Source organism: Streptomyces sp. XY006, from assembly GCF_002237655.1.
GTDB classification, from domain to species: Bacteria; Actinomycetota; Actinomycetes; order Streptomycetales; family Streptomycetaceae; genus Streptomyces; species Streptomyces levis.
In genome coordinates, this window is record NZ_NOKT01000033.1 from 1 (window position 1) to 55490 (window position 55490).

At 73.0% G+C, this 55490-nt stretch carries 52 protein-coding genes (1 of these 52 running past the window's edge); 19 read left to right on the plus strand and 33 right to left on the minus strand.

What is annotated here, in order from left to right; translation table 11 throughout:
• Positions 1 to 440: 440 nt before the first annotated feature.
• On the minus strand, positions 441 to 653 hold the full coding sequence (locus tag CHR28_RS37565; protein ID WP_179272611.1) for a hypothetical protein: 213 nt from the start codon (positions 651 to 653) through the stop codon (positions 441 to 443).
• Between CHR28_RS37565 and trpS the strand changes: the two genes are divergently transcribed.
• The gene (gene trpS / locus CHR28_RS30790) at positions 647 to 1690 is read left to right on the plus strand and encodes a tryptophan--tRNA ligase (protein WP_094057003.1); all 1044 of its coding nucleotides are present in this window, start codon (positions 647 to 649) and stop codon (positions 1688 to 1690) included. The genes CHR28_RS37565 and trpS overlap by 7 nt on opposite strands.
• Before the next feature lie 38 nt (positions 1691 to 1728).
• Here the strand turns inward: trpS and proC are convergent, their stop codons facing one another.
• The 6 genes from proC to CHR28_RS30820 form a co-directional block, all read right to left on the minus strand.
• The gene (proC, locus tag CHR28_RS30795; RefSeq protein ID WP_094057004.1) at positions 1729 to 2541 is read right to left on the minus strand and encodes a pyrroline-5-carboxylate reductase; all 813 of its coding nucleotides are present in this window, start codon (positions 2539 to 2541) and stop codon (positions 1729 to 1731) included.
• A gap of 143 nt (positions 2542 to 2684) precedes the next feature.
• The gene (locus CHR28_RS30800) at positions 2685 to 3497 is read right to left on the minus strand and encodes an ABC transporter permease (protein ID WP_094057005.1); all 813 of its coding nucleotides are present in this window, start codon (positions 3495 to 3497) and stop codon (positions 2685 to 2687) included.
• Entirely contained in the window at positions 3494 to 4306 is an 813-nt protein-coding gene (locus tag CHR28_RS30805) for an ABC transporter ATP-binding protein (RefSeq protein ID WP_094057006.1), read from the minus strand. The genes CHR28_RS30800 and CHR28_RS30805 overlap by 4 nt, the downstream gene beginning before the upstream one ends.
• Before the next feature lie 61 nt (positions 4307 to 4367).
• On the minus strand, positions 4368 to 5036 hold the full coding sequence (locus CHR28_RS30810; protein WP_256984507.1) for a class I SAM-dependent methyltransferase: 669 nt from the start codon (positions 5034 to 5036) through the stop codon (positions 4368 to 4370).
• Between the two features lie 438 nt (positions 5037 to 5474).
• Entirely contained in the window at positions 5475 to 5969 is a 495-nt protein-coding gene (locus tag CHR28_RS30815; protein WP_094057007.1) for a hypothetical protein, read from the minus strand.
• 144 nt (positions 5970 to 6113) lie between these two features.
• On the minus strand, positions 6114 to 6455 hold the full coding sequence (locus CHR28_RS30820; RefSeq protein ID WP_094057008.1) for an SH3 domain-containing protein: 342 nt from the start codon (positions 6453 to 6455) through the stop codon (positions 6114 to 6116).
• Between the two features lie 181 nt (positions 6456 to 6636).
• Between CHR28_RS30820 and CHR28_RS30825 the strand changes: the two genes are divergently transcribed.
• Positions 6637 to 8760, plus strand: coding sequence for a serine/threonine-protein kinase (locus CHR28_RS30825; protein WP_094057009.1), 2124 nt, complete (start codon positions 6637 to 6639; stop codon positions 8758 to 8760).
• 58 nt (positions 8761 to 8818) lie between these two features.
• Here CHR28_RS30825 and ilvD read toward each other — a convergent pair whose 3' ends face one another.
• The 4 genes from ilvD to CHR28_RS30845 all read right to left on the minus strand — a co-directional run bounded on the left by ilvD (position 8819) and on the right by CHR28_RS30845 (position 13295).
• Positions 8819 to 10672 carry a dihydroxy-acid dehydratase gene (ilvD, locus tag CHR28_RS30830; protein WP_094057010.1) on the minus strand — a complete coding sequence of 618 codons (1854 nt, stop codon included), beginning with the start codon at positions 10670 to 10672 and terminating at the stop codon, positions 8819 to 8821.
• 138 nt (positions 10673 to 10810) lie between these two features.
• On the minus strand, positions 10811 to 11443 hold the full coding sequence (locus CHR28_RS30835; protein ID WP_094057011.1) for a TetR/AcrR family transcriptional regulator: 633 nt from the start codon (positions 11441 to 11443) through the stop codon (positions 10811 to 10813).
• Positions 11440 to 12264 (minus strand): sugar phosphate isomerase/epimerase family protein, encoded by an 825-nt coding sequence (locus CHR28_RS30840; protein WP_094057012.1) that lies wholly within the window; start codon positions 12262 to 12264, stop codon positions 11440 to 11442. The genes CHR28_RS30835 and CHR28_RS30840 overlap by 4 nt, the downstream gene beginning before the upstream one ends.
• Before the next feature lie 98 nt (positions 12265 to 12362).
• The gene (locus tag CHR28_RS30845) at positions 12363 to 13295 is read right to left on the minus strand and encodes a Ppx/GppA phosphatase family protein (protein WP_094057013.1); all 933 of its coding nucleotides are present in this window, start codon (positions 13293 to 13295) and stop codon (positions 12363 to 12365) included.
• Positions 13296 to 13366: 71 nt separating this feature from the next.
• Between CHR28_RS30845 and CHR28_RS30850 the strand changes: the two genes are divergently transcribed.
• Positions 13367 to 14167, plus strand: coding sequence for a hypothetical protein (locus tag CHR28_RS30850; protein WP_094057014.1), 801 nt, complete (start codon positions 13367 to 13369; stop codon positions 14165 to 14167).
• Positions 14168 to 14178: 11 nt separating this feature from the next.
• Here the strand turns inward: CHR28_RS30850 and CHR28_RS30855 are convergent, their stop codons facing one another.
• A complete protein-coding gene (locus CHR28_RS30855; RefSeq protein WP_094057015.1) occupies positions 14179 to 15897 on the minus strand; it encodes a BACON domain-containing protein in 1719 nt (572 codons plus the stop codon).
• A gap of 198 nt (positions 15898 to 16095) precedes the next feature.
• Between CHR28_RS30855 and radA the strand changes: the two genes are divergently transcribed.
• Together radA and disA are read left to right on the plus strand one after the other, a co-directional pair.
• Complete coding sequence (radA, locus tag CHR28_RS30860) at positions 16096 to 17505, plus strand: DNA repair protein RadA (protein WP_094057016.1); 1410 nt, start codon at positions 16096 to 16098, stop codon at positions 17503 to 17505.
• 80 nt (positions 17506 to 17585) lie between these two features.
• Positions 17586 to 18710 carry a DNA integrity scanning diadenylate cyclase DisA gene (disA, locus tag CHR28_RS30865; RefSeq protein WP_094057017.1) on the plus strand — a complete coding sequence of 375 codons (1125 nt, stop codon included), beginning with the start codon at positions 17586 to 17588 and terminating at the stop codon, positions 18708 to 18710.
• Positions 18711 to 18994: 284 nt separating this feature from the next.
• Here disA and CHR28_RS30870 read toward each other — a convergent pair whose 3' ends face one another.
• Positions 18995 to 19864 carry a hypothetical protein gene (locus CHR28_RS30870; RefSeq protein ID WP_179272612.1) on the minus strand — a complete coding sequence of 290 codons (870 nt, stop codon included), beginning with the start codon at positions 19862 to 19864 and terminating at the stop codon, positions 18995 to 18997.
• Between the two features lie 175 nt (positions 19865 to 20039).
• Between CHR28_RS30870 and CHR28_RS30875 the strand changes: the two genes are divergently transcribed.
• Positions 20040 to 20687 (plus strand): phosphatase PAP2 family protein, encoded by a 648-nt coding sequence (locus CHR28_RS30875; protein ID WP_179272613.1) that lies wholly within the window; start codon positions 20040 to 20042, stop codon positions 20685 to 20687.
• Between the two features lie 28 nt (positions 20688 to 20715).
• Here the strand turns inward: CHR28_RS30875 and CHR28_RS30880 are convergent, their stop codons facing one another.
• Together CHR28_RS30880 and CHR28_RS38865 are read right to left on the minus strand one after the other, a co-directional pair.
• The gene (locus CHR28_RS30880) at positions 20716 to 21372 is read right to left on the minus strand and encodes a response regulator transcription factor (RefSeq protein WP_094057020.1); all 657 of its coding nucleotides are present in this window, start codon (positions 21370 to 21372) and stop codon (positions 20716 to 20718) included.
• A complete protein-coding gene (locus CHR28_RS38865) occupies positions 21369 to 23030 on the minus strand; it encodes a sensor histidine kinase (protein WP_094057021.1) in 1662 nt (553 codons plus the stop codon). The genes CHR28_RS30880 and CHR28_RS38865 overlap by 4 nt, the downstream gene beginning before the upstream one ends.
• Before the next feature lie 539 nt (positions 23031 to 23569).
• Between CHR28_RS38865 and CHR28_RS30890 the strand changes: the two genes are divergently transcribed.
• The 5 genes from CHR28_RS30890 (at position 23570) to cseC (ending at position 28205) form a co-directional block, all read left to right on the plus strand.
• Positions 23570 to 24541, plus strand: coding sequence for an A/G-specific adenine glycosylase (locus tag CHR28_RS30890; RefSeq protein WP_094057022.1), 972 nt, complete (start codon positions 23570 to 23572; stop codon positions 24539 to 24541).
• A 293-nt stretch (positions 24542 to 24834) separates the two neighbouring features.
• Positions 24835 to 25374 carry a SigE family RNA polymerase sigma factor gene (locus CHR28_RS30895; protein ID WP_010048809.1) on the plus strand — a complete coding sequence of 180 codons (540 nt, stop codon included), beginning with the start codon at positions 24835 to 24837 and terminating at the stop codon, positions 25372 to 25374.
• Positions 25362 to 26018 carry a hypothetical protein gene (locus CHR28_RS30900; RefSeq protein ID WP_179272614.1) on the plus strand — a complete coding sequence of 219 codons (657 nt, stop codon included), beginning with the start codon at positions 25362 to 25364 and terminating at the stop codon, positions 26016 to 26018. The genes CHR28_RS30895 and CHR28_RS30900 overlap by 13 nt, the downstream gene beginning before the upstream one ends.
• A gap of 128 nt (positions 26019 to 26146) precedes the next feature.
• Positions 26147 to 26848, plus strand: a complete 702-nt coding sequence (gene cseB / locus CHR28_RS30905; RefSeq protein ID WP_094057023.1) for a two-component system response regulator CseB — start codon at positions 26147 to 26149, stop codon at positions 26846 to 26848.
• A 7-nt stretch (positions 26849 to 26855) separates the two neighbouring features.
• Complete coding sequence (cseC, locus tag CHR28_RS30910; RefSeq protein ID WP_094057024.1) at positions 26856 to 28205, plus strand: two-component system sensor histidine kinase CseC; 1350 nt, start codon at positions 26856 to 26858, stop codon at positions 28203 to 28205.
• Positions 28206 to 28221: 16 nt separating this feature from the next.
• Here cseC and CHR28_RS30915 read toward each other — a convergent pair whose 3' ends face one another.
• The 3 genes from CHR28_RS30915 to CHR28_RS30925 all read right to left on the minus strand — a co-directional run bounded on the left by CHR28_RS30915 (position 28222) and on the right by CHR28_RS30925 (position 31193).
• Positions 28222 to 28668, minus strand: a complete 447-nt coding sequence (locus CHR28_RS30915; RefSeq protein WP_094057025.1) for a VOC family protein — start codon at positions 28666 to 28668, stop codon at positions 28222 to 28224.
• 62 nt (positions 28669 to 28730) lie between these two features.
• The gene (locus CHR28_RS30920; RefSeq protein WP_094057026.1) at positions 28731 to 29165 is read right to left on the minus strand and encodes a helix-turn-helix transcriptional regulator; all 435 of its coding nucleotides are present in this window, start codon (positions 29163 to 29165) and stop codon (positions 28731 to 28733) included.
• Between the two features lie 429 nt (positions 29166 to 29594).
• On the minus strand, positions 29595 to 31193 hold the full coding sequence (locus CHR28_RS30925) for an MDR family MFS transporter (RefSeq protein ID WP_094057027.1): 1599 nt from the start codon (positions 31191 to 31193) through the stop codon (positions 29595 to 29597).
• Between the two features lie 122 nt (positions 31194 to 31315).
• Here CHR28_RS30925 and CHR28_RS30930 point away from each other — a divergent pair, with 122 nt between their 5' ends.
• Positions 31316 to 31912, plus strand: coding sequence for a TetR/AcrR family transcriptional regulator (locus tag CHR28_RS30930; RefSeq protein WP_094057028.1), 597 nt, complete (start codon positions 31316 to 31318; stop codon positions 31910 to 31912).
• 25 nt (positions 31913 to 31937) lie between these two features.
• Here CHR28_RS30930 and CHR28_RS30935 read toward each other — a convergent pair whose 3' ends face one another.
• Positions 31938 to 32651 carry a M23 family metallopeptidase gene (locus CHR28_RS30935; RefSeq protein WP_094057029.1) on the minus strand — a complete coding sequence of 238 codons (714 nt, stop codon included), beginning with the start codon at positions 32649 to 32651 and terminating at the stop codon, positions 31938 to 31940.
• 440 nt (positions 32652 to 33091) lie between these two features.
• Here CHR28_RS30935 and CHR28_RS30940 point away from each other — a divergent pair, with 440 nt between their 5' ends.
• The gene (locus tag CHR28_RS30940; protein ID WP_094057030.1) at positions 33092 to 33733 is read left to right on the plus strand and encodes an HAD family acid phosphatase; all 642 of its coding nucleotides are present in this window, start codon (positions 33092 to 33094) and stop codon (positions 33731 to 33733) included.
• An 805-nt stretch (positions 33734 to 34538) separates the two neighbouring features.
• On the opposite strand, the gene CHR28_RS30945 is transcribed toward CHR28_RS30940, so the two are convergent.
• Positions 34539 to 37064 carry an ATP-dependent Clp protease ATP-binding subunit gene (locus CHR28_RS30945; RefSeq protein ID WP_094057031.1) on the minus strand — a complete coding sequence of 842 codons (2526 nt, stop codon included), beginning with the start codon at positions 37062 to 37064 and terminating at the stop codon, positions 34539 to 34541.
• A 441-nt stretch (positions 37065 to 37505) separates the two neighbouring features.
• Here CHR28_RS30945 and CHR28_RS30955 point away from each other — a divergent pair, with 441 nt between their 5' ends.
• Positions 37506 to 38276, plus strand: coding sequence for an SCO3374 family protein (locus tag CHR28_RS30955; protein WP_094057032.1), 771 nt, complete (start codon positions 37506 to 37508; stop codon positions 38274 to 38276).
• Between the two features lie 9 nt (positions 38277 to 38285).
• On the opposite strand, the gene CHR28_RS30960 is transcribed toward CHR28_RS30955, so the two are convergent.
• The 10 genes from CHR28_RS30960 to CHR28_RS31005 all read right to left on the minus strand — a co-directional run bounded on the left by CHR28_RS30960 (position 38286) and on the right by CHR28_RS31005 (position 46593).
• Positions 38286 to 38621: a histone-like nucleoid-structuring protein Lsr2 gene (locus CHR28_RS30960; protein WP_094057033.1), complete on the minus strand. Its 336-nt coding sequence runs from the start codon at positions 38619 to 38621 to the stop codon at positions 38286 to 38288.
• A gap of 271 nt (positions 38622 to 38892) precedes the next feature.
• Positions 38893 to 39426 carry an amino-acid N-acetyltransferase gene (locus CHR28_RS30965; protein WP_094057034.1) on the minus strand — a complete coding sequence of 178 codons (534 nt, stop codon included), beginning with the start codon at positions 39424 to 39426 and terminating at the stop codon, positions 38893 to 38895.
• A 9-nt stretch (positions 39427 to 39435) separates the two neighbouring features.
• Positions 39436 to 39909: a BlaI/MecI/CopY family transcriptional regulator gene (locus CHR28_RS30970; RefSeq protein ID WP_373453405.1), complete on the minus strand. Its 474-nt coding sequence runs from the start codon at positions 39907 to 39909 to the stop codon at positions 39436 to 39438.
• A 182-nt stretch (positions 39910 to 40091) separates the two neighbouring features.
• The gene (locus CHR28_RS30975) at positions 40092 to 40280 is read right to left on the minus strand and encodes a hypothetical protein (RefSeq protein ID WP_094057036.1); all 189 of its coding nucleotides are present in this window, start codon (positions 40278 to 40280) and stop codon (positions 40092 to 40094) included.
• Between the two features lie 18 nt (positions 40281 to 40298).
• On the minus strand, positions 40299 to 40925 hold the full coding sequence (locus CHR28_RS30980; RefSeq protein WP_094057037.1) for a hypothetical protein: 627 nt from the start codon (positions 40923 to 40925) through the stop codon (positions 40299 to 40301).
• Between the two features lie 230 nt (positions 40926 to 41155).
• Positions 41156 to 41953, minus strand: coding sequence for a type III pantothenate kinase (locus tag CHR28_RS30985; protein WP_094057038.1), 798 nt, complete (start codon positions 41951 to 41953; stop codon positions 41156 to 41158).
• A gap of 17 nt (positions 41954 to 41970) precedes the next feature.
• A complete protein-coding gene (gene nadC / locus CHR28_RS30990) occupies positions 41971 to 42945 on the minus strand; it encodes a carboxylating nicotinate-nucleotide diphosphorylase (RefSeq protein ID WP_094057085.1) in 975 nt (324 codons plus the stop codon).
• Positions 42946 to 42950: 5 nt separating this feature from the next.
• On the minus strand, positions 42951 to 44660 hold the full coding sequence (locus CHR28_RS30995; protein ID WP_094057039.1) for an L-aspartate oxidase: 1710 nt from the start codon (positions 44658 to 44660) through the stop codon (positions 42951 to 42953).
• Complete coding sequence (panC, locus tag CHR28_RS31000) at positions 44657 to 45658, minus strand: pantoate--beta-alanine ligase (protein ID WP_094057040.1); 1002 nt, start codon at positions 45656 to 45658, stop codon at positions 44657 to 44659. Before panC ends, CHR28_RS30995 begins: the two co-directional genes overlap by 4 nt.
• Positions 45655 to 46593 carry a Rossmann-like and DUF2520 domain-containing protein gene (locus CHR28_RS31005; protein WP_094057041.1) on the minus strand — a complete coding sequence of 313 codons (939 nt, stop codon included), beginning with the start codon at positions 46591 to 46593 and terminating at the stop codon, positions 45655 to 45657. The genes panC and CHR28_RS31005 overlap by 4 nt, the downstream gene beginning before the upstream one ends.
• A 198-nt stretch (positions 46594 to 46791) precedes the next feature.
• On the opposite strand from CHR28_RS31005, the gene CHR28_RS31010 reads away from it, so the two are divergent.
• Positions 46792 to 47973 carry a threonine aldolase family protein gene (locus tag CHR28_RS31010; RefSeq protein WP_094057042.1) on the plus strand — a complete coding sequence of 394 codons (1182 nt, stop codon included), beginning with the start codon at positions 46792 to 46794 and terminating at the stop codon, positions 47971 to 47973.
• Between the two features lie 355 nt (positions 47974 to 48328).
• Positions 48329 to 49435: a DUF5937 family protein gene (locus CHR28_RS31020; protein ID WP_094057044.1), complete on the plus strand. Its 1107-nt coding sequence runs from the start codon at positions 48329 to 48331 to the stop codon at positions 49433 to 49435.
• Positions 49436 to 49453: 18 nt separating this feature from the next.
• On the opposite strand, the gene CHR28_RS31025 is transcribed toward CHR28_RS31020, so the two are convergent.
• Together CHR28_RS31025 and CHR28_RS31030 are read right to left on the minus strand one after the other, a co-directional pair.
• Positions 49454 to 50122 carry a response regulator transcription factor gene (locus tag CHR28_RS31025; RefSeq protein ID WP_094057045.1) on the minus strand — a complete coding sequence of 223 codons (669 nt, stop codon included), beginning with the start codon at positions 50120 to 50122 and terminating at the stop codon, positions 49454 to 49456.
• A 128-nt stretch (positions 50123 to 50250) separates the two neighbouring features.
• Positions 50251 to 51441 carry a sensor histidine kinase gene (locus CHR28_RS31030; protein WP_094057046.1) on the minus strand — a complete coding sequence of 397 codons (1191 nt, stop codon included), beginning with the start codon at positions 51439 to 51441 and terminating at the stop codon, positions 50251 to 50253.
• Positions 51442 to 51558: 117 nt separating this feature from the next.
• On the opposite strand from CHR28_RS31030, the gene CHR28_RS31035 reads away from it, so the two are divergent.
• Positions 51559 to 52569 carry an SAM-dependent methyltransferase gene (locus tag CHR28_RS31035; RefSeq protein ID WP_094057047.1) on the plus strand — a complete coding sequence of 337 codons (1011 nt, stop codon included), beginning with the start codon at positions 51559 to 51561 and terminating at the stop codon, positions 52567 to 52569.
• Between the two features lie 24 nt (positions 52570 to 52593).
• Here CHR28_RS31035 and CHR28_RS31040 read toward each other — a convergent pair whose 3' ends face one another.
• A complete protein-coding gene (locus CHR28_RS31040) occupies positions 52594 to 53745 on the minus strand; it encodes an NADH-quinone oxidoreductase subunit D (RefSeq protein WP_094057048.1) in 1152 nt (383 codons plus the stop codon).
• Between the two features lie 31 nt (positions 53746 to 53776).
• On the opposite strand from CHR28_RS31040, the gene CHR28_RS38610 reads away from it, so the two are divergent.
• Both CHR28_RS38610 and CHR28_RS31050 read left to right on the plus strand, forming a co-directional pair.
• On the plus strand, positions 53777 to 54364 hold the full coding sequence (locus tag CHR28_RS38610; RefSeq protein ID WP_306437585.1) for a PH domain-containing protein: 588 nt from the start codon (positions 53777 to 53779) through the stop codon (positions 54362 to 54364).
• 173 nt (positions 54365 to 54537) lie between these two features.
• Positions 54538 to 55490, plus strand: partial view of a PH domain-containing protein gene (locus CHR28_RS31050; protein WP_094057049.1) — the 5' portion only. It continues 337 nt past the right edge of the window; the window shows 953 of its 1290 coding nt (coding positions 1–953); the start codon lies at positions 54538 to 54540; its stop codon lies beyond the right edge, outside the window.

The window sequence follows — 55490 nt, forward strand, 5'->3', positions numbered from 1 at the left end:
CTTTGTACTCACCCTCTCGGGCTTTCCTCCGGGCGCTTCCCTTCGGTCTTGCGTTTCCGACTCTATCAGATCTTTTCTCGACCCGATTTCCTCGGCGCTTTCCAGGTTTCCGCTTTCGCGTTTCCCTTTCCGGCGGTTCCGACTCTATCAGATCCTTTCGGGCCTGATTCCCAGTCAGCGGGATTTGTCTTCGCGGCTGTTGGGCCGTTCCGACGAGTGAGACTTTAGCGGATTCCCCGGCTCCCGAGCCAATCGGGGGCCGCGTCCTTTCGAACGGGGATTCCTCATTCCGCACATACGCATGCCAATGAAACGACGACAGGGCTACTGCGTCGAGTAGTGGTGAGTACCTGCGGATTGGCTGTCCGGGGACCGACCGGAGTCGGCGCTCACGTCGGACAACTCGGAGAACAGTACGGACCGGCTCTGGGCGTGTCAACTCACGGGCGGACGGCACTCCCGGGGCGTACGGTGGGGTGCATGACGACGCGTACGTGCAGCCAGTTCTGGTGGGCCGCCTGACGGCGGCCGTCCTCACGTATGCACTCGACGGCCGCCGCTTCGGCGGCCGTTCGCGTTTCTCCCTCCTGGATCACCGAGGGGCGGCCGCTCGGGGCGGTGGTCACGACCAGGAGGTGGAGAAGAGATGACACGGGTCTTCAGCGGGGTCAAGCCGACCGGGCATCTGACGCTGGGGAACTATCTGGGGGCCATGCGGCGGTGGGCCGAGGTCGATCAGCACGCGGCCGACGCCCTGTTCTGCGTGGTGGATCTGCACGCGCTGACCGTGGACCACGATCCCGCGCGGGTGCGGCGGCTCAGCCGGCAGGGGGCGACGCTGCTGCTGGCGTCCGGGCTGGATCCCGAGCGGTGCACGGTGTTCGTGCAGAGTCATGTGGACGAGCACGCGCGGCTGTCGTACCTGCTGGAGTGCGTGGCCACCGACGGTGAGATGCGGCGGATGATCCAGTACAAGGAGAAGGCCGCGCGGGAGCAGCGGAGGGGTGGGAGTGTGCGGCTGTCGCTGCTGACGTATCCCGTGCTGATGGCGGCCGACATCCTGGCCTACGGGGCCGACGAGGTGCCGGTGGGGGACGACCAGCGGCAGCACGTGGAGCTGGCGCGTGATCTGGCCGTGCGGTTCAACCAGCGGTACGGGCACACGTTCGTGGTGCCGCGGGCCACGAAGCCCGGGGTGGCGGCGCGGGTGATGAATCTGCAGGACCCGGCGTCGAAGATGGGCAAGAGCGACGACGTCGGGCCGGGGATCGTCTATCTGCTGGACGAGCCGGACGTGGTGCGCAGGAAGGTCATGCGGGCGGTGACCGACAGCGGGCGGGAGGTCGTGTACGACCGGGAGGCCCGGCCGGGGCTCGCCAATCTGCTGGAGATCCTCGCCGCGTGCACGGGTGGTGACCCCGAGCTGCTGAGGGGTGCGTACACGTCCTACGGGGAGCTGAAGCGGGACACCGCCGAGGCCGTGGTGGAGATGCTGCGGCCCGTGCAGCAGCGCCACAAGGAGTTGTGCGCGGATCCGGCGTATGTGGAGGGGGTGCTGCGGGAGGGGGCGGAGCGGGCCCGGGGGATGGCCCGGCCGACGGTGGATGCCGCGTACCGGGCGATCGGGCTGCTGCCGGCGGTGGCGGAGCCTGCGGTGGCGGAGAGGGAGGCGGCCGGGGCCGGGGTGTGACGGGGCTGCGGGGGCGGGGGTCGGACCCGCCCCCGTGGTCAGCTGTTGTTGCCGGTGGCCAGGGCGCGGCTGCGGTCGCGGGCGGCTTCGAGGGCGGCGATGAGGGCGGCCCGTACGCCGTGGTTCTCCAGTTCGCGGATGGCGTTGATCGTCGTGCCGGCGGGTGACGTGACGTTCTCGCGGAGCTTGACCGGGTGTTCGCCGCTGTCGCGGAGCATCGTCGCGGCGCCGATGGCCGACTGGACGATGAGGTCGTGGGCCTTGTCGCGGGGCAGGCCGAGGAGGATGCCGGCGTCGGTCATGGCCTCGACCAGGTAGAAGAAGTAGGCCGGGCCGGAGCCGGAGAGGGCGGTGCAGGCGTCCTGCTGGGACTCGGGGACGCGGAGCGTCTTGCCGACGGCGCCGAAGATCTCCTCGGTGTGGGCGAGGTGGTCGGCGGTGGCGTGGGTGCCGGCGGAGATGACGGACATGGCCTCGTCGACCAGGGCGGGGGTGTTCGTCATGACGCGGACGACCGGGGTGCCGGGGGCCAGCCGCTCCTCGAAGTAGGCCGTGGGGGTGCCGGCGGCGCCGCTGATGACCAGGCGGTCGGCGGGGACGTGCGGGGCGAGTTCGTCGAGGAGCGTGCCCATGTCCTGCGGCTTGACCGTGAGGATCAGGGTGTCGGCGGTCTTGGCGGCCTCGGCGTTGCTGACCGGGGTGACGCCGTAGCGGGTGCGGAGTTCCTCCGCCCGTTCCTGGCGGCGGGCGGTGACCAGGAGGTCGGCCGGGGTCCAGCCGGCGCGGATCACTCCGCTGAGCAGGGCTTCGCCGATCTTGCCGGTGCCGAGGACTGCGACTTTCTGGGTCATGGCTTTCGGTGCCCTCCGGAGGTTGCGCGTCGTCCGGGTTCATCCTCGCACCCGGGGGTGGGGGGACGGGGTCGTGTCCGGTGGGCGGGATGCGGACGGGTGGCTGCGCGGGCGGGTGGCCGCGCGGGCGGGTGGCCGCGCGGTTATGTGGTGCGGCGCCTGAGGGTTGCCGCTCCGAGGGTCAGGACCAGCAGGGCGCAGCCCGCGACGACCAGGACGTCCCGGACGAAGGTGGCCGTCATGTCGGTGTGGCGGAGGACCTCGTTCATGCCGTCGACGGCGTAGGACATGGGGAGCACGTCGGAGAGGGCCTCCAGGGCGGGGTGCATGTCGTCGCGCGGGGTGAACAGGCCGCACAGCAGGAGCTGGGGGAAGATCACCGCCGGCATGAACTGGACCGCCTGGAATTCCGAGGCCGCGAAGGCCGAGACGAAGAGGCCGAGGGCCGTGCCGAGGAGGGCGTCGAGGAGGGCCACCAGGAGCAGGAGCCAGGGGCTGCCCGTGACGTCGAGGCCGAGGAACCAGAGGGCGAGGCCGGTGGCCAGGGCGGACTGGATGATCGCGAGGGTGCCGAAGGCGAGGGCGTACCCGGCGATGAGGTCGCCCTTGCCGAGGGGCATGGCGAGGAGGCGTTCGAGGGTGCCGGAGGTGCGTTCGCGCAGGGTGGCGATCGACGTCACCAGGAACATCGTGATCAGCGGGAAGATCCCGAGGAGGGACGCGCCGATGCTGTCGAAGGTGCGGGGGCTGCCGTCGAAGACGTAGCGGAGCAGGAGCAGCATCACGCAGGGGATGAGGATCAGCAGCGCGATGGTGCGGGGGTCGTGGGTGAGCTGGCGCAGGACCCGGGCCGCGGTGGCGGTGGTGCGGGAGGCGCTCAGGGCGCGGGGGCGGGGGGTGCGCGCGGGGGCGGGGGCCGTGGGGGAGGTGGAGGTGGGGGTGGTCGTGGGGGTCATCGGGTCGTCTCCTTGGTGCGGGCTGCCGCCTTGGCCTCGTCGACCAGGTGGAGGAAGGCCTCTTCGACGGTTTCGGCGCCGGTGCGGGTGCGCAGGGCGTCCGGGGTGTCGTCGGCGAGGACCTCGCCCTCGCGCATGAGGAGGAGGCGGTCGCAGCGCTCGGCCTCGTCCATGACGTGGGAGGAGACGAGGAGGGTGGCGCCGCGGCTCGCCGCGATGTCGTGGAAGAGGGCCCACAGGTCGCGGCGCAGGACCGGGTCGAGGCCGACGGTCGGTTCGTCGAGGACCAGGAGTTCGGGGGTGCCGAGGAGGGCGACGGCCAGGGAGACGCGGTTGCGCTGGCCGCCGGAGAGGTTGCCGGCCAGGGCGTCGGCGTGGCTGGTGAGGTCGACGTCGGTGATGGCCCGGGTGACGTGCTCCTGGCGGCGGTCCGCGGCGGTGCGGCCCGGGTCGAGGATCGCGGCGAAGTAGTCGAGGTTCTGCCGGACGGTCAGGTCGTCGTAGACGGACGGGGCCTGGGTGACGTAGCCGATGCGGGTGCGCAGGGCGGGGTGGCCGGCGGGGTGGCCGAGGACGTCGAGGGTGCCGGTGACCTTGGCCTGGGTGCCGACGACGGCACGCATGAGGGTGGACTTGCCGCAGCCGGAGGGGCCGAGGAGGCCGGTGATCCGGCCCCGGGGGACGGTGAAGGCGAGGTCGCGCAGGACGGTGCGGGGGCCGCGGGTGACGGTGAGGTGTTCGGCGTGGACGGCCGTCACGTCCTGGCCGGTTGCATGGCGGGGTGGCGGCCCGGGAGCATTATTCATCATGCGATGAATAATGCTCCCGGGGGTGGGGTGCGTCAAGCGGTCGGTGTCGGGGGGGCCGGTGTCAGGCGCACGGGGTCCTGGCGAGCAGAAGGATCACCTCGTAGACCTCTTCGACCCAGCCGTCCGGGAAGGCCCTGAGCAGGTGCTCGCGTTCGGCGGCGAGGAAGGCCGCGGTGTGTTGCTCGCCGTGGACGAGGAAGACCGAGTGGCTGCCGATGTTGGCCAGGTGGGTGTCGACCGGGACGCGGCGGCTCCAGCGGACCGTGCGGCGCGTGAAGTCGAGGCGTCCGGTGGGGTCGGCGGCACGGGCGTTGACGTTGCGCTTCTCGGCGGAGACGTCGATGCCGAAGTGGCGGGCGGTGCGTTCGGCGGCCTCGGCGATCCAGGGGACGTCGAGGGCGTCGGTGTTCCACCACAACGCCAGGGAGCCGCCGGGGCGCAGGACGCGGATCGCCTCCGGGATCGAGCGGGCCGGGTCGGTCCAGTGCCAGGCCTGGGCGTAGGTGACGAAGTCGAGGGAGGCGGTGGCCAGGGGCAGGTCGTCGCCGGTGCCGCGGACGAGAGGGATGCCGGGGTGGGCGCGGCGGAACTGGGCCGCCATGCCGTCGCCGGGTTCCACGGCGACGACGTGGGCGCCGCGGACGTGCAGGAGGGCGGTGGCTATGCCGGTGCCGGCACCGATGTCCGCGACGCGGGAGCCGGCGAGGGGGTGGCCGGCCAGGGTCTCCACGGCGTCGAGGAGGGGTGGGGGGTAGGTGGGGCGGTTGGCCGCGTACTGGGCCGCGGCGGCGTTGAAGGAGTGGGCTCTCGTTGAGCGGGAGGTGGGCTCGTGGGCCGGGGGGTGAGCGGGGTGTGGGGGTGCAGCCTGTGGGGGCGGGAGCTGTGTGCCCGGCGGCTGTGTGGGCGGGGAGTGTGTGGCCGACGGCTGTGTGAGCGCGGACTGTGTGCCCGACGGCTGTGTGGCCGACGGCTGTGTCGGCGAGGGCTGTGTGGCCGACGGCTGTGTCGGCGAGGGCTGTGTGCCCGACGGCTGTGTCGGCGAGGGCTGTGTGGGCGACCGTTGGGGTTGAGGGGGTGGGGCTCCGGTGGGGGCGTGGGCAGGGTCCGTCATACCGCCATGGTGGTCTCGGGGCGGCGTGGTGGCGGTGAGTATGCGGTGTGAGCCGTGTCAGGCGCGGCGCTTCCTGGAGGGGTTGCCCGAGCGGCGGGTCGTGCGCTTCTCGTGCTGCTTGCGCGCTGCCTCGTACTCGGCGCGGTGGAGCTTCTCGCCCGGGGCCTCGGTGAGGGAGCGGAAGAAGTACGCGAGGAGGGAGCCGACGAAGCCGATGGAGAGAAGGCCGCGGAGGGAGGCCTGGCGGCCGGGGTCGGGGCGGCGGGTGAAGCCGTCCCAGGTGTGCCGGAAGGCCATCGCGCTGCAGACCGCGAACATGACGATCATGAGGAGTGAGACGAAGCCGCCGATCGCGGCGATCTGCAGGCCCTGGTAGGCGAGGCGGAGGACGACGCAGGCGGCGACGGCCGCGGCGAGGGAGCCGGCGGCGACGGCGACGCGGCGGGCGGTGTAGCCGTTGTCGTGGTTCAGCCAGGTCGTGCCGAAGAAGCGCAGGGGTTCGGGCTGCGGCCCGTCGTGGGTGGGGGTGGGGGTGCCCGTCTCTGTGCTCACGGCTCGATTATGGCTTTCCGGTGCGCGCGGGTGCCTGCGGCGGCCTGTGACCGAGGTGACGGCGCGCACCCCCACCAAGGCGCGATCGACGCGGCCGCGGGCGGTGTGGCCCGCAGTGGGGGCGGGCCACACCTGCCGGGGCGGTCAGGAGCAGCGGGGGCGGATGTAGCCGTCGCTGCCCGTGTTCACATAGGCGTCCGAGATGTACTGGCCGCTGGCGATGTTGTCCCAGATGTTCGTCGTGCCGTACGGGCCCGTGATCCAGGTGCCGGGTGTCTGGCAGTGGATGGCGACCCGGGATCCCGCGGGCAGGACCTTGACGATCGGGTAGCCCGTGCCGGGGCCGCTGCGGACGTTGACGCTGACGCCGGGCGCGATCGGGAACGTCGTGGCCGCCGCGGCCAGTGTGGTGACCACCGGCGCGGCGGCGCCGGCCGCTTCCTCGGGCTGTTCGGTGCGCTCGATCTCGACAGGCTCGACTGACATGGTGTACCTCCCCCGTTGACCCCATGGCTGCCATGGGGTCCCGTTGATTCCCCTGCATCACGCCTTCAAACACCAGTGCGTGAATCGCCTGAGGAAGCTGGCAAGCCGCCTCTGTCCCGTACGACTCATCGACTAGGCTCCGTCCGTCGCGCGCGCGGACGAACAGCACGGGGGTGGTTCCATGGCGCCACAGCGAAACGCCGGGGCGGGCGCGGAAGCGGAACTTCCTGAATACGCCGGTCACTACCGTCTGGAGTCCTGTCTGGGCTCGGGTGGCATGGGCGTGGTGCACCTGGCCCGGAGCACCTCCGGGATGAAGCTCGCCGTGAAGGTCGTGCACGCGGAGTTCGCCAAGGACCTTGAGTTCAGGGGGCGTTTCCGGCAGGAGGTGGCGGCTGCCCGGCGGGTCAGCGGGGCCTTCACCGCGCCGGTCGTGGACGCCGACCCCGAGGCCGGACGGCCCTGGATGGCCACGCTGTTCATCCCGGGTCCGACGCTCGCCCAGGAGGTGAAGCGGAACGGGCCGCTGGCCCCTGCCCAGTTGCGCCGGCTGATGGCCGGGCTCGCCGAGGCCCTGCGGGACATCCACCGGGTCGGGGTCGTGCACCGGGACCTGAAGCCGAGCAACGTGCTGCTCGCCGAGGACGGGCCGAAGGTCATCGACTTCGGCATCTCCCGCCCCGCGGACAGCGAGTTGCGGACCGAGACCGGCAAGCTCATCGGCACACCGCCCTTCATGGCGCCCGAGCAGTTCCGGCGGCCGAGGGAAGTCGGGCCCGCCGCCGACGTGTTCGCCCTCGGCTCCGTGATGGTGCACGCGGCGACCGGGAGGGGGCCGTTCGACTCCGACAGCCCGTATGTCGTCGCCTACCAGGTCGTGCACGACGAGCCCGAGCTGACCGGAGTGCCGGAGGAGCTGGTGCCGCTCGTGCGGCGCTGTCTCGCCAAGGAGCCCGAGGACCGGCCCTCGCCCGACGCGTTGATGCGGGAACTGCGGTCGGTGGCCGCCTCGTACGACACGCAGGCCTTCATACCGCAGCAGCGTGTGGCGGAGCAGCCGGTGGAGGAGGGGGCGGAGCCGGGTGGGCCCGGGGGCGCCCCCGAGGCGGAGGAGAAGCCGGCCCGGCGGATCGGCAGGCGGGGGGCGCTGGCCGCCGGGGCCGCCGGGCTGGTTCTGGCCGGGGCGCTGGCGTCGGTGTCCCTGGCCGGGGGCGGAAGCCCGGCGCCGGAGGTCACCTCGCCGCGGACGACGGCTGCCGCGTTCTCCGGCTGGGAGGCGGAGCCGGTGGGCCGCGAGGGCGTGCCGCAGTGCTCGTACGGGAAGGGCACGCTGCTCTGCGCCCGGGACGGGCTGGTGTTCGCGCTCGACGCCGCTGACGGCCGGGTGCGGTGGCGGCATCCGCTGGAAGGCGCCGCCGCCGATGGGCCGCCGGCCGGTCCGCCGGCCGTGGCGGACGGGCTGGTGCTGGCGGGGCTCGGGCAGGGGCGGGGGCTGACCGCGCTCGACATCGCCTCGGGTGACGTGGTCCGGGACGCGGAGCTGCCCGTCCACGGGGGCTTGCGGGAAGTGGACGGCATGGTGCTGCTCACCGCGGCGGACGGCACGGTCAGCGGGGTGGACGCCGCTTCCGGTGACGTGAAGTGGAGCCATCGCGTCGCGGGGCAGGACGTGCCGTACTTCGTGTCGTTCGCCGGTGATCCGCTGGCGTACGCGGCGAGTGTGTCCGGGGACGGGGGCAGCACCCGCGTCACGGCGGTGGATCCGCACTCGGGGGACGTGCGGTGGGACGCGCGGCTCGACGGAGGTCTGGAACCGCTCGGGACGGTGGACGGGGCGGTCGTCCTCCTCTCGGTCGACGCGGCCACGCAGGAGGCCCGGGCCGTGGTGCGCTACGACCCCCGGACCCGGAAGAGCGTGCGGGTGCCGTTGCGGGTGCCGCTGCAGCAGGCGGAGGGCAGTGTGCGCGGGGACGTCGTGCACCTCATGGCGACGGGCGGTTCGCTGGTCGCGGTCGACCTGGCGGCGCGCGAGGAGCTGTGGCGGCTGGAGACGGGTGTGGTGCGGGGGTCCAGGCCGGCCGCCGACGGCCGGCATGTGTACGTCACCGCGCCGGACGGGCGGCTGCTCGGCGTCGACGCGCGGCGCGGCAGGCTCCTCGGGGAGACGCCGCCGCGGCTGGGGACGCGCTCGGACCGGGTCCCGGCCGCCCTGCCCGAGCCGGTGGTGGTGGGCGACCGGGTCTACGGCAGCGCGCCCGACGGCACGGTCTTCGCCGTCAGCGGGCGCGCTCCGGCCGGCTGGTAGCAGGCATACGCGAGGGCCGCTCCCCGGGACGGGGAGCGGCCCTCGGCCGTGCGGGGGTTCAGCCCAGCTTCGACACGTCCCGGACGGCGCCCTTGTCCGCGCTGGTCGCCATCGCCGCGTAGGCGCGCAGCGCGGCGGAGACCTTGCGGTCGCGGTTCTTCGGGGCGTACCGGCCGTTCAGCGCCTGCTCGCGGCGGGCCAGCTCGGCGTCGTCGACCAGCAGGTCGATCGAGCGGTTGGGAATGTCGATGCGGATGCGGTCGCCGTCCTCGACCAGGGCGATGGTGCCGCCCGCTGCCGCCTCGGGCGAGGCGTGGCCGATGGACAGGCCCGAGGTGCCGCCGGAGAAGCGGCCGTCGGTGACCAGCGCGCAGGTCTTGCCCAGACCGCGGCCCTTCAGGTACGAGGTCGGGTAGAGCATCTCCTGCATGCCGGGGCCGCCCTTGGGGCCCTCGTAGCGGATGACGACGACGTCGCCGTCCTTGACCTGCTGGGTGAGGATCTTCTGGACGGCCTCCTCCTGCGACTCGCAGACGACCGCCGGGCCCTCGAAGGTCCAGATGGACTCGTCGACGCCGGCCGTCTTCACGACGCAGCCGTCCACGGCCAGGTTGCCCTTGAGGACCGCGAGGCCGCCGTCCTTGGAGTAGGCGTGCTCGGCGGAGCGGATGCAGCCGCCCTCGGCGTCCTCGTCCAGGGCCTCCCAGCGCTCGGACTGGGAGAAGGCCTCGGCGGAGCGGACGCAGCCGGGGGCCGCGTGCCACAGCTCGACGGCCTCGGCGGACGGGGAGCCGCCGCGCACGTCCCAGGTCTTCAGCCAGTCGGCGAGGGACGGGCTGTGCACGGAGTGCACGTCCTCGTTGAGCAGGCCCGCGCGGTGCAGCTCGCCGAGCAGGGCGGGGATGCCGCCCGCCCGGTGCACGTCCTCCATGTAGTACGTGCGGTCCTTGGCCACGTTCGGGGCGACCTTGGCCAGGCACGGCACGCGGCGGGAGACCTCGTTGATCTCCTCCAGGCCGAAGGGGACGCCCGCCTCCTGGGCGGCGGCCAGCAGGTGCAGGATCGTGTTGGTGGAGCCGCCCATGGCGATGTCGAGGGCCATGGCGTTCTCGAAGGCCGCGAAGGACGCCACGCTGCGCGGCAGGACCGTCTCGTCGTCCTGCTCGTAGTAGCGGCGGGTGATGTCCATGACCGTCTTCGCGGCGTTGACGTAGAGCTGTTTGCGGGCCGTGTGCGTGGCCAGGACCGAGCCGTTGCCCGGCAGGGACAGGCCGATGGCCTCGGTCAGGCAGTTCATCGAGTTGGCGGTGAACATGCCGGAACAGGAACCGCAGGTCGGACAGGCGTTCTCCTCGATGCGGAGGATGTCCTCGTCCGAGATCTTGTCGTTCACGGCGTCGGAGATCGCGTCGACCAGGTCGAGCGTGCGGACGGTGCCGTCGACGAGGGTGGCGCGGCCGGACTCCATCGGGCCGCCGGAGACGAAGACCGTGGGGATGTTCAGCCGCAGGGCGGCGTTGAGCATGCCCGGGGTGATCTTGTCGCAGTTGGAGATGCAGATCAGGGCGTCGGCGCAGTGGGCCTCGACCATGTACTCCACGCTGTCCGCGATCAGGTCGCGGGAGGGCAGGGAGTACAGCATGCCGCCGTGGCCCATGGCGATGCCGTCGTCCACGGCGATGGTGTTGAACTCGCGCGGGATGCCGCCGGCCTCCCGGACGGCCTCGCTGACGATCCGGCCGACCGGCGCGAGGTGCGTGTGGCCGGGGACGAACTCCGTGAAGCTGTTGGCGACGGCGATGATCGGCTTGCGGCCGATGTCCGCACCCGGTACACCGGAGGCGCGCATCAGGGCGCGGGCGCCCGCCATGTTGCGGCCGTGGGTGACTGTGCGGGACCTCAGCTCGGGCATCGTCGCTCGCTCCTTCAGAGACTGCGTCAGAGGATTCGGAGATTTCTGACTGCTGTCGAGCGTACGCCGCTCATCCAGAGGGCGGGACGCGGTGTCCGGAATGCGGGATGACCGTCTCGTCCGCGGCACCCGCGAGGCTTACGGATCGGTCAGGTGTCCCTGCACGACCGGGGCCAGCCGGGCGATGATCTGCTCCGGGTCCGCCGAGGCCAGGGGCTCGACCTTGATGACGTAGCGCAGGATCGCCGTGCCCACGAGCTGGGCGGCGGCCAGCTCGGCCCGCAGCTCCGCGTCGGGCAGGTCCAGGCGTACCGCGATGCGGCGCAGCACCTGCGTGGCGACGATCCGGCGGAAGACGGCGGCCGCGGTGTCGTTGGTGAGGGCGGAGCGGACGATGGCGAGCAGGGGCGCGCGGGTCGCCGGGTTCTCCCAGACGCCGAAGAAGAAGCGGGCCAGCCGCTCGCCGACGCCGTCGAGCGGGCCCTCCTCGATGGCCTTCGGGGCCTGCAGCGCGGGTCCGAAGGACTGGGTGATCGCCGCTTCGAAGACCTGTTCCTTGGTGCCGAAGTAGTGGTGCACGAGGGCCGAGTCGACGCCGGCGGTCTTGGCGATGCCGCGCACGGACGTCTTCTCGTAGCCGCGCTCGGAGAACTCGTCGCGCGCGGCGGTGAGGATGCGGTCGCGGGTGTCGGCCGACTCCGTGCGCGGGGGGCGGCCGCGGCGGCGGGCCGCGGGGCCGGGCCCGGTGCCGGACGGGGGCCGGCCGGTCATCGGCGCGGCACCTTCGCGGCCGAGGCCAGGTGGAGGCGGGTGAAGGCCAGGGCCTCGGCGAGGTCGGCCTCGCGCTCCGCGCTGGACATGGCACGGCGGGTGTTGACCTCGATGACGACGTGGCCGTCGAAGCCGGTCAGGGCGAGCCGCTCCAGCACCTCGGCGCAGGGCTGCGTGCCGCGGCCGGGCACCAGGTGCTCGTCCTTGGCGGAGCCGCGGCCGTCGGCGAGGTGGACGTGGCCGAGGCGGTCCCCCATGCGGTCGACCATGGCCAGCGCGTCGGAGCGGGCCGTCGCCGTGTGGCTGAGGTCGATCGTGAAGTGACGGTAGTCGTCCTTCGTGACGTCCCAGTCGGGGGCGTAGGCCAGCATCTCGCGGTCGCGGTAGCGCCAGGGGTACATGTTCTCGACGGCGAAGCGCACGTCCGTCTCGTTCGCCATGCGCCAGATGCCGGCGACGAAGTCGCGCGCGTACTGGCGCTGCCAGCGGAACGGGGGGTGGACCACGACCGTGCTCGCGTCCAGCTTCTCGGCCGCCGCGCGGGCCCGCTGCAGCTTGGTCCACGGGTCGGTGGACCACACGCGCTGCGTGATGAGCAGGCAGGGGGCGTGCACCGCCAGGATCGGGATGCGGTGGTAGTCGCTGAGTCGGCGCAGGGCCTCGATGTCCTGGCTGACCGGGTCGGTCCAGACCATGACCTCGACCCCGTCGTAGCCGAGGCGCGCGGCGATCTCGAAGGCCGTGGCCGTCGACTCCGGGTAGACCGAGGCCGTCGAGAGGGCGACCTTCGCGTCCGGGATCTTCACGGCTGGCTCTGCCATGCAGGACAGGTTACGGGGTGGGATGGGCAGGTCGTGGGGTGCCTATTCGCCGTTGTGGTGATTGCCACGTGGTGAGCTCCGCGCACGCCGAATCTTCCCTACACCGAGTCCATGTGGTCGAGCCGGCGCAGGATCACGCCCTCCCGCAGCGCCCACGGGCAGATCTCCACGCGCTCCACGCCGAACAGGTCCATCGCGGCCTCCGCCACCAGGGCACCGGCCAGCAGCTGGCCCGCCCTGCCCTCCGAGACGCCGGGCAGTTCGGCCCGCTCCCGCTCGGTCATGCCGGACAGCTTGGGGACCCAGCTCTCCACGGACTCGCGCTTGAGTTCGCGCTGGACGTAGGGGCCCTCGGCGGAGCGGGCGGCGCCGGCTATGCGGGCCAGCTGCTTGAAGGTCTTGGACGTGGCGACGACGTGGTCGGGGGCGCCGAGGCGGCTGAACTCGCCGACCGTGCGGGCGATCTCGGTGCGGACGTGGCGGCGCAGGGCCCGGACGTCGTCGGGGGCGGGCGGGTCGCCGGGCAGCCAGCCTGCGGTGAGGCGGCCGGCGCCCAGGGGCAGGGAGGCGGCCGCGTCGGGCTCCTCGTCCATGCCGTAGGCGATCTCCAGGGAGCCGCCGCCGATGTCCAGCACCAGCAGCTTCCCGGCCGACCAGCCGAACCAGCGGCGGGCCGCGAGGAACGTGAGGCGCGCCTCCTCCTCGCCGGTCAGGACCTGGAGCTCGACGCCGGTCTCGGCGCGCACGCGGGCGAGGACCTCGTCGGCGTTGCGGGCCTCCCGGACGGCGGAGGTCGCGAACGGCAGGATCTCCTCGACGCCCTTGTCCTCGGCGGCCTGGAGCGCCTCGTGGATGACCGAGATCAGCCGGTCGACGCCGGCGGGGCCGATCGCGCCGTCGCCGTCGAGGAGCTGGGCGAGGCGCAGTTCGACCTTGTGCGAGTGCGCGGGCAGCGGGCACGCGCCGGGGTGCGCGTCCACCACGAGCAGATGCACCGTGTTCGAACCCACGTCGAGGACACCGAGTCTCATGTACGGAACGCTACTGCGAGCCGGGCCGTCCGCCGTCCTCGGTGCGGGGATGCGGCCCGTACCCTGGAGGCGTGCCAAAGACGAAAAAGGCCAAGCGCGACAAATCACCGGGCGTCGCGGTACCCGACGAGCAGGGGCTCGACTTCGCTCGCGCGTGGGTGGAGTTTCCCGATCCGGCGGACGACGAGCAGGTGTTCCGCTGCGATCTGACATGGCTGACCTCTCGCTGGAACTGCATCTTCGGCAGCGGCTGCCAGGGCATCCAGGCCGGCCGCGCGGACGACGGGTGCTGCACCCTGGGTGCCCATTTCTCCGACGAGGACGACGAGAAGCGCGTCGCCGAGCATGTGGCCAGGCTCACGCCGGACATCTGGCAGCACCACGCCGAAGGCACGGCCAACGGCTGGGTCTCCGAGGACGAGGACGGCGACCGGCAGACCCGGCCCTTCCAGGGGTCCTGCATCTTCCAGAACCGGCCCGGCTTCCCGGGCGGCATGGGCTGCTCGCTGCACATCCTCGCCCTGAAGGAGGGCCGCGAGCCGCTGGAGACCAAGCCGGACGTGTGCTGGCAGCTGCCGGTGCGCCGGACGTACGAGTGGATCGACCGGCCCGACGACACGCGCGTGCTGCAGGTGTCGATCGGTGAGTACGACCGCCGCGGCTGGGGCCCGGGCGGGCACGACCTGCACTGGTGGTGCACCTCGGCGACCTCGGCGCACGGCGCGGGCGATCCGGTCTACGTCTCCTACCGGCCCGAGCTCATCGAGCTCATGGGCAAGGCAGGCTACGACCGGCTGGTCGAGCTGTGCGAGGAGCGACTGGCCTCGCAGCTGCCGCTTCTCGCGCCGCACCCCGCGGATCCGGTGGTCTGAGCGGCCGGGCGCTACGACGTGGCCGGGCTCGGGTCGCCGCTGTCCGACGGCGGGGGCGTCGAGCCCGCCGGCTCGGTGGGCTCCGGGTCCGTCGGCGTGGGCGTGGGGTCCGGGCCGGGCGACGGGGGCTGCGTGGTCGGTGTCGGGTCCGGGGCGGACGTCGTGGGCGTCGGGTCGGGCCGGGTGGAGGGCGGCTCGGCCGGGCTGCTGGGGCGCGGGCCGGGGCCGGAGGGGCTGGGCGCGCTGCCGTAGCCCTCGATGTGGACGACGGCTCCGACGGGGGCGACCGCCACCTGCGCGTGCCAGGGGCCGGCGGGCTCCCGCAGGTGGTCGACGTACACCTTGATCGTCAACGACTCGCCGGGGCCGAGCGTTCCCGAGGACTGGCTGAGGTAGAGCCAGTCCGCTCCCGTGCTGGCCGACCAGCGGACCGGGGCGGTCCCGGTGGCGGTGAGGGTGACGAGGGTGGTGTCGCCGCTGTTGTCCGCCGTGACCTCCAGGGCGGTCCCGCGGCCGGCGCCGGCGACGCCGATGACCTCGACGGAGACGTCGGCCTTGCCGTCCTTGCCGAACCGGGGGCCGGGCCGGGTGCCGGCGTTGCCGGTGTTCTCGTAGCCGCCGCCCGCCATCTCGCCGTCCAGGGCGAACGGGTCGTCCGCCTCGCGCGCGGAGGCCGAGCGGCCGTCGTGGCCCTCGCCGACCGGGGTGCCCCGGTAGGCGGCCCACAGGGCGAGCACGGGCGCGGCGACGACGGTGGCGACGACGGTCGTGGTGACGGCACGCGCGCGGAGCCGGTCGCGGCGGGCGGCGTGGTCCTTGGGGTCCATCGGGAAACCGCGCCGGTCGAAGCGCGGCCCGGCGCTCCGCGCGCGCGGGTGGTGCGCCATGGCGACGTGCAGCGCCGCCCGGGGCGCCGGCAGGACGGGCAGTTCGGCGGGGGTGACGCTGGTGCCGGGCCAGCGGCCGGGGATGGCGCGCTCGGCAGCCCGGCGGCAGCGCGGGCAGTCGTCGACGTGCCGGACGAGCTCGCGGCGCAGGGCCGTGCCGAGCACCAGCCGGTCGTCGCCGACGAGGTGCGCGACGCTCGGGCACGCCCCGGTCTCGACGACGGCGAGGGCCGCGCGCGTGCGTTCCACCTCGCAGGCGGCGGAGGCGAGCAGATCGCGGGCGGCGGCCTCGTCCATGCCGAGCACGGCGGCGACCTCGTGGGCGGCGAGGTGGTGGCGCACGGCCAGTTCGAGCGCCTCGCGCTGCTCCGGGGTGGTGCCGGCGGCCTCGGGCCAGGCCAGCAGGGCCAGTTCGCGGCGGCGCCGCTCCTGGACCTCCTCCGAGGGGGCCGGGGCGGCCGGCCGGTCGGCGCGCTGCCGGCCGGCGCGGCCCGCCGCGTGGCTGCTCTGACGTTTCTGCTTGGCCTCGGCCAGCTTGCGCAGGCACGCCCAGCGGGCCAGCGCGTAGAGCCAGGCCCTGCGGTCCGCGGGCGCGTCCGGGACGTGCCGGCCGCGGCGTTCGGCGAGGGCGAGGACGTCGCCCAGGGCGGCGGTCGCGGCGTCGTGGTCGCACAGCACGGACAGGCAGTAGGTGAACAGGCCGTCCAGGTACGGCTCGTAGCGCGCGGGCGGCCGCTGCGCCAGCGTGCGAGCCGCCGCGCGGTCACGCGCTTCCCGGTGCGCCCGATGCGCGCCGGCCGTGCGGGTCGAGCGGGTCGAGATCTCCGGAGAACTGCTCATCATTCGGCGACCGTAGGCGGCCGGAAGGGGCGCCTTCCGACGGCTTGAGCACATTTAATCCGTACGGGTGAAACGATCCCTCAAACGGGGACACGAACCCCCCGCCCCGGACCCCGGCGGGGGGTGGCGGACCCCTGGCGCGAGGGCGGCCGGCGCCGTCCGGTCGCCGCGTTGTCAGTGGCGGGGGCTACGGTTCGGTCCATGGCTGCCCGTACGAAATCCACCAAGGACCGCCCGTCCTACCGCTGCACGGAGTGCGGCTGGCAGACGGCGAAGTGGCTCGGCCGCTGCCCCGAGTGCCAGGCCTGGGGGACGATCGAGGAGTACGGCACGCCCGCGGTCCGCACGACGACCCCCGGGCGGGTCACCACCTCCGCCCTGCCCATCGGCCAGGTGGACGGCCGCCAGGCCGCCGCCCGCACCACCGGCGTGCCCGAGCTGGACCGCGTGCTCGGCGGCGGGCTGGTCCCCGGCGCGGTGGTGCTCGTCGCGGGCGAGCCCGGCGTCGGCAAGTCGACGCTGCTGCTGGACGTGGCGGCCAAGTCCGCGAGCGACGAGCACCGCACGCTGTACGTGACGGGCGAGGAGTCGGCGAGCCAGGTCCGGCTGCGCGCCGACCGCATCGGCGCCATCGACGACCACCTGTACCTGGCGGCCGAGACGGATCTGGCGGCCGTGCTGGGCCACTTGGACGCGGTGAAGCCGTCGCTGCTGATCCTGGACTCGGTGCAGACGGTGGCCTCCCCGGAGATCGACGGCGCGCCCGGCGGCATGGCCCAGGTGCGCGAGGTCGCCGGAGCCCTGATCCGCGCCTCCAAGGAGCGCGGCATGTCCACGCTCCTGGTGGGCCACGTCACGAAGGACGGCGCGATCGCGGGCCCGCGCCTGCTGGAGCACCTGGTGGACGTCGTCCTGCACTTCGAGGGCGACCGGCACGCCCGCCTGCGGCTCGTACGCGGCGTCAAGAACCGCTACGGCACCACCGACGAGGTCGGCTGCTTCGAACTGCACGACGAGGGCATCACGGGCCTCGCGGACCCGAGCGGACTTTTCCTGACACGCCGGGCGGAACCGGTCCCCGGCACCTGCCTGACCGTCACCCTGGAGGGCCGCCGCCCCCTGGTCGCCGAGGTCCAGGCGCTCACGGTCGACTCGCAGATCCCCTCCCCGCGCCGCACCACCTCGGGCCTGGAGACCTCCCGCGTCTCGATGATGCTGGCGGTGCTGGAACAGCGCGGCCGGATCAGCGCCTTGGGCAAAAGGGACATCTACTCCGCGACGGTCGGCGGGGTGAAGCTCTCCGAGCCCGCGGCGGACCTCGCGGTCGCCCTCGCCCTGGCGAGCGCCGCGAGTGACACACCTCTCCCCAAGAACCTCGTCGCGATCGGCGAAGTGGGCCTCGCGGGCGAGGTGAGACGAGTCACGGGCGTGCAGCGCCGCCTGGCGGAAGCCCACCGCCTGGGCTTCACGCACGCCCTGGTACCGGGCGATCCGGGGAAGATCCCGGCGGGTATGAAGGTCCTGGAAGTCGCGGACATAGGGGACGCCCTGCGGGTCCTCCCCCGGTCCCGTCGCAGAGAGGCCCCACGGGACGAGGAGGGTCGCCGGTAGACTTTGCCCTGGTCTCGCCCGTCCGTGCGAACCGAGCGCGCGACACGGGGGCGCCCAGAACCTGCGACCGGAGGAGTGCAGTGGCAGCCAACGACCGGGCTTCAGCTCCCGGAAAGTCCGGCGTGAGTGCCGGTACCGATGGCCTGATGCGCGCCTCACTGAGCGCTGTGGCACCCGGCACCGCCCTGCGCGACGGCCTGGAGCGCGTCCTGCGCGGCAACACCGGCGGTCTCATCGTGCTGGGCTCCGACAAGACGGTCGAGGCGCTGTGCAGCGGCGGTTTCGTACTGGACGTCGAGTTCACGGCGACGCGCCTGCGCGAGCTGTGCAAGCTGGACGGCGGCATCGTGCTGTCCTCTGACCTGTCGAAGATCCTGCGCGCGGGCGTGCAGCTGGTCCCGGACCCGACGATCCCCACGGAGGAGACGGGCACCCGGCACCGCACGGCGGACCGCGTCAGCAAGCAGGTCGGCTTCCCGGTCGTCTCCGTCTCCCAGTCGATGCGCCTGATCGCCCTGTACGTGGACGGCCAGCGCCGCGTCCTGGAGGACTCGGCGGCGATCCTGTCCCGCGCCAACCAGGCCCTCGCCACCCTGGAGCGCTACAAGCTCCGGCTGGACGAGGTCGCGGGCACGCTGTCCGCGCTGGAGATCGAGGACCTGGTGACCGTCCGGGACGTCTCGGCGGTCGCGCAGCGCCTGGAGATGGTCCGCCGGATCGCCACGGAGATCGCCGAGTACGTGGTGGAGCTGGGCACGGACGGCCGGCTGCTCGCCCTGCAGCTGGACGAGCTGATCGCGGGTGTCGAGCCGGAGCGCGAGCTGGTCGTGCGGGACTACGTCCCCGAGCCCACGGCCAAGCGGTCCCGCACGGTCGACGAGGCCCTCGCCGAGCTCGACGCGCTCAGCCACGCCGAGCTTCTCGAACTGCCCACGGTGGCACGGGCGTTGGGCTACACGGGCTCTCCCGAGACGCTGGACTCGGCGGTCTCCCCGCGGGGCTTCCGGCTCCTCGCGAAGGTGCCGCGCCTGCCCGGCGCGATCATCGACCGCTTGGTGGAGCACTTCGGCGGTCTGCAGAAGCTGCTCGCCGCGAGCGTCGACGATCTGCAGACGGTGGACGGCGTGGGCGAGGCCCGGGCGCGCAGCGTGCGCGAGGGGCTGTCGCGGCTGGCGGAGTCGTCGATCCTGGAGCGGTACGTCTAGCGCGCGCAGCGCACGGACCGGCTGAACGGCTGAGGGCGGTACCCGGTGCGGGTACCGCCCTCAGCCGTCCGGGCCGCCGCCCGCGCCATCGGCCCGGCATCGGCCCGGCTTCAGCCCACAGCCGGTTTCGATCGGCAGTCGGATCCAGCCGGCAGTCGGTTTCCATCGGCAGTCGGTTTTTATCGGCAGCGAATCGGACTCAGTCGGCCGTCGGATCCAGTCGGCCGTCGGATTCCGTCGTCTGCCTGATTCAGTCGGCCGTCGGATTCCTTCGGCAGTCCGCCTCAGTCGGCGGACAGTACGAAGGACGTCTGTACCTTCGCAAAGCCCGGAGCCTTGGCCTCCACCAGGTAGGTGCCGGGCTTCGCCGAACCCGCCGGGGGCGTGGCGCACTCGGGGGCGCTCGGCTTGCGGTCCCACTTCACCATGTAGGTGATGTCGCTGCCCGCCGGCACCCGGAACAGCTGGTGCGCGGCCGCCTTGGGGCAGTCCGCGGAGGACCAGTAGTCGTCGTCGCTGCTCGCCGGCGTGACGGTGAACACCGCGTTCTTCGGCCCGAGGTCGATCTTGCAGTCGTTGCCCGAGATGTTCCGCGCGGTCAGCAGGAACGTGGGCGTCTTCTCGGGGTCGTAGGTGTTGTTCCGGCTGCGCAGGCTGAACTTGACCACGCCGGCGGTGCAGTTGGGCAGGGTGGAACCGGCCGGCAGCGTGTCGCCCGCGCCGACGCCGCCCACCGTGCTGCCGCTCCCGGAGCCGCCGGCGCCGCCCGACCCGGCGGATCCGCCGGAGCCGTCACCGGAACCGTCGCCCGAGCCACCGCCGTCGGAACCGTCGCCCGAGCCGTCACCGGAGCCGTCACCGGAACCGTTTCCGGACCCGGACGACGAGCCGCCCGAGCCCGAGCCGCCCGACTCGTCGCGTCCGCCCGGGGCTTGGCTGATGGCCGGGCCCGAACTCGACGGGCCGGGGGTGATGGAGGGCGCGGGATTCTTGCCGTTGGCGCCGTTGTCGCCGTCCTTGCCGCCCCCGCCGCCCATGGTCACGATCCAGGTGATCAGCAACGCCAACAGGGCGACCACAGACACGAGTACGACCCTCCGACGCCAGTAGATGGAGGAGGGAAGCGGCCCGACCGGATTGCGCAGAGATCCCACGGCGCAAACCTTACGAGAGAACGGCGCGTTCGCTTGTCCCACCCGCCGCTCGAGGCACAACTTTTCCGGATCATCATCTCGGAAGAACGCCGTTCCACCCCTGTCTTTCGTCAGGTACGGCACCCGACGATCGCAGGGTGTGACGGTTCCGGACCGCCGCCTACCGTCCGTGACCATGACCTTCGACGACACCGCGCTCTACCGCGACATCACCGACTTCGCCCACGACACCCCGATGTGGGTACGGGAGGGGGCCGGACTGTGGACGGAGGCCGGACTGCTGGTCTTCGTCGCGCTGTTCGCCGCCGTGTGGTGGCGGGCCCGCCGCGACGGTCCCCGGGCGTTCGCGATCGCGGCCCTTGCACCTCTGGCCACGGCAGGGGCGTACGTGTGCAGTGAGCTGCTCAAGTCCGTGGTGACACAGGAGCGTCCGTGCCGCGCGGTCGCCGGTGCGGCCGCGTCCCTGGCCGCGTGCCCGCCGCACGGCGACTGGTCGTTCCCGTCCAACCACGCGACGATCGCGGGCGGATCGGCCGTAACGCTGGCCCTGGTGCGGCGCGCGCTGCTGTGGCTGACCGCCCCGCTCGCCCTGCTGATGGCCTTCTCCCGGGTCTTCGTCGGCGTGCACTATCCGCACGACGTCCTCGCCGGGCTGGTGCTGGGCGCCCTGGTCGCCCTGGTCGCGGTCCGGCTGGGCACGGGGCCCATGACGCGGCTCAGCGGCGCGCTGCGCGGCTCGTCGGCCCCCGTCGTGCGCTGGGTGGTGGGGCCGGGCCGCCCGGCGGGCGCACGGTCCCGCGAGGTGCCGGCCGGGCGGCGGTGAGCGGGCGCCCGGGCGGGACGCGTGGGCCCTACTGCTCGACCAGGCCCGCCTCGTACGCCACGATCGCCGCCTGCACCCGGTTGCGTACCTCCAGCCGCTCCAGGACCGCGCTCACGTACGCCTTGACCGTGCCCTCGACGAGATGGAGCCGGGCGGCGATCTCCGGGTTGGACAGGCCCGCGCCGACCAGCCCGAGCACCTCGCGTTCGCGGGGGCTCAGCACCGCCACGCGCGCGCGTGCCCGTGCCTCTCGGGTGAGCCGGCCGCCGCCGAGGCCCTCGTCGATGACGTACCGGGCCACCTTCGGCGACAGGAACGCGGCGCCCGCCGCCACCGCCCGTACGCCCGCGATGAGTTCGTACGGGTCGCCGGACTTCAGCAGGAAGCCGGTGGCGCCGCCGCCGAGGGCGCGGGTGACATACGCGCCCTCGGAGAAGGTGGTGAGCATGGCGACGGCCGTACCCGGCACGGTCCGTACGATCTCCTCCGCCGCGGTGAGCCCGTCCAGGCGCGGCATACGGATGTCGAGCAGCGCCACGTCCGGGCGGTGGGCGCGGGCCAGTTCGACCGCCTCGCGTCCGTCACCGGCCTCGGCGACGACCTCCGTCCCGTCGGTGCTGCCCAGGATGGCCCGCACCCCGGCCCGCACCATCGTCTCGTCGTCGGCCAGCAGTACGCGGATCACCGTGCGAACTCCTCGTATTCCTCTCGCCCTTCGCCGGACAGGCCGACGCGCGGGACGACGTCCTTGGCGACCAGCCGCCCGGCCTTGAAGCACAGTCTGAAGTGGTCGACGGAGACGAAGAGTTCACCGCTGGCGCGGTAGTAGCGGCAGTCGGCTCCGGCGGGTGGTGCGGGGGCCCGTTCCGCGGGCGGGTCGGCCACCTCGCGCCCGGGCAGCACGGGCGCGACCTCGGCGGCCGGGGCGCCCGGCTGGAGCCGCGCGTAGACGGCGGGCGCCAGGACCGAGTGCGTCTCCGCGTACGCGTACCAGCCGAAGGCCGCGCCGACCACGGCCACGCCCGCACCGGCGGCGCTGCCGAGGCCGACGGCGAAGCGGCGGCGGGCGTGCGCGAACGGGGCCGGGGCGGAGGCGAGGCGCGAGGGCTCGGCCGGGGTGGACGCGGGGCGCTGGGGCTCGGCCGGGGCGGACGCGGGGTGCGGGGGCTCGGCCGGGGGCCGCTGCCGTGGGACGTACGCCCGGACCCGGAAGCCGTCCTCGTGCGGGCCCGCCTCGAACACGCCGCCCGCCGACGTGACCGCGGCGCGCAGCCCGAGCAGCCCCGTGCCGCCCCCGGACGGGCCCGAACCACCGCTGGCAGGCGGGCCGTTGGTGACACTGGCGGGCGGGCCGTTGGTGACGCTGACGGACGTGCCCGCGGCCCGCCCCGCCACCGACACGGTCACGGGGGCGCCCGGCGCGTGCCGGGCCGCGTTGGTGAGCGCCTCACGGACCACGCGGTGCAGCAGCCGCTCGGCGACCTCGCCGGGCTCCGGGTCCGTCCCCCGTCCGGCGGGCTCCCAGCGCACGGGGAGTCCCGACTCCGCGGCCCGGGCGACGAGTTGCTCCAGTGTCTCGCCGGGCGGGGCGAGGGGCGCGGGTTCGTCGTCCTCGCGCAGGACGCCGATGATGCGGTGCAGCCGGTCCGTGGCGTCGGCGGCGGCCACGCGCAGGTCGGCCGCCGCGCTGCGGTGCGCGTCGCCCAGGCCGGGGGCGACCTGGAGGGCGCCCGCGCGCAGGGCGATGAGGCTCAGCTCGTGCCCGAGGGAGTCGTGCATGTCCTGGGCGATCCGGGCGCGTTCGCGCAGCCGGGCGCGTTCCTCGGCGTGGCGCTGCTCGTCCTCCAGCCGGGCGGCCCGCAGCCAGCCCGCCTCGGCCAGCTGCCGGCTCTGCCGCCAGTACCGCCCGCCGAGCCAGGGGAAGACACAGCCGAAGAGCAGCGTGCCGGTCATGACGAACCACTCCGGGGCGGGGTCGACCCCGACGAGCGCGATGCGCGCGGTGCCGGCACAGCCGAGGGCGGTGAAGCACAGCGCGGCGGGGCGCGCCCGGGCCGCGCGCAGCCCGAGCAGCAGCGCGAACACGCCGAGGGCGGGGCCGTACGAGACGGTGAACAGGGCGGGAGCGGCGGCGAGACTCACGGCGGCCGCGAGCGCGAAGGCGGCCAGGGGGGCGCGGCGCGCGAGCCCGGCCGCGACGGCCAGCACCGCCACGCCGGCGGCCTGCTGCCAGAGCGGCCGCGGCTCGTTCAGCCCGAGCCGGTCCGCGGCGAGCGCGGGCAGCGCGAGGACCACCCACAGCAGGGCACCCCGGGCGAGAGGGACCGGACGAGGACGTTCCATACCCCGGACGCTACAAGCGCCACCCGGGCCCCGACTGCTGACGATCGTCAGGTACCAGCGGCCCACGACGCGCCGATGACAGCGCACCCGCGACGCCACCGACGCGCCCACGGCAACGGCGGCCACAGCGCGGTCCCGGCCCTCAGCAGCCTGCCTACGACGGACAGCGCCGCCGCCGGAGGCGGCATGCCCCCGCCGGGACGCTGCGTGCCCACCACGGCGACGCGCCGCGATGGCCACAGCGCGCGCCGTCGCGGCGCGTGCGCCCGCGGCGGTCGCGCCAAGCACCGCGGATATGGCGTACCCCCGCCGTCGGCGGCGCGCCCACAGCGGCAGCGGCGCACCCACGACCGCGGGGGTACGCCGCTGGAGGCAGCGTGCCCCGTCGCCGGCGGCGCGACCGCGGCAGTGGCGGGGCGGGGCGACCGCGAGGGCCGCGGTGTGCGCCGCCCGCGGCGGTGTGCCCCCGTCGGCCGCAGCGTGCCTGGCGGTGGCGGTGTGCCCGGGATGGGGTTGGTGCGTGGCACCATCGGGAGGTCATGACTGCTCCCACGAAGCCCTCGCAGCCCGAACCCGCCGGGACCCCCGCGGTCCCTTCTCCCGCCGCTGCTCCGGCCGTCCCTTCCCCCGCGTCGCCCGGCACGGACCTGCACTCCCCCGTCATCGACTGGTTCGACGAGAACGCCCGCGACCTGCCCTGGCGGCGCCCCGAGGCCGGGGCGTGGGGCGTGATGGTCAGTGAGTTCATGCTCCAGCAGACGCCGGTGAGCCGCGTCCTGCCCGTCTACGAGCAGTGGCTGGCCCGCTGGCCGCGCCCCGCCGACCTCGCCCGGGAGGCGCCCGGCGAGGCCGTGCGCGCCTGGGGCCGGCTCGGCTACCCGCGCCGCGCCCTGCGGCTGCACGGCGCCGCCGTCGCGATAACGGAACGGCACGGCGGCGACGTACCGTCCGACCACGCCCAGTTGCTGGCCCTGCCCGGCATCGGCGAGTACACGGCCGCCGCAGTCGCCTCCTTCGCCTACGGGCAGCGCCACCCCGTGCTGGACACCAACGTGCGCCGGGTCCTGGCCCGCGCGGTCACCGGCGTGCAGTACCCGCCCAACGCCACCACCGCCGCCGAACGCAGGCTGGCCCGCGCGCTGCTGCCCGACGACGAGCCGACCGCCGCCCGCTGGGCCGCCGCCTCCATGGAGCTGGGCGCGCTGGTGTGCACGGCCAAGAGCGAGTCGTGTCACCGCTGCCCGATCGCCGCGCAGTGCGCGTGGCGGCTGGCGGGCAAGCCGGCGCACGACGGCCCGCCGCGCCGCGGCCAGACGTACGCGGGCACCGACCGTCAGGTGCGCGGGCGGCTGCTCGCCGTGCTGCGGGAGGCGCACGGACCGGTGCCGCAGGCGGCCCTGGACCGGGTGTGGCACGAGCCGGTGCAGCGGGCCCGCGCCCTCGACGGGCTCGTCGCCGACGGTCTGGTGGAGCCGATGGCGGGCGGGCTGTACCGGCTGCCGCTGACCTGACGCACAGGAACGTCACAGACGCTTCCCCGCCGCCGCCCTGCTTCAGCGGCTTCAACGGCCGGGCAAATCACCCCATAACCATCTCAACTGGCCCACCGTTTTACCCCGTTCCGACATCCGTTACACAACCGACGGACAGCCGAGCGCTGGCCGCAGGCTGCTTCGGACAGCGCCGTGACAAGGCCTCCGTACCTTCGGATGCGTTCCCGGAAGACCCGGGACGACTGAGGACCACAGGCAGTGCACGGGCGGCGGGGAGCCGGCCCGGACGGGGAAACGGGAGGCGGTTCACCATGGCGCAGGGCGAGGTGCTCGAGTTCGAGGAGTACGTCCGCACCCGGCAGGACGCGCTGCTGCGCAGCGCCCGCCGCCTGGTCCCGGACCCCACGGACGCCCAGGACCTGCTGCAGACGGCACTGGTGCGGACGTACGGCCGCTGGGAGACCATCGAGGACAAGCGGCTGGCCGACGCCTACCTGCGCCGGGTGATGATCAACACCCGGACGGAGTGGTGGCGGGCCCGCAAGCTGGAGGAGGTGCCCACCGAGCAGCTCCCGGACGCCTCGGTCGACGACTCCACCGAGCAGCACGCGGACCGCGCCCTGCTGATGGACGTGCTGAAGGTCCTCGCCCCGAAGCAGCGCAGTGTCGTGGTGCTGCGACACTGGGAGCAGATGTCCACGGAGGAGACGGCCGCCGCCCTCGGCATGTCGGCCGGAACGGTCAAGAGCACGCTGCACCGGGCGCTCGCCCGGCTCCGCGAGGAGCTGGAGTCCCGCGATCTGGACGCACGCGCGCTGGAGCGTGAGGAGCGGGAGCGGTGCGCGGCCTGACCGGCGAGGGTTCCCCGGGGAACCGGGGCGGCATCCAGGCGGTGATCACGGCACTGGCCGTGTTCGCCGCCCTCGCCCTTTTCGCGTCCTCGTGTGCCGCCGGCGGCACCGGAGCCCGGGACGAGGGCCCGGCGCACGCCGACTCGGTGGCGGGTGCCGCCGCGGCCACCCCGACCGCGGTGCCGTCGAAGACACCCGACACCGTGAACGCGGTCGCGCTCATCAAGGACGACCCGAAGGTCGCGCCGGAGGTCAAGCGGGACCTCAAGCCGTGCGTGGCCGACGAGTACCCGGTCGACGTCTCCTACGGGAATCTGACCGGCGGCTCGGCCGACGACGTCGTGGTCAATGTGCTGACCTGCGGCGACGCGGTGGGCGTGGGCAGTTATGTGTACCGCGAGCAGGACGGCTCGTACCAGAATGTGTTCAAGGCCGAGGAGCCCCCGGTCTACGCGGAGATCGACCGCGGCGACCTCGTGGTGACCAAGCAGGTGTACGAGAAGGGCGACCCGGTGTCGAGTCCCTCCGGGGAGAACGTGATCACGTACCGGTGGTCGTCCGGCCGGTTCGACGAGGAGTACCGCACGCACAACGACTACGGGAAGGTCGTCGGCGACACCCCGTCGCCGGCGCCCGCGAGCTGACGCCGCCGCACGGCCGCGTGAACCGTTCGGGCGCCCCGGACCGATGACTCGGTGAACGCGGCGCCCGTTTCGCGCGTCACAGCGAAGAGAACGCACCCCACGAACCCCTAAGGACAGAGAGCACCGGGATGGCAGACCAGACCCACGTCCTGTTCGTCGAGGACGACGACGTCATCCGCGAGGCCACGCAGCTGGCCCTGGAACGGGACGGCTTCGCGGTCACCGCCATGCCCGACGGGCTGTCGGGCCTGGAGGCGTTCCGGGCCGACCGGCCCGACATCGCGCTGCTGGACGTGATGGTCCCCGGCCTGGACGGGGTCAGTCTGTGCCGCCGTATCCGGGACGAGTCGACCGTGCCGGTGATCATGCTGTCGGCCCGGGCCGACTCCATCGACGTGGTGCTGGGCCTGGAGGCGGGCGCCGACGACTACGTGACCAAGCCGTTCGACGGGGCCGTGCTGGTCGCCCGGATCCGCGCGGTGCTGCGGCGGTTCGGGCATGCGGGCGGGGGCCGCGCCGAGGAGCAGGCCGCCCCGGCCGACGGCGGGGTGCTGACCTTCGGGGACCTGGAGGTCGACACCGAGGGCATGGAGGTCCGCCGGGCCGGGCAGCCGGTGGCGCTGACGCCGACCGAGATGCGGCTGCTGCTGGAGTTCTCCTCGGCGCCGGGCACGGTGCTCTCCCGGGACAAGCTGCTGGAGCGGGTGTGGGACTACGGCTGGGGCGGGGACACCCGGGTCGTCGACGTGCACGTGCAGCGGCTGCGGCAGAAGATCGGCCAGGACCGGATCGAGACGGTCCGGGGTTTCGGCTACAAGTTGAAGGCCTGAGCGGGGTATGAGGGGGCACTTCCGGCGCCTGGTCGCCACGGGTCTGGAGCGCGCGGGCATCCGCACGGGCCTGAGATGGAAGCTGAGCGCGGCCATCGCGCTGGTCGGCGCGCTGGTGGCGATCGCGCTGAGCCTGGTCGTGCACAACGCCGCGCGGGTGTCGATGCTGGACAACGCGCGCGACCTCGCCGACGAGCGCATCATGATCGCCCAGCGCAACTTCGAGCTGTCCGGGCGTATGAACTTCCCCAACACCAAGATCGACGACCCGAACCTCCCGGAGGAGCTGCGGGACCGGGTCGAGGCGGGCCAGCGGGCCACCTACGTGGCGGACCGGCCCGGTGACGCGCCGGACATATGGGCCGCGGTGCCGCTGAAGAACGGGCACGTGATGTCCCTGCACTCGGGCTTCACGGACCGCAGCTCGGACATCCTCAAGGACCTCGACCAGGCCCTGGTGATCGGGTCGATCGCCGTCGTCCTCGGCGGCAGCGCGCTCGGCGTGCTCATCGGCGGCCATCTGTCGCGGCGGCTGCGCAAGGCGGCCGTCGCGGCCAACCAGCTCGCGGGCGGCGAGACGGACGTGCGCGTGCGGGACGCCATGGGCGGGGTCGTGCGGGACGAGACCGACGACCTGGCCAGCGCGGTGGACGCCATGGCGGACGCCCTGCGCCAGCGCATCGAGGCCGAACGGCGGGTCACCGCCGACATCGCGCACGAACTGCGCACCCCGGTGACCGGGCTGCTGACCGCCGCCGAACTGCTGCCGCCCGGCCGCCCGACCGAGCTGGTGCTGGACCGGGCCAAGGCCATGCGCACGCTCGTCGAGGACGTGCTGGAGGTGGCCCGTCTCGACGGCGCCTCGGAGCGGGCGGAGCTGCAGGACATCATGCTGGGCGAGTTCGTCGCCCGGCGGGTGGCGGCCAAGGACCCGGACATCGAGGTGCGGATCGTGCACGAGTCGGAGGTCACCACGGACCCCCGGCGCCTGGAGCGCGTGCTGTTCAACCTGCTGGCCAACGCGGCCCGGCACGGCAAGCCGCCCGTCCAGGTCACCGTCGAGGGCCGGGTCATCCGGGTGCGCGACCACGGCCCGGGCTTCCCGGAGGACCTGCTCGCCGAGGGGCCGAGCCGCTTCCGCACCGGCAGCAAGGACCGGGCCGGGCACGGCCACGGCCTCGGCCTGACCATCGCGGCCGGGCAGGCCCGCGTGCTGGGCGCCCGGCTGACCTTCCGCAACGTCCGCACGCCGGGCGCGCCGGAGGGCGTACCGGCCGAGGGCGCGGTGGCGGTGCTGTGGCTGCCGGAACACGCGCCGACGAACACGGGCAGCTACCCGATGCTGCCGGCGTCCTGACGGCCCGCCCCCCGGATCAGCAGGTCCAGTCCTGGTCCAGGTCGAGACCGCCCTCGCGGCGCTGGGTGAACGAGAACCAGTTGCCGGAGTCGTCGCGGAAGAGCGCCTCCGTGCCGTACGGACGCTCCTGCGGCTCCTGGAGGAACTCCACGCCCCGGTCCTTGAGCTTGCGGTAGTCGCCGTGGATGTCGTCGGTGGTCAGCACGCCCGCGCCGAGCGCGCCCTTGGTCACCAGCGTGCGAAACATCTCGGCGGACTCGGGGTCCGTCGCGGGCCCGCCGGGCACCATCAGGGTGAGCTCGACGTCGGGCTGGTTCGGCGAGCCGACCGTGAGCCAGCGCATGCCGCCCTCGCCCATGGTCATGTCCGTACGGACCTCCAGACCCAGCTTCTCCGTGTAGAACTCCTTGGCCCGGTCCTGGTCGAGGACCCAGACGGTCGAGATGGCGAGACCCTTGATCATGGCGTGCTCCTGCTGCTTCGCGGCTCGTCGTGCGTGCCCTGCCACCGTAGGCAGCGGGGATGTCAGCGCGCTTCTCCGGAATTGCGCTGCTCGTCGGCGGGGGCCGGCGCGGGGGCGGAACGGAAGCCGCCGGCCCAGAGCATGGCGTAGCAGCCCGGTATCAGGGCGGCTCCGCGGCCGACGTGCCTGGACCGGTACGCGCTGGGGGTCATCCCCGTCCACGCCTTGAAGCGGGCCGAGAAGGTGCCGACGCTGCTGAAGCCGACCAGGTGGCAGATCTCCGTCACCGAGAGGTTCGCCGTGCGCAGCAGGTCCTCGGCGCGGTCGATCCGGCGGTGCGTGAGGTACTGGCCGGGGGTCTCGCCGTAGGCCTCCTTGAAGGCGCGGATGAAGTGATACCGCGAGTACCCGGCGTGCGCGGCCACCGTGTCCAGGTCGAGCCCGGGGTCGGCCCAGTCCCGGTCCATGGCGTCCTTGGCGAGCCGGACCTGCCGCATCCTGTCCATGCGACCGATGGTGACACGGGGGTCTGACATCGGCCGGTGCGCAGAGGGACGGGGGCGCGGGACAGCGGAGTGCGGGCACGGGCTGGGGGTCGTCCCCGTGTGCGCCGGAACGCGAGTGCGGGCACGGGCTGGGGGTCGTCCCCGTGTGCGCCGGAACGCGAGTGCGGGCACGGCAAAGCCCCCGGGGCCGGAACCCGGGGGCTTGTACGCGAGCCGATGTGCAACACGGCCGTAAGTCGGTGATGTGCCACTCGGCGACAGGCCGGTCAGTGACGTGCCGCTCGGTGACCTGCCGCTCGGTGACAGGCCAGTCGGTCACGTACCGGTCAGTGACGTGCCACTCGGCGACAGGCCGGTCGGTGACGTGCCGGTCGGCGACAGGCCGGTCGGTGACGTTGTCGCCGTTTCGCGCGGCGTCGGTCAGACCGCCTCGGCCATCGGGGCCGGAGCCGCCGGGCCGTCGGCCTTGCCGTCCTCCGCCGACTTGGGGCCCGCTCCCTTCAGCGGCACCTCCTTCACGAACACCGCCGCCGCCAGGGCGAGGACCGCCACCGCTGCTCCCAGCAGGAACGCCGAGTGCGTACCGGCGGCGACCGCGTGCTGGTAGGCCTCCCGGGCCGCCTCCGGCAGCCTGGCCAGGCTCGCCTGGTCGAGCTGGGCGGACTGCTCGGTCACCTTCGAGCCCAGCGCCCCGGCCCGCTCGGCCATGACGTCCTGGACGCGGTGGTTGAACAGCGCGCCCATGATCGCGACGCCGAAGGAGGACCCCAGGGTGCGGAAGAGGGTGGTGGACGAGGACGCGACGCCCATGTCCTTCATCTCCACGCTGTTCTGCGCGACCAGCATGGTGATCTGCATCAGGCAGCCCATGCCGAGGCCGACCACGGCCATGAAGACACCGGACGTGAACCGCGAGGTCCCCGTGTCCATCGTGGACAGCAGGTACAGGCCGACGATCATCAGCGCGCTGCCCAGCACCGGGAACACCTTGTAGCGGCCGGTGTTGGTGGTCACGCGCCCGGCGACCATCGACGTGACGAGCATCGCGCCGAGCATCGGCAGCAGCAGCAGCCCGGAGTTGGTCGCGGAGGCGCCCTGCACGGCCTGCTGGTAGAAGGGCAGGAACAGCGTGGCGCCGAACATCACGAAGCCCGTGATGAAGCCGATGACCGACATCAGCGTGAAGTTCAGGCTGCGGAAGATGTGCAGCGGCAGGACCGGCTCCGCGGCGCGGGTCTGCCAGAACACGAACCCGACCAGTGCGGCGACGCCGATCCCGATCAGCTCCATGATCCGCGCCGAGGTCCAGGCGTACTCGGTGCCGCCCCAGGTGGTGACCAGCACGATCGCGGTGATGCCGACGGTCAGCAGCCCGGCGCCCAGGTAGTCGATCCGCGCCTGGGCCCGCTTCTTCGGCAGGTGCAGCACGGCGCTGACGGCGACCAGCGCGACCACGCCGAGCGGCAGGTTGATGTAGAACGCCCAGCGCCAGCCCCAGTTGTCGGTGATCGTGCCGCCGACGAGCGGGCCGCCGATCATCGCCAGCGCCATGACGCCGGCCATCATGCCCTGGTACTTGCCGCGCTCCCGGGGCGGGATCAGGTCGCCGATGATCGCCATGACGCCGACCATCAGACCGCCGGCGCCGAGGCCCTGGACCGCGCGGAAGCCGATGAGCTGGCCCATGTCCTGGGCCATGCCGCTGAGCGCCGAGCCGATCAGGAACAGGACGATCGACGACAGGAACGTGCCCTTGCGGCCGTACATGTCGCCGAGCTTGCCCCACAGCGGGGTCGAGGCGGCGGTGGCGAGCGTGTACGAGGTGACCACCCACGAGAGGTGTTCGAGCCCGCCCAGCTCACCGACGATCGTCGGCATCGCCGTGCCGATGATCATGTTGTCGAGCATCGCGAGCATCATCGCGATCATCAGCGCGAGGAGCACGACCCGCACGCTCCTGGGCTGTTTCCCCCCGGTACCGGCGTCGGCCGCCGCCACCGTGTCCGTCGTGTCCGCCATCGCTTCCCACTCCCCCAGCTACCGCTACTTACTTGCCGACCGGCTAGTGACTACACTCGGAAGCTAGCCGCGGAACTAGCCGGGCGTCAAGTAAGTTTATGGAAAGCGAGCGGCGTAGGAGGATGGGCGGCACCATGGACGGCACCAGGCAGCGGCGCCGCGGGGACACCCGCCGGCGCATCCAGGACGTGGCCCTCGAACTCTTCGCGGAGCAGGGCTACGAGAAGACGTCCTTGCGCGAGATCGCCGAGCGCCTGGACGTCACCAAGGCGGCGCTCTACTACCACTTCAAGACGAAGGAAGAGATCCTCGTCAGCATCTTCGAGGACCTCACGCAGCCGATCGAGGACCTGATCGACTGGGGCCGGAGCCGGCCGCACACGCTGGAGACCAAGCAGGAGATCATCCGCCGCTACGCCGACACGCTCGCCGAGGCGGCCCCGCTGTTCCGCTTCATGCACGACAACCAGGCATCGGTGCGGGACCTGCGGATCGGCGAGTCCTTCAAGGCGCGCGTGCACAGCCTGCGCGACATCATCGTCGACCCGGACGCGGACCTGGTCGACCAGGTCCGCTGCGCCAGCGCGATCTTCACGCTGCACGCCGGGATGTTCCTGCTCCAGGACGTGGGAGACGACCCCGAGGAGCGGCACAAGGCCGTTCTCGAGGTCGCCACGGATCTGGTGACCCAGGCCCACCGGGGAGCCAGGAGCTCCTAGCGGACCCGGTCGGCGCGGGGCCGGGTCAGACCTTCACGCCCTTGGCGCGCAGGAACTTGACCGGGTCGACCGCCGAGCCGTAGTTCGGGGTCGTGCGGATCTCGAAGTGCAGGTGGGGACCGCTGGAGTTGCCGGTGTTGCCGGACCGGGCGATCTCCTGGCCGGTCTTGACGACCTGGCCGATGCGCACGTTGACCTTCGACAGGTGGGCGTACTGCGAGTAGGTGCCGTTGCCGTGCTTGATCACGACGGCGTTGCCGTAGGCGGGGCCGTCACCGGCGCCGTTGCCGCCGGCCTTGACCACCGTGCCGCCGTGGGCGGCGACGACCTGGGTGCCGCTCGGGACGGCGTAGTCCTGGCCGCTGTGGGTGGACTGCCACATGCCGCCGTTCTGGGCGAAGCTCGCGGAGAGCTTGTACTTCTTCACCGGGTCGACCCAGGACGGCTTGGCCTTCTTCGCGGCCGCCTTCTTCGCGGCGGCCTTCTTCTCGGCCGCCTTCTTCGCCGCGGCGGCCTGGGCGGCCTTCTCGGCCTTCACGGCCTCGGCCTTGGCGGCCTTGGCCTGGGCGGCGGCCTGTGCCTGGACGGCACTGGCGGCACCGGACGCGGCCGTGGTGTCGGCGGCGGACGCGACCCCGGCTCCCAGTGCGACCGAGACACCGAGGCCGGCGGCCAGCACGGTCGCACGGGTGCGGAGCTGGGACGTACGGAAGGAACGGGACGTGACGCGCTGGGACATCGAAACCTCGTGGGGAAGGGGACGGAGAAAACCACCCGGCGCGCAGTCGCTCGCCGAATGGCCATCCCTTGGTAACCCGAGGCCCGACAAACTCCCAAAAACGTGATCTACGACAGAAGTTAGTAATTTCGTTCAGTGTTCTACGTCTCTTGACACACCCCTCATTCGGGACGAAACAGAGCATGAGCCTGCACTTCCGCCCCTTCCACGGGGGCGATGCCCGTTTCCTCCCGGGCCGCTCACCACTATTCCAGGTAGTAACGGACATATCGCCTGTGCGGCATGTCACCGGAGCCCTTCTGCGGTCCTTCCGGAAATGTGGCGCACGCTACTAGGCACCTACCGTCCGGTAACCCTACGGTTCCCCTCGCGCCACCCTCGCCCACGAGCATGCACACGACATGTTGGCAGCGTCATTGACGTGAGAGGACCCCCACGACATGCAGACCCGACGCCCCTGGCTGCACCGCGCATCCGTCACCGCCGTCTCGGCGGCCGCCCTGGTGGCCATGGCCGCACCGGCCGACGCGGCGACCCCCACCCGCGCCTCCGCGCCCGCCACAGCCGCCGCCACGACCGCGGCGGCGGACGTCGACTACGCCACCTGGCAGCGGGACTGTCAGGCCGTGATGGACCAGGCGCTGCCCTACCTGAAGCAGCGGATCGCGGCCCCGAAGCCGGGCGAGAAGCAGGCTGTCGTCCTCGACATCGACAACACGGCGCTGGAGACGGACTTCGGCTTCAGCTACCCGCAGCCGGCCAACAAGCCGGTCCTGGAGGCCGCCAGATACGCGCAGGAACGCGGCGTCGCCGTGTTCTTCGTGACCGCCCGCCCCGGGATCATCTACTCGTTCACCGAGTACAACCTGAAGCAGACCGGCTACCGGGTCTCCGGGCTCTACGTCCGCAACTTCATCGACCTCTTCAAGAACGTCGCCGACTACAAGACGGCCCAGCGCGTCGACATCGAGAAGAAGGGCTACACGATCATCGCGAACATCGGCAACAGCGCCACCGACCTCTCGGGCGGCCACGCCGAGCGGACGTTCAAGCTGCCGGACTACGACGGCCAGCTCTCCTGACCGCCTGACCGACTGCGGGCAGTCTCGCCCCCGTTTCGTGATCCCGGGGGCGAGACGGCCGGCCCCGACGGTGCTCGACAGCAGCCCGGCGCCCCCATGGGCGACGTCCAAGCGGTCCGCCTCGGCCACCGCGAGCCGGCCAGGCGGCTGCACCGCTCGGGCCCCGCCCCCGACGGCCTGGCCGGCCTGCCGCTCACCGATCTGGTGCTCGCCCACCTGGTGCTCTCCGCCCCCGACGCGGTCCTCACCGGACTGGCGGTACCTGCGGCGGCTCACCCGGCTCTCCATCACCCGGAGCCTCCCGGGAGACCGGCTCACCGGCACCCTGCCCACCGAGGCGCCCCTGCTCAGCCTCTTCCTGGGGATGGACTCCACCCTCTCCACGGGCCTGCGCGGCCTGTCCCGGTGGCCCACGCTGCCGTCCCTCACGTCCGGCGTGTCCGGCCGGCAGTGCCTGAGCGCCGAGGACTGGTCCGAGGTGGCCGCCCTGCCGGTGCTGGCGTCGCTGTCCCGCTACGGCGCCCGGAGGCCTACGCCCACGAGGCCGCCATGTCGGAGCTGCCCGGCGGGCGGGATCCGCGGATTCTCGGCGATCCGCCGGCCATCAAGGCGCTGCCGGTCATCGCCTCCCGGCTGCCCGGGCCGCCCACGGTGGGTGTCGGCCCGCTCCACGGCGGCTCCCTCGCCCCCTACGCCGACGGCTTCCCCACCGTCGAGATCATCCGCGTCCGACCCCGGACACGGCGAAGGGGCCGGTGCCCGGAAGGCACCGGCCCCTCTCGTCCGGCTCACTCGGCCGTGACGGTCACGCGTCCTTGCTCAGGTTCGGACCCGTGCCGCCGGCCGCCTGCTCGATCGGCGGGACGTCGGGCAGGGCCGACTTCTCCTCGCCGCGGAAGGTGAAGGTCTTGGCCTCGCCCTCGCCCTCCGTGTCCACGACCACGATGTGACCGGGACGGAGCTCGCCGAAGAGGATCTTCTCCGACAGCGAGTCCTCGATCTCGCGCTGGATGGTGCGGCGCAGCGGACGCGCACCCAGCACGGGGTCGTAGCCCTTCCTGGACAGCAGCTCCTTGGCGGACTGGGAGAGCTCGATGCCCATGTCCCGGTCCTTGAGGCGCTCGTCCACCTTGCCGATCATCAGGTCGACGATCTTGAGGATGTCGTCCTGGCTGAGCTGCGGGAAGACGACCACGTCGTCGACGCGGTTGAGGAACTCGGGCCGGAAGTGCTGCTTGAGCTCGTCCTGGACCTTGTTCTTCATGCGCTCGTAGTTGGTCTTCGTGTCACCCGAGGCCGCGAAGCCCAGGTTGAAGCCCTTGGAGATGTCCCGGGTGCCGAGGTTGGTCGTCATGATGATGACCGTGTTCTTGAAGTCCACGACCCGGCCCTGGGAGTCGGTCAGGCGACCGTCCTCCAGGATCTGCAGCAGCGAGTTGAAGATGTCCGGGTGGGCCTTCTCGACCTCGTCGAAGAGGACCACCGAGAACGGCTTGCGCCGCACCTTCTCGGTCAGCTGGCCGCCCTCTTCGTAGCCCACGTAACCGGGGGGCGAACCGAAGAGACGCGAGACCGTGTGCTTCTCGCTGAACTCCGACATGTCGAGGGAGATCAGCGCGTCCTCGTCGCCGAAGAGGAACTCGGCGAGCGCCTTGGACAGCTCGGTCTTACCGACACCGGACGGGCCGGCGAAGATGAACGAGCCACCGGGACGCTTGGGGTCCTTCAGACCGGCACGCGTACGGCGGATCGCCTTCGACAGCGCCTTGACGGCGTCGTTCTGGCCGATGACCCGCTTGTGGAGTTCCTCCTCCATGCGCAGCAGGCGGGAGGACTCCTCCTCGGTGAGCTTGAAGACCGGAATGCCGGTGGCGGTCGCGAGGACCTCGGCGATCAGCTCGCCGTCGACCTCGGCGACGACGTCCATGTCGCCGGCCTTCCACTCCTTCTCCCGCTTGGCCTTGGCGGCGAGGAGCTGCTTCTCCTTGTCGCGCAGGGACGCGGCCTTCTCGAAGTCCTGCGAGTCGATCGCGGACTCCTTGTCCCGGCGGACACCGGCGATCTTCTCGTCGAACTCGCGCAGGTCCGGCGGCGCGGTCATCCGGCGGATGCGCATCCGGGAACCGGCCTCGTCGATCAGGTCGATCGCCTTGTCCGGCAGGAAGCGGTCCGAGATGTACCGGTCGGCCAGCGTGGCGGCCTGGACCAGCGCCTCGTCCGTGATGGACACGCGGTGGTGGGCCTCGTACCGGTCGCGCAGACCCTTGAGGATCTCGATCGTGTGCGGCAGGGACGGCTCCGCGACCTGGATGGGCTGGAAGCGGCGCTCCAGGGCCGCGTCCTTCTCCAGGTGCTTGCGGTACTCGTCCAGCGTGGTCGCACCGATGGTCTGCAGCTCACCGCGGGCCAGCATGGGCTTGAGGATGGAGGCCGCGTCGATGGCGCCCTCGGCGGCACCCGCGCCGACCAGCGTGTGGAGCTCGTCGATGAACAGGATGATGTCGCCGCGGGTGCGGATCTCCTTGAGCACCTTCTTCAGGCGCTCCTCGAAGTCACCGCGGTAACGGGAGCCGGCGACCAGGGCACCGAGGTCCAGGGTGTAGAGGTGCTTGTCCTTGAGGGTCTCGGGCACCTCGCCCTTGACGATGGCCTGGGCGAGGCCCTCGACGACGGCGGTCTTGCCGACGCCGGGCTCACCGATCAGCACCGGGTTGTTCTTCGTACGGCGGGACAGCACCTGCATGACCCGCTCGATCTCCTTCTCGCGCCCGATGACCGGGTCGAGCTTGGACTCACGAGCGGCCTGGGTGAGGTTCCGGCCGAACTGGTCGAGGACCAGGGACGTGGAGGGGGTGCCCTCGGCAGGACCGCCGGCGGTGGCGGTCTCCTTGCCCTGGTAACCGGAGAGCAGCTGGATCACCTGCTGCCGCACGCGGTTCAGATCTGCGCCCAGCTTGACCAGGACCTGGGCGGCGACGCCCTCGCCCTCGCGGATCAGGCCGAGCAGGATGTGCTCCGTGCCGATGTAGTTGTGGCCCAGCTGAAGGGCCTCGCGGAGCGACAGCTCCAGGACCTTCTTGGCACGGGGGGTGAAGGGGATGTGCCCGGACGGGGCCTGCTGGCCCTGGCCGATGATCTCCTCCACCTGCTGGCGGACCGCCTCGAGCGAAATCCCGAGGCTCTCAAGGGCCTTGGCGGCGACACCTTCACCCTCGTGGATCAGGCCCAGGAGGATGTGTTCAGTGCCGATGTAGTTGTGGTTGAGCATCCGGGCTTCTTCCTGAGCCAGGACGACAACCCGCCGCGCGCGGTCGGTGAACCTCTCGAACATCGTTAATCGCTCCTCAGAGCGGTCAGGCAGTGGGGGGAACTTCCCCTCCCTGTCCTTCCGCAGCTTAGTCCCGCAAGCGGGGACCGCTCATTCCAACTGCCGACACCGTCCTTGGCCTCCTGACCCCGAACGCCGACATCTGCTCCAACCCGATGGTGCGAGACGATGTTCCCGCAGGCCAGGCAGATACCCCACTCGCCAGTACGCCGATGGCGAACGTGAGACGTCCTTTCCTGCGTGTCGCCCCCTCCCACTAGGGATGTCTTACCCGGGGGGACCGACAGTCCATGCCGAGCGCCCCCGTTCCCTCCGCTACGGGCGAACAACCTTGCGCCTCCGCGCACCCCCCGCACGCCCCCGTTTCGCCACGCTGTGCGCTCACATCAGCACACAAAGTCACAGCAGCGTAACCCGCGCGCCCTTCCGGCGGTTGCACTTGGCATGTTCGGCGCCCTCCCCTCCGTGACCGGCCGCACACCCGGCGCGATCCCGCGGCCCCGCCGCTGCCGGGTCCGGCGGTGGTACGAGGACGCCCTGGGCTGGCCGACGGCGCCCGGGGACCCGGTGCGGCTGGCGCTCGGGGTGCGCTTCGACGTCCTGGACGTACCGGCGGAGGCGGGAGCCGCCGCGCTGCGGCGCCTGGGGCCGCGCTCTCCGGTGGCCGTCCGGGGCGGGCGCGTGCAGCTGCTGGTGGCCGCGGGCAGCGCGGAGGAGCTGCCGGGGCTGCTGGAGTGGCTGGACTGGGGAACCCTGCCGCTGGACCTCAGGGCCCTCGGCTCGGGCGCTTGCCTTCAGGCGCCGCTGCCGCCGGCGGCGTCCCTCCGGGAGGAGGCGCCGTCGCTTCGCGTACCGGACGCGCGGTCGGCCGGCGGTACGGGCGACGCGGGCGTCCCGTCACCCCCCGCTACGGGCGTCGCGGGCGTCCCGTCACCCCCCGGTGCGGACGTGCCGCCGCCGCGTGCTCCCGGCCCGGGTGCCGGCCGGCCGCTTCCCCTGGGCCGGCTCGGTTCCCAGGGGGCCGCCGTGTGGCTGCGGCCCCCCGAGCCGGGATGCGAGGTCGAGGCCTCGCTGCCGACGCTGTCGGCCTTGGGGGGCGGTGGAGACGCCCCCGATCTCGTGCGGCTGGTGGACACGGTGGCCACGCACTGCCACCGGGTCCGGCTGCGGCGCGCGGGCGCCCAGCCGCCGGCCTCGCGTACGCAGGGTCGGTAGTGCCGCTGTTCAGCCGTTGGCCTTCTCGTAAGCCTCGCGGATGGTCGCGGGAACACGGCCGCGGTCGTTGACCTCGTAGCCGTTCTCCTTCGCCCAGGCGCGGATCGCCGCGGTGTCCTGGCTGCCGCTGGAAGCGGCGCGCGTCTTTCCGCGCCCGCCCGAAGCACGGCCTCCGGTACGACGACCGCCCTTCACGTAAGGCTCGAGAAGGCCACGGAGCTTGTCCGCATTGGCGGTGGTGAGATCGATCTCGTACGTCTTGCCGTCCAGCGCGAACGTCACGGTCTCGTCCGCCTCGCCACCGTCGAGGTCGTCGACAAGAAGGACCTGAACCTTCTGTGCCACCGGATTTCCTTTCATCGATATCTTCAGGGCCGGGGTGTGCCGGCGTCCGCCGTATCGCCGTCCCCTGTTATATGCAGTACTGCAGTACCTCGGAAAGCAAACCGCTTTTGCCGGAAAAACACAAACCCTCGGCAGAGACCGGTAGCCCCGCCTCCGTCCGGAAACGTGCGCGTTTCGGACATAGGGCACCGGGGCAGGGGGCGCGCCTCGGAATATGCCTTGACGAACCGGGCGGGCCCAGTTGTGGCCGGACTGTTGTCCGCCTCGGCGATCACAGATGCAGAAGCATCCGGCTGTTGCCCAAGGTGTTCGGTTTCACTCGTTCGAGACCGAGGAACTCCGCGACACCCTCGTCATAGGAACGCAGCAGCTCCGCGTAGACATCCGTGTCGACCGGGGTCTCGCCGATCTCCACGAAGCCGTGCTTGCCGAAGAAGTCGACTTCGAAGGTCAGACAGAAAACCCGGCGAACGCCGAGCCAGCGGGCGGTCTGCAGCAACTTCTCCAGCACCAGGTGCCCGACGCCCGCGCCCTTGAGGCCGGGCTGCACCGCGAGAGTGCGCACTTCCGCGAGGTCTTCCCACATCACGTGCAGGGCGCCGCAGCCGACGACCTCGGCGTTGTCGTCGCGTTCCGCGACCCAGAACTCCTGGATGTCCTCGTAAAGGGTCACCGTTGCTTTGTCGAGGAGGATGCCCCCGCGGACGTAGGCGTCAAGGAGGCGACGCACGGCCGGGACATCGCTGGTGCGCGCCCGCCGGACGGTGATGGCTTTTGCGGGGGCGTCGGGGCTCTTCGCGGACATGAACGGACGCTATCGCCCGCCGGACCCCTGAGCCGAGGCGGGGTTCTCCGGGGGGCCTTCCGCGGGTTCTGCCTGTTCCGGCTGTTCCGCCTGTTCCGGCTCGGTTGCGGCTTCCCGGGCTTCCGCGGATTCCGACGGTTCGGTCGGTTCCTGCGTTTCCGGGCCCTGGACGATGCGTACGGCATCGCTGAGAGCCTGACGCTGTTCCTCGCTCATCATGCCGAAGAAGGCGACGAGAGCGGCGGCGGGGTTGTCGCTCTGCGACCAGGCGTCGTTCATCAGGGCGGCGGCGTAGGCGGCGCGGGTGGAGACCGCCTCATATCGATAGGCGCGGCCTTCCGCCTCGCGGCGCACCCAGCCCTTCTGGTGGAGATTGTCCAAAACGGTCATCACCGTGGTGTAGGCGATGGACCGCTCCTTCTGAAGATCTTCCAGGACTTCTCGAACGGTCACGGGGCGGTTCCACTTCCAGACCCGCGACATGACCGCGTCTTCGAGTTCTCCCAATGGGCGAGGCACAGCTCAGAACAATAGTGGGAGATCTCGGTAATGGCGTGGCGGACGTGCGCTTCACCGACGAACGGGAACAAAAAGGGCGTACGACTCGGAGGCGCGGGCACCGTGCGACGGGCCCCGCGGAGTCGTACGCCCTGGGAGAGGTGAGGTCAGGCGCCGGTCTTCGGAGCGGGCGCGGAGGGCTGGCGGACGCCCTCCACACGCGTGAGGGCGGCGTCGACGGCCGCGTCCTCCTTGGCCTTGTTGGCGCCGCCCTGTGTCTTCACGATCACCCGGATCACGCCGATGAAGAACACGGCCATGACGACCGGGGGCAGCAGCGCGGAGACGTAGTCCATGGATCCAGGGTAGCCACGTCAGCCCGCGGCGAGCTGCTGGGGGTTCGCCGGGGGTGGCGGGGCGGGTTTGCGGCGCGGGAAGACCTCGCCCGGGGTGGGGATCGGGCGGGAGGGCTTCGGGCCGCCCGGGGCGGGCGCCGGATCCGGGGCCGGGGAGGGCTTGGGAGCGGGCTTCGGGGCCGGCGGCTTGCGGGCGGGCTTCTTCTCGGGCTGCCGGTCGGCTCCGCCGGGCAGGGCCAGGAGGCGGGTGCGGGCGGCGGGGACGGTGGAGTGCACGCCGGGGTCCGCCGGGGCGCTGGTGGTGACGAGGGTGACCGTGCAGCGGTCCAGCAGGGCCGCGGCGGCGGGGTTGCCGCGCAGGGCGCGCAGGGCGGTGAGGTCGTCGGGACGGGGGCGGTAGCCGGCGGCCAAAGCCTCGTCGAGGAGTGTGAGGTAGCCGGCGGCGGTGCCGGGGAGTGCGGCGCGGTACCGGCCCAGGTCGGCCACGAGGAAGGCACGGAGCCTGGCCCCCTCCCGCATCGCCTCGTCGAGCGACTCTGCGAGACGGAGACAGTCCTGGACGTCGTCGGACGAGGCGGAGGTCGGGTGGAGGGCGAGGGCGAGAGCGCGGCGGAGCACACGCAGCTCCTCCACGCCGAACGCCATGCCGCCGCGGGATCCGTAGGGCGTGGGCATGCGGCGACGATACGCGCTAATCAGACAATTTCGACATAGCGGACGGGTGTGGCGCGGGGGACCACCCGGGTGGGCGGGGGTGCGGGTGCCCGCTGAGCTGCGGGCCGCCGTGCCGCCGGGGCGGCACGGGTGGGCGCGGCGGTGCCCCGCCGCGCCGGGCTGCGCACCCACCCGGCCCTGGTGGCGACGCCCCGCACCGCTCACATGCGGGAGACGTTCCGCTCGTACACCAGGCGCAGGCCGATCAGGGTCAGCCACGGCTCGTGCTCGTCGATGACCGAGGACTCGCCCAGGACCATCGGCGCCAGGCCGCCCGTGGCGATGACGGTGACGTCGTCGGGGTCCTCCGCCAGCTCGCGGGCCACCCGGTTGACCACGCCGTCGACCTGGCCGGCGAAGCCGTAGATGATGCCCGACTGCATCGCCTCGACCGTGTTCTTGCCGATCACGCTGCGCGGCCGGGCCACCTCGATCTTGCGGAGCTGGGCGCCGCGGACGCCGAGGGCCTCGACGGAGATCTCGATGCCGGGGGCGATGACGCCGCCGACGTACTCGCCGCGCGCGCTGACCGCGTCGAACGTCGTCGCCGTGCCGAAGTCGACGACGATCGCGGGGCCGCCGTAGAGCTCGACGGCCGCGACCGCGTTGATGATGCGGTCCGCGCCGACCTCCTTGGGGTTGTCCATGAGGATCGGGACGCCGGTCTTGACGCCCGGTTCGACGAGGATGGCGGGCACGTCGCCGTAGTAGCGGCGCGTCACCTCGCGCAGCTCGTGCAGGACCGAGGGGACGGTCGCGCAGATGGCGATGCCGTCGATGCCGTCGCCCAGCTCGTCGCCGAGCAGCGGGTGCATGCCCATCAGGCCCTGGAGGAGGACCGCCAGCTCGTCGGCGGTGCGGCGCGCGTCCGTGGAGATGCGCCAGTGTTCGACGATCTCCTCCCCGTCGAACAGGCCCAGGACCGTGTGGGTGTTTCCTACGTCGATCGTCAGCAGCATGGCCCGTACCCGCTCCCCTACTCCGCCGGCCGCAGGTCCAGGCCGATGTCCAGGATCGGCGAGGAGTGGGTGAGGGCTCCGACGGCCAGGTAGTCGACGCCGGTGTCGGCGTAGGCCTTGGCGTTGTCGAGGGTGAGGCGGCCTGAGGCCTCCAGCGCGGCGCGGCCCTGGACGATCGCGACGGCCTCCGCGCACTCGGCGGGCGTGAAGTTGTCCAGAAGGATCAGGTCGGCGCCGGCGTCCAGCACCTCGCGGAGCTGGTGCAGGGTGTCGACCTCGACCTCGATGGGGACCTCGGGGAAGCGGGCGCGGACCGCCTGGAAGGCCTGGGCGACGCCGCCCGCGGCGACCACGTGGTTGTCCTTGACGAGTGCCGCGTCCGAGAGGGACATGCGGTGGTTGACGCCGCCGCCGCAGCGGACCGCGTACTTCTCCAGGCTGCGCAGGCCGGGGGTGGTCTTGCGGGTGTCGCGGACCCTGGCCTTGGTGCCCTCCAGGACGTCCGCCCACGCGCGCGTGGCCGTCGCGACACCCGACAGGCGGCACAGGATGTTCAGCGCGCTGCGCTCGGCGGTGAGCAGGTCGCGGGTACGGGTGGTGACCGAGAGCAGCTTCTGGCCCGCCTCGACGCGGTCGCCGTCCTCGGCGTGGCGCTCGATCTCCAGCTCCTCCTCGCAGACGACCGAGATGACGGCCTCGGCGACGCGCAGGCCGGCCACGACGCCCGCCTCGCGGGCGGTGAAGTCGGCCGTGGCCACCGCGTCCTCGGGGATCGTCGCGACCGTGGTCACGTCCACGCCGTGGGCCAGATCCTCCTGGAGTGCCACGTTGGCGATGTCCTCGACCTCGACGGGGTCGAGACCGGCGTCGGCCAGGAGCTGGGCGAGCGCGGGGTCGAGGCCGCACTCCAGGTACGTCTCGTCGTCCGCGCCGCAGGCGCAGCCGTCGCCGCAGCCGCCGGAGGAGGCGAGGGGAAGGTCGGGGGTGGTCACGTCGGTCACTGCTCCTGGAGGGCGGGGGGCGGGAGGGTCGCGGGGAAGTGTGTCGTGTCCGTGGTGTGCACGGCCAGGCTCCGGTCGGGGTTCAGGCGTACGACGATGTGGCGGCGCCAGGCCGTGTCGTCGCGCTCGGGGTGGTCCTCGCGCCAGTGGCAGCCCCGGGTCTCCTCGCGCAGCCGGGCGGCGGCGACCAGGACGCGGGCCACGCACAGCAGGTTGGTGGCCTCCCAGGTGTCGACGCCGGGCTCGGCCGTCTTGCCGTTCTCGGCGAGGGCCTCCCGGGCGTCCGTGTGCAGGCGCTGGAGCTGGTCGGCGGCCTTGGTGAGCGACTCCGCCGAGCGCAGGACGCCCGCCCCGACGGTCATGATCCGCTGGATGGTGAAGCGGGCCTCGGCGGTCTGCAGGGGGTGCTCGGGGATCTCGGGGTGCGGCAGCGGCCGCGGCACGCGCGCGTGCAGGCCGGTCGCCGCGATGTCGGCCGCGATGCGCTCGGCGTAGACGAGCCCTTCGAGCAGGGAGTTGGAGGCCAGGCGGTTGGCGCCGTGCACGCCGGTGCAGGCGACCTCGCCGCACGCGTACAGGCCCGGGACGGTCGTACGGCCGTGGGAGTCGGTGCGGACGCCGCCGGAGGCGTAGTGGGCGGCCGGGGCTACCGGTACGGGCTGGGTGACCGGGTCGATGCCGTGGGCGCGGCAGGCGGCCAGGATCGTCGGGAAGCGGTGCTCCCACATCTCGGCGCCGAAGTGGCGGGCGTCGAGGTACATGTGCTCGGCGTCCTGCTCCTGCATGCGGCGCGTGATGCCCTTGGCGACGATGTCCCGGGGGGCCAGCTCGGCGAGTTCGTGCTGGCCGACCATGAAGCGCACGCCGTCGGCGTCCACCAGGTGGGCGCCCTCGCCGCGCACCGCCTCGGAGACCAGGGGCTGTTGCCCCTCGGCGTCCGGGCCGAGGAACAGCACGGTCGGGTGGAACTGGACGAACTCCAGGTCGCTGACCTCGGCGCCCGCGCGCAGGGCCAGGGCCACGCCGTCACCGGTGGACACCGACGGGTTGGTCGTGGCGGAGAAGACCTGGCCCATGCCGCCCGTGGCGAGGACCACCGCGGGGGCGTGGACGGCGCCGACGCCGTCGTGCTGGCCCTCGCCCATCACGTGCAGGCTGACGCCGGCCGTGCGGCCCTCGGCGTCCGTGAGGAGGTCCAGCACGAGGGCGTTCTCGACGGTGCGCACACCGCGCGCGCGGACCGCCTCGACCAGGGCGCGGGAGATCTCGGCGCCGGTGGCGTCGCCGCCGGCGTGGGCGATGCGGCGGCGGTGGTGGCCGCCCTCGCGGGTCAGTTCCAGACCGCCCTCGGTGGACTCGTCGAACCGGGCGCCGGTCTCGATCAGCCGGCGCACGGCGTCGGGTCCCTCGGTGACGAGGAGACGCACGGCCTCCTCGTCGCACAGGCCCGCGCCCGCGACCAGGGTGTCGTCGAGGTGCTGCTCGGGGGTGTCGCCCTCGCCGAGGGCCGCGGCGATGCCGCCCTGCGCCCAGCGGGTGGAGCCGTCGTCGAGCCGGGCCTTGGTGACGACCACGGTGCTCAGTCCGGCCGCCTCGCAGCGCAGGGCCGCGGTCAGCCCCGCCACGCCGGAGCCGACGACGACCACGTCCGCGGCGATGGACCACCCGGGGGCGGGCGCGTGCAGTCGTATGCCTGTGGAGGTCACGAGGCGGCTCCGAGGGTTCCGAAGGTGAGGGGGATGTTGTCGATCAGCCGGGTCGCCCCGACCCGGGCGGCGACGGCCAGGACCGCCTCGCCGGTGAAGTCGTCGCCGATCTCGGTGAAGTCGGTCGGGTCGACCAGGGCGAGGTAGTCCAGCCTGAGCGGCGGTTCGAGGCGGGCGGCCTCGTCGAGGACCTGGCGGGCGGCCGCGCGGACGGCGGCCGGGCCGCCCGGGACGGCCGTCGCCACGGCGTGCGCGTCGGCCGCCGCGCGGGACTCGCCGAGGGCGCTGAGGGCCTCGGCACGCGCGCGTGTGGCGGGCACCTCGCGAGCCCGGGCGCGCAGCGCCTCCTGCGCGGCGTGCCGGTCCTGGCCCGCGAACAGCGCCCGGGACAGGGCGAGGGCCGTGCGCCGCTCGGCGGCGGAGAGGTAACGGTTGCGGCTGGACAGGGCCAGGCCGTCCTCCTCGCGCACGGTGGGCACGCCGACGATCTCCACGCCGAAGTTCAGGTCCCGCACCATGCGGCGGATCAGCGCGAGCTGCTGGGCGTCCTTCTGGCCGTACAGGGCGACGTCGGGGCGGGTGAGGTGCAGCAGCTTGGCGACGACCGTCAGCATGCCGTCGAAGTGCCCCGGGCGGGAGGAGCCCTCCAGGCGCTCCCCCATGGGGCCGGCGGTGACGCGGACCTGGGGTTCGCCGCCCGGGTAGACCTCGTCCACGGCGGGGGCGAACACGACGTCGGCGCCCGACCGCCCGGCGAGCTCGACGTCGGCGTCCAGGGTGCGCGGGTAGCGGTCGAGGTCCTCGCCCGCGCCGAACTGCAGCGGGTTGACGAAGACGGTGACGACGACCTCGCCCCCGGGTCCGGCGATGGCGCGGGCCGTGCGGATGAGCGTGGCGTGGCCCTCGTGCAGGGCGCCCATCGTCATCACCACGGCACGGCGGCCCGTACGCGCGCGTGCGTGCAGTTCACCGGCGGTGCGCAGCAGGGTGGTGGTCATCGGGCGTCCCCCTCGGTGCCTCGGGTCCCGTCGGTCTCGTCGGCGAGTACCCCGAGGAGGTTCTCGGCGAGCTCCGGCTTCAGCAGGCCGTGCGCCAGGGCGCGGTCGGCGGTGGCGCGGGCCATGGCCAGGTATCCGGCGACGGTCTGCGGGGCGTGCCGGCGCAGCTGCGTGACGTGCGCGGCGACCGTGCCCGCGTCCCCGCGCGCGACCGGGCCGGTGAGGGCCGCGTCGCCGGAGCGCAGGGCGTTGTCCAGGGCCGCGCCGAGCAGCGGGCCGAGCATCCGGTCGGGGGCGGACACCCCGGCCGCGCCGAGCAGTTCCATCGACTGGGCGACCAGCGTGACCAGGTGGTTGGCGCCCAGGGCGAGGGCCGCGTGGTACAGCGGCCGGTTCTCCTCGGCGATCCACTCCGGCTCGCCGCCCATCTCGATGACCAGGGCCTCGGCGGCCAGGCGCAGCTCCTCGGGCGCGGTGACGCCGAAGGAGCAGCCGGCCAGGCGCTGGACGTCCACGGGCGTGCCGGTGAAGGTCATCGCCGGGTGCAGGGCCAGCGGCAGCGCGCCCGCGCGCAGGGCGGGGTCGAGCACGCCCACGCCGTACCGGCCGGAGGTGTGCACGAGCAGCTGCCCCGGCCGTACCGAACCGGTGTCGGCGAGACCCGCGACCAGCTTCGGCAGGGCGTCGTCCGGGACGGTCAGCAGCACCAGGTCGGCCCGCTTCAGGACGTCCTCGGGCGGCAGCACCGGCACGTCGGGCAGCAGCTGCGCGGCCCGGCGCCGGGAGGCGTCGGACACCGCGGAGACGGCGACCGGGCGGTGCCCGGCGAGCTGGAGGGACGCGGCCAGTGCGGGTCCCACGCGGCCGGCGCCGACGACGCCGACGGTGAGCCGCGCGGGGCGGTCCCTGGGGTCTGGCTGTGGGGTTGTGTTCACTCGACGGCGGCCTTCCCGTTCCAGTCCGCTCCGGGTACCGGACGATTTCTCGTCATGTTAACGCGATCGGTTCCGGGGGCGTCCGGTTGTCCACAGGCTGTGCGTTCCGGTGGACACGGCGGCGATGGGCTCGTGTGCGGCCCGGGCGTACGGAAATGCGGGTGCCGGGCCGCACGCGCGCGGGGGAGGATCCGGGGCATGACTGACACGGCGGAACAGCACGAGCGGGTCCCGGACGAGGACCGGAAGGCACGGCTCCGGGAGCGGCGGCTGGCCGCGCACCGCGCCGCGCACCGGGTGATGGCGCGCTTCGGCTTCCACCAGACGCTGCGCGAGCGCCTGGCCCGGCTGGACGGGGCGGCGGACGTGTACGACCTGGACGCGCTGTCCGACGTGTACGGCGACGGCGTCGTCGAGGCCCTGGAGACGAAGGTCGCCGCGCTGCTCGGCACCGAGGCCGCCGCCTTCTTCCCGACCGGCACGATGGCCCAGCAGGTGGCGCTGCGCTGCTGGGCGGGCCGCACCGGCGACCCGGCCGTCGCCCTGCACGCGCTCGGCCATCCCGAGGTGCACGAGCGGAACGCGTTCCGCGAGGTCGGCGGCCTGCGCCCGGTGCGCGTGACGAGCGAGCCGCGGCAGCCGACCGCGGCCGAGGTCCGTGACTTCGAGGAGCCGTTCGGCGCGCTGATGCTGGAACTGCCGCTCAGGGACGCCGGTTTCGTGCTGCCCTCCTGGGAGGAGCTCACCGAGGTCGTCGCGGCCGCCCGGGAGCGGGACGCGGTGGTGCACTTCGACGGCGCCCGGCTGTGGGAGTCCACCGTCCACTTCGGCCGGCCCCTGGAGGAGATCGCGGGTCTGGCCGACAGCGTCTACGTGTCGTTCTACAAGTCCCTGGAGGCGTTCGGCGGCGCGGCCCTCGCCGGTCCGGCGGAACTCGTCGCCGAGGCGAAGGCCTGGCGGCACCGGTACGGCGGCCTGGTCTTCCAGCAGTTCCCCACCGCTCTGTCGGCGCTGGTCGGGCTGGAGCGGGAACTGCCCCGGCTGCCGGAGTACGTGGCGCACGCGCGCGTGGTGGCCGCCGCCCTGCACGAGGGGTTCGCGGCGGCCGGGACGCCATGGGCGCGGGTGTACCCGCGGGTGCCGCACACCCACGACTTCCAGGTCTGGCTGCCCTACGACCCCGACGTCCTGGCCGAGGCGGCGGTCCGCACCGCCGAGGAGACGGGCGTCGTCCTGTTCGGCAACGCCTGGGACCGGCGCGGCCCGGACGTGGCGGTCACGGAGATCCACGTGCGGGCCGCCGCGCTGGAGTGGACCGCCGAGGACGTCAAGGCCGCGGTCGGGGAGTTCGTGGCCCGGCTTCCGGAGCAGGCCGGGTAGGGCGCCGCCACCACCGGGCCAGGGCCGCCCGGAGCCCGGGGCGGACCGGGCGGCCCGCCAGGACGGCCCGGAACCGCCGTTCCGCGCGCCAGGCCCGCAGCAGCCGCCACTCGTGGGTGCCCGGCGCGGGCGGGGCGGCCTCGCCCAGGGACCGGGCGCGGTGGGCGTCGAGGAGGTACTGCTGCGTGATGCTCATGACTGATCGCCTCTGCGGGACGGAAAGGGGGAGGTCCGAAGGCTCCGCGGACGGCCCCGGTCGTCCCACCGTGCGCCTCGGCCCCGCACGGCGTCGCGCCGATTGACGACCCCCGTCAATCGACGGGGCGTTGTCGGTGGCGGGGTGCACCATGAGGTCATGAGCGTGCGGATCGACATCACGGGGCTGCGGCAGGAGAGGGTCGCCGTCGTCCCCTCCCCCCTGGCCGAGCTGGGCATGGCCCTGCACGCGCTGTCCGAGCCGGCGCACCATCCGGGGCTGCAGGGCTGGGTCACGGGCGTGACGGCCCGGCTCGACCCGCATCTGGCCGACCGGATGTGCGAGGCGGACTTCCTGTGGCGGACGACGTTCTCCGACCTGTTCCTGCCGTGCGCCGGCCTGCCGGACCGCACCGCCCTGCCGGGCGGCACCCTCGCCGAGGAGCTCGACCTGCTCGACAAGCTGTCCGACGAGCAGTTCGTGGACGCCGCGCTGGAGTTCACCTGCGCCACCGGGTACGGCGAGTGCGCGCCCACGGCGCTGACCGACCCGGAAGTGCGCCGCCGCGCCCTGGACCTGGCCGCCGCGCGCGGGCCGCGGCAGCTGCGGTTCAGCGAGCGGCTGCTGGCCGACCCGCCCAGGATCCGGCAGTGGCTGCGGCAGTTCCTCCAGGACTGCGACGAGGCGTTCTTCGCGGAGGCCTGGTCCCGGCTGCGCCACCAGCTCGCGGCGGACACCCGCCACAAGACGGACCTGCTGCGCCGCAAGGGCCTGGCCGGAGCGCTGGCCGCGGTCTCCCCGGCGGTGACGCTGGACGAGCCGGCCGCCGTGATCTCGGTCGACAAGCTCGGCGACGGCCGCACGGCCACCGGCGACGGCGGTCTGCTGCTCGTCCCGACGAGCCTCGGCTGGCCGCATCTGATGGTCCTGCACCGCCCCGGCTGGCAGCCGGTGCTGCACTACCCGGTCGGCTCCCCCGAGCTCGCCGCCCCGCCCACGCTGGAGCAGCTGGCCCTGCGCATGACCGCGCTGTCCCACCCCGTCCGCATGCGCCTGTGCCGCTATCTGGCCCGCAGCGCCTACAGCACCGGCGAGCTGGCGCAGGTGCACGGCATGACGGCCCCGGAGATATCCCGCCACCTGGCCGTGCTGAAGAAGGCGGGCCTGGTCACCACCCGCCGCCGCGGGCGCTACGTGCTGCACCAGCTGGACGTGACGGTGGTGGCCCGGCTCGGCAGTGACTTCCTGGAGGGCATCCTCCGGTAGCGGACCGGGCGCCCCGGGTCAGCCGTGTCCGCCGGCCCGCACCAGCCCGGTCTCGTAGGCCAGCACCACGACCTGCACCCGGTCCCGCAGCCCCAGCTTGGTCAGGATGCGGCCCACATGGGTCTTCACGGTGGCCTCCGACAGCACGAGCCGGGCCGCGATCTCGCCGTTGGACAGGCCCTGCGCGACCAGCACCATGACCTCGCGCTCGCGGTCGGTGAGCCGTTCCAGCTCCTTGTGCTGGGGCTGCTTGGTGCCCGGCAGCATCGGCGCGAAGCGGTCCAGCAGCCGCCGGGTGGTGGACGGCGCGACGACCGCGTCCCCGCTGTGCACGGACCGGATGGCGGCGAGCAGCTCACCGGGCGGCACGTCCTTGAGCATGAAACCGGAGGCACCGGCCTTCAGCCCGGAGAAGGCGTACTCGTCGAGGTCGAAGGTGGTCAGGATGAGCACCTTCGGCGGGTCGGTGTCGGCGCAGATCCGCCGGGTCGCCTCGACCCCGTCGAGCTTGGGCATGCGGACGTCCATCAGCACGACGTCCACCTCGGTCGTCCGCAGCGCCTGGATGGCCTCGACGCCGTCGCCCGCCTCCGCCACGACCTCCATGTCCGGCTGGGCGGCGAGCACCATCCGGAACCCGGTGCGCAGCAGCACCTGGTCGTCGACGAGCATCACGCGGATCGTCATCGGGGCCTCTTCCGTATCTGTGGCGGTGTCTGGGACGGTATTTGTGGCTGTGGGGGAAAAGCGGGGTGGTGGGGAAAAGCGGGGTGGTGGCAGGGGGCGTGACAGGTGTCAGCGGGCGCGCGCCGACGTCAGTGCGCGGGTTTGAGCGGCAGCAGGGCGCTGATGCGGAATCCTCCGCCCGGGCGCGGACCGGCGTCCAGGGTGCCGCCGACCATACCGACCCGTTCCCGCATGCCGATCAGGCCGTGGCCCTGTCCGTCGAACCCGCCCTCCTCGTACAGCTCGTGCGGTGCGCCCTTGCCGTCGTCCTCGACGAGCAGGCCGAGGCCGTCGTCGAAGTAGACCAGGCGGACGCTGGCGCCGGCGTTGGGCCCGCCGTGCTTGCGGGTGTTGGTCAGCGCCTCCTGCACGATGCGGTAGGCGGTGAGCTCCACGCCGCTGGGCAGCGGGCGCGGCGTGCCCTCGACCTTGAAGTCGACCGGGAGCCCGGATCCCCGGCACTGTTCGACGAGGTCCTCGATCTGCTGCACGTCGGGCTGGGGCACGTACTCGCCGGCCTCCTGGTGCTCGCCGGTGCGCAGCACGCCGAGCAGGCGGCGCATCTCGGCGAGGGCCTGGCGGCCGGTGGAGGAGATGGTCTCCAGGGCCTTCTTCGCCTGGTCGGGCGCGGCGTCCAGGACATAGGCGGCGCCGTCGGCCTGCACCACCATCACCGAGACGTTGTGGGCGACGACGTCGTGCAACTCCCGGGCGATACGGGCGCGTTCGGCGGCGACGGCCACCTTGGACTGCGCCTCGCGCTCCCGCTCCAGACGGGCCGCCCGCTCCTCCAACTGCGCGAAGTAGGCGCGGCGGGTGCGGATGGAGTCGCCCAGCACCCAGGCGAGGGCGAAGGGCACGGTCATGAAGACGGTCAGGGCGATGTTGCCCGCGAGGCCCGTCTGGTCGCTGGGCCAGCGCAGGTGGGCGACGGGCGCGGCGCACAGACCGGCGCCCAGCGCGAAGCGGGAGGCCCAGCGGGCGCCCTCCGCCGCGACCGTGTAGACGATCACCAGCATGGCGAAGTCGGCCGGGCCGATCTCCACGTCGGTGATCAGCTGGGCCAGACCGGCCACCGCCGCGAGCAGCAGCATCTTCTCCGGCAGCCGGCGGCGCAGCGCGACGACCAGGCACAGCATCAGCGTGATCGGCACGGCGGCGGCCGGGGAGCCGTAGCCGCCCGCCACTCCGCCCACCAGCGAAATCCCGAGGAGGACGACGGCCCAGGTGGCGTCGACCCACGTCGGGTGCCTGCGGAGGAAGTCATAGAGGCGCTGCACGTAACCCAGCGTAGGGAAGCGGATAGGTGCAGGGGTCAACCGGAGGGCCGATCCGCGTCCGGGGCACGTACTCCGCAAGGTGGAGTTGCGTGCGTTGTGTGCGCATAGCCTGGCCCGGTGACGGCGGGTGCGAGGGACGAGTGGCGTGGGTGGCGGGCGGCGGCGCAGGAGGCGCTGTACGGGCCGCGCGGGTTCTACCGCCGGGCCGAGGGGCCCGGGGCGCACTTCCGCACCTCCGTGCACGCGTCGCCGCTGTTCGCGGGGGCCGTGGCGCGGCTGCTGTGCCGGGTCGACGAGGCCCTGGGCCGGCCCGCCGTGCTGGACTTCGTCGACATGGCCGCCGGGCGGGGCGAGCTGGCCGCCGGCGTGCTCGCCGCGCTGCCCGCCGAAGTGGCGTCCCGCACGCGCGCGTACGCCGTGGAGATCGCCGAGCGGCCCGCGGGCCTCGATCACCGGATCGAGTGGCGGTCCGCGCCCCCGCCGGGAACCACGGGGCTGCTGTTCGCGAACGAGTGGCTGGACAACGTGCCGGTGGAGGTCGCGGAGGTGGACTCCGCGGGCCGGGCCCGGCGGGTCCTCGTCCGGGAGGACGGGACCGAGCGGCTCGGTGAACCGGTCGGCGGGGCTGACGCTCGCTGGCTGGAGCGGTGGTGGCCGCTGCCCGGCGAGGAGGGGCTGCGGGCCGAGATCGGGCTGCCCCGGGACGAGGCCTGGGCCGCGGCGGTCGCGACCGTCGGCCGGGGGCTCGCCGTCGCCGTGGACTACGCCCACACGGCGGGGGCACGGCCGCCGTACGGGACGCTCACCGGCTTCCGGGAGGGCCGCGAGACACCGCCCGTACCGGACGGCACCCGCGACATCACGGCCCACGTCGCCCTGGACGCGTGCGCGCTGCCCGGCGGCCGGGTGCTCGCGCAGCGCGAGGCGCTGCACGCCCTCGGCGTGACCGGCGCACGCCCCCCGCTGACGCTGGCGTCCACCGACCCGGCCGGCTACGTGCGCGCCCTCGCGGGCGCCGGGGAGGCCGCCGAGCTCACGGCGGCGGGCGGCCTCGGCGACTTCGGCTGGCTGGTGCAGCCGGCCGGGATCCCCGACCCGTTCCGGAACCCCGGCCCTTTCGGGACGTGAGCCCGTGCCTGGCCCGGCCCGCCCCTACTTGTCGATGTCCCCGACCACGAAGAACATCGACCCCAGGATCGCCACCATGTCCGCGACGAGCGTCCCCGGCAGCAACTCCGTGAGCGCCTGGATGTTGTTGTACGAGGCGGAGCGCAGCTTGAGCCGGTACGGCGTCTTCTCGCCCTTGCTCACCAGGTAGTAGCCGTTGATCCCGAGGGGGTTCTCGGTCCAGGCGTACGTGTGCCCCTCGGGTGCCTTGAGGACCTTGGGGAGGCGCTGGTTGACCGGCCCGGGGGGCAGCTCGGCGAGGCGGTCGAGGCAGGCGTCGGCCAGGTCGAGCGCGTTGTGCGTCTGCTCCAGGAGGCACTCGAAACGGGCGAGGCAGTCGCCCTCGGACCGGGTCACGACCTTCAGGGTGTCCTGCAGCTCGCCGTAGGCGAGGTACGGCTCGTCGCGGCGCAGGTCGAAGTCGACGCCGGAGGCGCGGCCGATCGGCCCGCTGACGCCGTAGGCGTGGACGGCCTGCGGGCTGAGCACGCCGACGCCCCGGGTACGGCCACGGAAGATCTCGTTGCCCAGCACCAGGTCGTCGAAGCGGTCCATGCGGGAGCGGACGTCGGCGACGGCGGTCCGCGCGCGGCCGGTCCAGCCGGCCGGCAGGTCCTCCTTGAGCCCGCCGACGCGGTTGAACATGTAGTGCATCCGCCCGCCGGAGAGCTCCTCCATGACGTGCTGGAGCTCCTCGCGCTCCCGGAAGGCGTAGAAGATCGGGGTGATCCCGCCGAGTTCCAGCGGGTAGGACCCGAGGAACATCAGGTGGTTGAGCACCCGGTTGAGCTCGGCGAGCAGCGTGCGCAGCCACACCGCGCGCTCGGGCACCTCCATGCCGAGCATCCGCTCCACGGCGAGGACCACGCCGAGTTCGTTGGAGAACGCCGACAGCCAGTCGTGGCGGTTGGCGAGCATGATGATCTGGCGGTAGTCGCGCGCCTCGAACAGCTTCTCGGCGCCGCGGTGCATGTAGCCGATCACCGGTTCCGCGTGCGTGATGCGCTCGCCGTCCAGGACGAGCTTCAGGCGCAGCACGCCGTGCGTGGACGGGTGCTGGGGCCCGATGTTGAGCACCATGTCGGTGCTCTCCGCGGCGCCGCCGATTCCGACCATGGTCTCCGTCGTAGGAGTCATGGACACAGTCTCCCCTACGTACCCTGACCTCATGGAGACGGGGAGCCCGCACGCGGCGGGGGCTACGGGGGCAGACGGGGCGACCGGACCGGAGGGGGCGGCCGGAGCGGAGGAGACGGCCGGAGCGGAGAGGGCGAGTGGACCGGAGGGGGCGGCCGAGCCTGCCTGGATCGCACTGCCGCCCGGTCTGCTGAGGATGCGGCGGCTGCTGCTCGTCGTCTGGCTCGGGCTGGTCACCCTGGCCGCCGGGCTCGTGCCGGGGCTGCTGGCCGGGCCCGTCTGGGCGCTGTTCGCGCTGCCGCCGCTGGCGCTGGCGGTCTGGGGCTGGGTGATGACCGAGCGCAACTGGCGTTCCTGGCGCTACGCCGAGCGGGCCGACGACCTGTTGATCAGCCGGGGAGTGCTGTGGCGCGAGGAGACCGTCGTGCCGTACGGGCGGATGCAGCTCGTGGAGGTGACCTCCGGGCCCGTGGAGCGGCACTTCGGGCTGGCCAGCGTGCAGTTGCACACGGCCGCCGCGGCGACCGACGCGACCATCCCCGGCCTTGACCCGGCCGAGGCGGAACGCCTGCGCGACCGGCTCACCGAACTGGGCGAGGCCCGATCGGCGGGGCTGTGACGACCGACCGGGCCGCCGAGCCGGCCGAACCCCGGGGCGGATTCGTCAAGCCCGCCGGGCCGGCCGAACCCCTGGGCGGACGCGTCGAGCCCGCCGGGCCGGCCCACCCCACGGAACCCCACGGGCCGGCCCACCCCACGGAACCCCACGGCCCCGACCGTGCCCCGGGGGACGTGATCGAGCGGCGGCTGCACCCCGTCACTCCGCTGCGGCGGGCCTGGGCCCCGGTCGCCGTCGTGATCGGCTGGGCCGTGCACGACCCCGACGGCGCGCAGCGCCACCTGACCCGCCTGACCACGACGACCCTGCTCATCGGCCTCGCGGTGATCGTCCCGGCCGCCGCCCTCTACGGCTTCTGCTCCTGGTGGTTCACGCACTTCGCGGTGACCGGCACCGACCTGCGCATCCGCACCGGCCTGGTCTTCCGGCGCACCGCCCACATCCGCCTGGAGCGGATCCAGGCCGTCGACGTCACCCAGCCGCTGCTCGCCCGGGTCGCGGGCGTCGCCAAGCTCCGGCTCGACGTCATAGGCACCGACAAGAAGGACGAACTGGCCTTCCTGGGCGCCGACGAAGCCCGGGCCCTGCGGGCCGAACTGCTCGCCCGGGCCGCCGGTTTCGCCCCCGAGACCGCGCACGAGGTCGGTGAGGCTCCCTCCCGGCAGCTGCTCCGGGTGCCGCCGGGCGTGCTCGCGATGTCCCTGGTGCTGACCGGCGCGACCTGGGGGTCACTGGCCGCGGCGCTCGTCGTGCCGCCGGTGCTGTGGCTGGCCACCCACAGCCTGTGGACGGTCCTCGCGGTCGCCCTGCCGCTGCTGGGCGCGGCCGGCGCGAGCAGCGTGGGCCGGTTCGTCACCGAGTACGACTGGACCGTGGGCGAGTCGCCCGACGGCCTGCGCATCGACCACGGCCTGCTGGACCGGGCCCACGAGACGGTGCCGCCGGGGCGTGTGCAGACCGTGCGGATCGTGGAGCCGCTGCTGTGGCGCCGGCGCGGCTGGGTGCGCGTGGAACTGGACGTCGCAGGCTCGTCCAACTCCGTGCTGCTGCCGGTCGCCCCGCGCGAGATCGCCGAGGAGGTCGTCGCGCGCGTGCTGCCCGGGGTGATGGTGCCGGACCGCACGGC

What these genes read in the sequence shown, in the direction of transcription:
- trpS (WP_094057003.1), top strand. Translation starts at nt 647, where the DNA reads ATGACACGGGTCTTCAGCGGGGTCAAGCCGACCGGGCATCTGACGCTG.
- proC (WP_094057004.1), bottom strand. Translation starts at nt 2,541, where the DNA reads ATGACCCAGAAAGTCGCAGTCCTCGGCACCGGCAAGATCGGCGAAGCC.
- CHR28_RS30800 (WP_094057005.1), bottom strand. Translation starts at nt 3,497, where the DNA reads ATGACCCCCACGACCACCCCCACCTCCACCTCCCCCACGGCCCCCGCC.
- CHR28_RS30805 (WP_094057006.1), bottom strand. Translation starts at nt 4,306, where the DNA reads ATGATGAATAATGCTCCCGGGCCGCCACCCCGCCATGCAACCGGCCAG.
- CHR28_RS30820 (WP_094057008.1), bottom strand. Translation starts at nt 6,455, where the DNA reads ATGTCAGTCGAGCCTGTCGAGATCGAGCGCACCGAACAGCCCGAGGAA.
- CHR28_RS30825 (WP_094057009.1), top strand. Translation starts at nt 6,637, where the DNA reads ATGGCGCCACAGCGAAACGCCGGGGCGGGCGCGGAAGCGGAACTTCCT.
- ilvD (WP_094057010.1), bottom strand. Translation starts at nt 10,672, where the DNA reads ATGCCCGAGCTGAGGTCCCGCACAGTCACCCACGGCCGCAACATGGCG.
- CHR28_RS30835 (WP_094057011.1), bottom strand. Translation starts at nt 11,443, where the DNA reads ATGACCGGCCGGCCCCCGTCCGGCACCGGGCCCGGCCCCGCGGCCCGC.
- CHR28_RS30840 (WP_094057012.1), bottom strand. Translation starts at nt 12,264, where the DNA reads ATGGCAGAGCCAGCCGTGAAGATCCCGGACGCGAAGGTCGCCCTCTCG.
- CHR28_RS30845 (WP_094057013.1), bottom strand. Translation starts at nt 13,295, where the DNA reads ATGAGACTCGGTGTCCTCGACGTGGGTTCGAACACGGTGCATCTGCTC.
- CHR28_RS30855 (WP_094057015.1), bottom strand. Translation starts at nt 15,897, where the DNA reads ATGATGAGCAGTTCTCCGGAGATCTCGACCCGCTCGACCCGCACGGCC.
- radA (WP_094057016.1), top strand. Translation starts at nt 16,096, where the DNA reads ATGGCTGCCCGTACGAAATCCACCAAGGACCGCCCGTCCTACCGCTGC.
- CHR28_RS30875 (WP_179272613.1), top strand. Translation starts at nt 20,040, where the DNA reads ATGACCTTCGACGACACCGCGCTCTACCGCGACATCACCGACTTCGCC.
- CHR28_RS38865 (WP_094057021.1), bottom strand. Translation starts at nt 23,030, where the DNA reads ATGGAACGTCCTCGTCCGGTCCCTCTCGCCCGGGGTGCCCTGCTGTGG.
- CHR28_RS30890 (WP_094057022.1), top strand. Translation starts at nt 23,570, where the DNA reads ATGACTGCTCCCACGAAGCCCTCGCAGCCCGAACCCGCCGGGACCCCC.
- CHR28_RS30895 (WP_010048809.1), top strand. Translation starts at nt 24,835, where the DNA reads ATGGCGCAGGGCGAGGTGCTCGAGTTCGAGGAGTACGTCCGCACCCGG.
- cseB (WP_094057023.1), top strand. Translation starts at nt 26,147, where the DNA reads ATGGCAGACCAGACCCACGTCCTGTTCGTCGAGGACGACGACGTCATC.
- cseC (WP_094057024.1), top strand. Translation starts at nt 26,856, where the DNA reads ATGAGGGGGCACTTCCGGCGCCTGGTCGCCACGGGTCTGGAGCGCGCG.
- CHR28_RS30915 (WP_094057025.1), bottom strand. Translation starts at nt 28,668, where the DNA reads ATGATCAAGGGTCTCGCCATCTCGACCGTCTGGGTCCTCGACCAGGAC.
- CHR28_RS30920 (WP_094057026.1), bottom strand. Translation starts at nt 29,165, where the DNA reads ATGCGGCAGGTCCGGCTCGCCAAGGACGCCATGGACCGGGACTGGGCC.
- CHR28_RS30925 (WP_094057027.1), bottom strand. Translation starts at nt 31,193, where the DNA reads ATGGCGGACACGACGGACACGGTGGCGGCGGCCGACGCCGGTACCGGG.
- CHR28_RS30930 (WP_094057028.1), top strand. Translation starts at nt 31,316, where the DNA reads ATGGGCGGCACCATGGACGGCACCAGGCAGCGGCGCCGCGGGGACACC.
- CHR28_RS30935 (WP_094057029.1), bottom strand. Translation starts at nt 32,651, where the DNA reads ATGTCCCAGCGCGTCACGTCCCGTTCCTTCCGTACGTCCCAGCTCCGC.
- CHR28_RS30940 (WP_094057030.1), top strand. Translation starts at nt 33,092, where the DNA reads ATGCAGACCCGACGCCCCTGGCTGCACCGCGCATCCGTCACCGCCGTC.
- CHR28_RS30945 (WP_094057031.1), bottom strand. Translation starts at nt 37,064, where the DNA reads ATGTTCGAGAGGTTCACCGACCGCGCGCGGCGGGTTGTCGTCCTGGCT.
- CHR28_RS30955 (WP_094057032.1), top strand. Translation starts at nt 37,506, where the DNA reads ATGTTCGGCGCCCTCCCCTCCGTGACCGGCCGCACACCCGGCGCGATC.
- CHR28_RS30965 (WP_094057034.1), bottom strand. Translation starts at nt 39,426, where the DNA reads ATGTCCGCGAAGAGCCCCGACGCCCCCGCAAAAGCCATCACCGTCCGG.
- CHR28_RS30970 (WP_373453405.1), bottom strand. Translation starts at nt 39,909, where the DNA reads ATGTCGCGGGTCTGGAAGTGGAACCGCCCCGTGACCGTTCGAGAAGTC.
- CHR28_RS30975 (WP_094057036.1), bottom strand. Translation starts at nt 40,280, where the DNA reads ATGGACTACGTCTCCGCGCTGCTGCCCCCGGTCGTCATGGCCGTGTTC.
- CHR28_RS30980 (WP_094057037.1), bottom strand. Translation starts at nt 40,925, where the DNA reads ATGGCGTTCGGCGTGGAGGAGCTGCGTGTGCTCCGCCGCGCTCTCGCC.
- CHR28_RS30985 (WP_094057038.1), bottom strand. Translation starts at nt 41,953, where the DNA reads ATGCTGCTGACGATCGACGTAGGAAACACCCACACGGTCCTGGGCCTG.
- panC (WP_094057040.1), bottom strand. Translation starts at nt 45,658, where the DNA reads ATGACCACCACCCTGCTGCGCACCGCCGGTGAACTGCACGCACGCGCG.
- CHR28_RS31010 (WP_094057042.1), top strand. Translation starts at nt 46,792, where the DNA reads ATGACTGACACGGCGGAACAGCACGAGCGGGTCCCGGACGAGGACCGG.
- CHR28_RS31020 (WP_094057044.1), top strand. Translation starts at nt 48,329, where the DNA reads ATGAGCGTGCGGATCGACATCACGGGGCTGCGGCAGGAGAGGGTCGCC.
- CHR28_RS31025 (WP_094057045.1), bottom strand. Translation starts at nt 50,122, where the DNA reads ATGACGATCCGCGTGATGCTCGTCGACGACCAGGTGCTGCTGCGCACC.
- CHR28_RS31040 (WP_094057048.1), bottom strand. Translation starts at nt 53,745, where the DNA reads ATGACTCCTACGACGGAGACCATGGTCGGAATCGGCGGCGCCGCGGAG.
- CHR28_RS38610 (WP_306437585.1), top strand. Translation starts at nt 53,777, where the DNA reads ATGGAGACGGGGAGCCCGCACGCGGCGGGGGCTACGGGGGCAGACGGG.